Source organism: Methanobacterium veterum, from assembly GCF_000745485.1.
Lineage (GTDB): Archaea > Methanobacteriota > Methanobacteria > Methanobacteriales > Methanobacteriaceae > Methanobacterium_D > Methanobacterium_D veterum.
This window is the reverse complement of sequence record NZ_KN050693.1, coordinates 50570-108240: the sequence shown is the minus strand read 5'-3', so window position 1 is coordinate 108240 and position 57671 is coordinate 50570. Positions and strand designations below refer to the sequence as shown.

58 protein-coding genes, 1 tRNA gene and 1 rRNA gene (1 of these 60 cut by a window edge) are annotated in these 57671 nt (G+C 33.8%); 24 read left to right on the top strand and 36 right to left on the bottom strand.

The window, feature by feature from the left end; genetic code table 11:
• The 6 genes from EJ01_RS10725 to EJ01_RS17550 all read left to right on the top strand — a co-directional run.
• Positions 1–1109, top strand: the 3' portion of a protein-coding gene (locus EJ01_RS10725) for an ATP synthase subunit A (protein ID WP_048082983.1). The gene continues 643 nt to the left of window position 1, outside the view; only the last 1109 of its 1752 coding nucleotides appear in the window; its start codon lies beyond the left edge, outside the window; it ends in the stop codon at positions 1107–1109.
• Between the two features lie 2 nt (positions 1110–1111).
• A complete protein-coding gene (locus EJ01_RS10720; RefSeq protein ID WP_048082984.1) occupies positions 1112–2503 on the top strand; it encodes an ATP synthase subunit B in 1392 nt (463 codons plus the stop codon).
• A gap of 35 nt (positions 2504–2538) precedes the next feature.
• Positions 2539–3177, top strand: coding sequence for a V-type ATP synthase subunit D (locus tag EJ01_RS10715; RefSeq protein WP_048082985.1), 639 nt, complete (start codon positions 2539–2541; stop codon positions 3175–3177).
• 1 nt (position 3178) lies between these two features.
• Positions 3179–3571: a DUF22 domain-containing protein gene (locus tag EJ01_RS10710; protein ID WP_048082986.1), complete on the top strand. Its 393-nt coding sequence runs from the start codon at positions 3179–3181 to the stop codon at positions 3569–3571.
• A 146-nt stretch (positions 3572–3717) separates the two neighbouring features.
• A complete protein-coding gene (locus EJ01_RS10705) occupies positions 3718–4122 on the top strand; it encodes a DUF61 family protein (RefSeq protein WP_048082987.1) in 405 nt (134 codons plus the stop codon).
• A 27-nt stretch (positions 4123–4149) separates the two neighbouring features.
• Positions 4150–4299 carry a hypothetical protein gene (locus tag EJ01_RS17550; protein ID WP_169740462.1) on the top strand — a complete coding sequence of 50 codons (150 nt, stop codon included), beginning with the start codon at positions 4150–4152 and terminating at the stop codon, positions 4297–4299.
• Between the two features lie 106 nt (positions 4300–4405).
• Here the strand turns inward: EJ01_RS17550 and EJ01_RS10700 are convergent, their stop codons facing one another.
• The 7 genes from EJ01_RS10700 to EJ01_RS10670 form a co-directional block, all read right to left on the bottom strand.
• Positions 4406–5563, bottom strand: coding sequence for an ATP-grasp domain-containing protein (locus tag EJ01_RS10700; protein WP_048082988.1), 1158 nt, complete (start codon positions 5561–5563; stop codon positions 4406–4408).
• Positions 5564–5592: 29 nt separating this feature from the next.
• Positions 5593–5664, bottom strand: a tRNA-Gln gene (locus EJ01_RS10695).
• 433 nt (positions 5665–6097) lie between these two features.
• Complete coding sequence (locus EJ01_RS10690) at positions 6098–6757, bottom strand: CRISPR-associated protein Cas4 (protein WP_048082989.1); 660 nt, start codon at positions 6755–6757, stop codon at positions 6098–6100.
• A 349-nt stretch (positions 6758–7106) separates the two neighbouring features.
• The gene (locus EJ01_RS10685; protein WP_048082990.1) at positions 7107–9443 is read right to left on the bottom strand and encodes a DEAD/DEAH box helicase; all 2337 of its coding nucleotides are present in this window, start codon (positions 9441–9443) and stop codon (positions 7107–7109) included.
• A gap of 54 nt (positions 9444–9497) precedes the next feature.
• On the bottom strand, positions 9498–10124 hold the full coding sequence (locus tag EJ01_RS10680; protein WP_048082991.1) for a hypothetical protein: 627 nt from the start codon (positions 10122–10124) through the stop codon (positions 9498–9500).
• 332 nt (positions 10125–10456) lie between these two features.
• Positions 10457–11839 (bottom strand): MFS transporter, encoded by a 1383-nt coding sequence (locus tag EJ01_RS10675; RefSeq protein WP_048082992.1) that lies wholly within the window; start codon positions 11837–11839, stop codon positions 10457–10459.
• Between the two features lie 100 nt (positions 11840–11939).
• Complete coding sequence (locus EJ01_RS10670; protein ID WP_048082993.1) at positions 11940–12542, bottom strand: SOUL family heme-binding protein; 603 nt, start codon at positions 12540–12542, stop codon at positions 11940–11942.
• Between the two features lie 343 nt (positions 12543–12885).
• Between EJ01_RS10670 and EJ01_RS10665 the strand changes: the two genes are divergently transcribed.
• The 3 genes from EJ01_RS10665 (at position 12886) to EJ01_RS16600 (ending at position 14983) form a co-directional block, all read left to right on the top strand.
• Positions 12886–13392 (top strand): PRC-barrel domain-containing protein, encoded by a 507-nt coding sequence (locus EJ01_RS10665; RefSeq protein WP_048082994.1) that lies wholly within the window; start codon positions 12886–12888, stop codon positions 13390–13392.
• A 262-nt stretch (positions 13393–13654) separates the two neighbouring features.
• Positions 13655–13900 (top strand): hypothetical protein, encoded by a 246-nt coding sequence (locus EJ01_RS10660; protein WP_048082995.1) that lies wholly within the window; start codon positions 13655–13657, stop codon positions 13898–13900.
• Positions 13901–14122: 222 nt separating this feature from the next.
• Positions 14123–14983: a helix-hairpin-helix domain-containing protein gene (locus EJ01_RS16600; RefSeq protein ID WP_052376089.1), complete on the top strand. Its 861-nt coding sequence runs from the start codon at positions 14123–14125 to the stop codon at positions 14981–14983.
• 138 nt (positions 14984–15121) lie between these two features.
• Here EJ01_RS16600 and EJ01_RS10650 read toward each other — a convergent pair whose 3' ends face one another.
• Positions 15122–16894 carry a hypothetical protein gene (locus EJ01_RS10650; protein WP_048082996.1) on the bottom strand — a complete coding sequence of 591 codons (1773 nt, stop codon included), beginning with the start codon at positions 16892–16894 and terminating at the stop codon, positions 15122–15124.
• 517 nt (positions 16895–17411) lie between these two features.
• Here EJ01_RS10650 and EJ01_RS10645 point away from each other — a divergent pair.
• Complete coding sequence (locus EJ01_RS10645; RefSeq protein WP_048082997.1) at positions 17412–17891, top strand: DUF308 domain-containing protein; 480 nt, start codon at positions 17412–17414, stop codon at positions 17889–17891.
• 109 nt (positions 17892–18000) lie between these two features.
• On the opposite strand, the gene EJ01_RS10640 is transcribed toward EJ01_RS10645, so the two are convergent.
• Entirely contained in the window at positions 18001–19464 is a 1464-nt protein-coding gene (locus EJ01_RS10640; protein ID WP_084689204.1) for a DHA2 family efflux MFS transporter permease subunit, read from the bottom strand.
• Positions 19465–19596: 132 nt separating this feature from the next.
• Positions 19597–20181: a TetR/AcrR family transcriptional regulator gene (locus EJ01_RS10635; RefSeq protein ID WP_048082998.1), complete on the bottom strand. Its 585-nt coding sequence runs from the start codon at positions 20179–20181 to the stop codon at positions 19597–19599.
• Between the two features lie 338 nt (positions 20182–20519).
• Between EJ01_RS10635 and EJ01_RS10630 the strand changes: the two genes are divergently transcribed.
• Complete coding sequence (locus EJ01_RS10630) at positions 20520–20846, top strand: hypothetical protein (RefSeq protein ID WP_048082999.1); 327 nt, start codon at positions 20520–20522, stop codon at positions 20844–20846.
• Complete coding sequence (locus EJ01_RS10625; RefSeq protein ID WP_052376086.1) at positions 20843–21649, top strand: hypothetical protein; 807 nt, start codon at positions 20843–20845, stop codon at positions 21647–21649. The genes EJ01_RS10630 and EJ01_RS10625 overlap by 4 nt, the downstream gene beginning before the upstream one ends.
• 42 nt (positions 21650–21691) lie before the next feature.
• On the opposite strand, the gene nucS is transcribed toward EJ01_RS10625, so the two are convergent.
• Positions 21692–22447 (bottom strand): endonuclease NucS, encoded by a 756-nt coding sequence (gene nucS / locus EJ01_RS10620; protein WP_048083000.1) that lies wholly within the window; start codon positions 22445–22447, stop codon positions 21692–21694.
• Positions 22448–22803: 356 nt separating this feature from the next.
• On the bottom strand, positions 22804–23529 hold the full coding sequence (locus tag EJ01_RS10615) for a HEAT repeat domain-containing protein (RefSeq protein WP_052376084.1): 726 nt from the start codon (positions 23527–23529) through the stop codon (positions 22804–22806).
• A gap of 534 nt (positions 23530–24063) precedes the next feature.
• Between EJ01_RS10615 and EJ01_RS16595 the strand changes: the two genes are divergently transcribed.
• Positions 24064–24510 carry a hypothetical protein gene (locus EJ01_RS16595; RefSeq protein ID WP_052376082.1) on the top strand — a complete coding sequence of 149 codons (447 nt, stop codon included), beginning with the start codon at positions 24064–24066 and terminating at the stop codon, positions 24508–24510.
• A gap of 167 nt (positions 24511–24677) precedes the next feature.
• A complete protein-coding gene (locus EJ01_RS10605) occupies positions 24678–25022 on the top strand; it encodes a hypothetical protein (RefSeq protein ID WP_048083001.1) in 345 nt (114 codons plus the stop codon).
• Between the two features lie 89 nt (positions 25023–25111).
• Here the strand turns inward: EJ01_RS10605 and EJ01_RS17310 are convergent, their stop codons facing one another.
• Positions 25112–25285, bottom strand: a complete 174-nt coding sequence (locus tag EJ01_RS17310; protein WP_157197667.1) for a hypothetical protein — start codon at positions 25283–25285, stop codon at positions 25112–25114.
• 213 nt (positions 25286–25498) lie between these two features.
• Here EJ01_RS17310 and EJ01_RS10600 point away from each other — a divergent pair, with 213 nt between their 5' ends.
• A complete protein-coding gene (locus EJ01_RS10600; protein WP_048083002.1) occupies positions 25499–26515 on the top strand; it encodes a S1 family peptidase in 1017 nt (338 codons plus the stop codon).
• 54 nt (positions 26516–26569) lie between these two features.
• Here EJ01_RS10600 and EJ01_RS10595 read toward each other — a convergent pair whose 3' ends face one another.
• Positions 26570–26989, bottom strand: coding sequence for a hypothetical protein (locus EJ01_RS10595; RefSeq protein ID WP_048083003.1), 420 nt, complete (start codon positions 26987–26989; stop codon positions 26570–26572).
• Between the two features lie 801 nt (positions 26990–27790).
• Between EJ01_RS10595 and EJ01_RS10590 the strand changes: the two genes are divergently transcribed.
• Positions 27791–30082, top strand: coding sequence for a pseudomurein-binding repeat-containing protein (locus EJ01_RS10590; protein WP_048083004.1), 2292 nt, complete (start codon positions 27791–27793; stop codon positions 30080–30082).
• Positions 30083–30172: 90 nt separating this feature from the next.
• Here EJ01_RS10590 and EJ01_RS10585 read toward each other — a convergent pair whose 3' ends face one another.
• On the bottom strand, positions 30173–31765 hold the full coding sequence (locus EJ01_RS10585; protein WP_048083005.1) for an MFS transporter: 1593 nt from the start codon (positions 31763–31765) through the stop codon (positions 30173–30175).
• A gap of 272 nt (positions 31766–32037) precedes the next feature.
• Between EJ01_RS10585 and EJ01_RS10580 the strand changes: the two genes are divergently transcribed.
• Positions 32038–32241: a hypothetical protein gene (locus EJ01_RS10580; RefSeq protein WP_048083006.1), complete on the top strand. Its 204-nt coding sequence runs from the start codon at positions 32038–32040 to the stop codon at positions 32239–32241.
• 414 nt (positions 32242–32655) lie between these two features.
• Positions 32656–33204 (top strand): hypothetical protein, encoded by a 549-nt coding sequence (locus tag EJ01_RS16590; protein ID WP_052376078.1) that lies wholly within the window; start codon positions 32656–32658, stop codon positions 33202–33204.
• 204 nt (positions 33205–33408) lie between these two features.
• Here EJ01_RS16590 and EJ01_RS10570 read toward each other — a convergent pair whose 3' ends face one another.
• Positions 33409–33750: a hypothetical protein gene (locus EJ01_RS10570; protein WP_048083007.1), complete on the bottom strand. Its 342-nt coding sequence runs from the start codon at positions 33748–33750 to the stop codon at positions 33409–33411.
• Positions 33751–33911: 161 nt separating this feature from the next.
• On the opposite strand from EJ01_RS10570, the gene EJ01_RS10565 reads away from it, so the two are divergent.
• Positions 33912–35102, top strand: coding sequence for a M24 family metallopeptidase (locus EJ01_RS10565; protein WP_048083008.1), 1191 nt, complete (start codon positions 33912–33914; stop codon positions 35100–35102).
• A 214-nt stretch (positions 35103–35316) separates the two neighbouring features.
• Here the strand turns inward: EJ01_RS10565 and EJ01_RS10560 are convergent, their stop codons facing one another.
• The 3 genes from EJ01_RS10560 to EJ01_RS10555 all read right to left on the bottom strand — a co-directional run bounded on the left by EJ01_RS10560 (position 35317) and on the right by EJ01_RS10555 (position 36568).
• Entirely contained in the window at positions 35317–35691 is a 375-nt protein-coding gene (locus EJ01_RS10560) for a DUF2769 domain-containing protein (protein ID WP_052376076.1), read from the bottom strand.
• A 25-nt stretch (positions 35692–35716) separates the two neighbouring features.
• The gene (locus EJ01_RS16995; protein ID WP_084689203.1) at positions 35717–35875 is read right to left on the bottom strand and encodes a rubredoxin; all 159 of its coding nucleotides are present in this window, start codon (positions 35873–35875) and stop codon (positions 35717–35719) included.
• A gap of 243 nt (positions 35876–36118) precedes the next feature.
• On the bottom strand, positions 36119–36568 hold the full coding sequence (locus EJ01_RS10555) for a hypothetical protein (RefSeq protein ID WP_048083009.1): 450 nt from the start codon (positions 36566–36568) through the stop codon (positions 36119–36121).
• 630 nt (positions 36569–37198) lie between these two features.
• On the opposite strand from EJ01_RS10555, the gene EJ01_RS10550 reads away from it, so the two are divergent.
• A complete protein-coding gene (locus EJ01_RS10550) occupies positions 37199–37903 on the top strand; it encodes a S24/S26 family peptidase (RefSeq protein ID WP_048083010.1) in 705 nt (234 codons plus the stop codon).
• A 59-nt stretch (positions 37904–37962) separates the two neighbouring features.
• Here EJ01_RS10550 and EJ01_RS10545 read toward each other — a convergent pair whose 3' ends face one another.
• Positions 37963–38268 (bottom strand): hypothetical protein, encoded by a 306-nt coding sequence (locus tag EJ01_RS10545; RefSeq protein ID WP_048083011.1) that lies wholly within the window; start codon positions 38266–38268, stop codon positions 37963–37965.
• A gap of 42 nt (positions 38269–38310) precedes the next feature.
• Positions 38311–38676: a hypothetical protein gene (locus EJ01_RS10540; protein ID WP_048083012.1), complete on the bottom strand. Its 366-nt coding sequence runs from the start codon at positions 38674–38676 to the stop codon at positions 38311–38313.
• 769 nt (positions 38677–39445) lie between these two features.
• Between EJ01_RS10540 and EJ01_RS10535 the strand changes: the two genes are divergently transcribed.
• From EJ01_RS10535 to EJ01_RS16585, 3 genes are all read left to right on the top strand, one after another.
• Entirely contained in the window at positions 39446–39922 is a 477-nt protein-coding gene (locus EJ01_RS10535; protein ID WP_048083013.1) for a MarR family winged helix-turn-helix transcriptional regulator, read from the top strand.
• Positions 39923–39924: 2 nt separating this feature from the next.
• Positions 39925–41385, top strand: a complete 1461-nt coding sequence (locus tag EJ01_RS10530) for an MATE family efflux transporter (protein WP_048083014.1) — start codon at positions 39925–39927, stop codon at positions 41383–41385.
• A 370-nt stretch (positions 41386–41755) separates the two neighbouring features.
• Entirely contained in the window at positions 41756–42604 is an 849-nt protein-coding gene (locus tag EJ01_RS16585) for a transglutaminase-like domain-containing protein (RefSeq protein WP_052376074.1), read from the top strand.
• Between the two features lie 126 nt (positions 42605–42730).
• Here the strand turns inward: EJ01_RS16585 and EJ01_RS10520 are convergent, their stop codons facing one another.
• From EJ01_RS10520 to EJ01_RS10485, 8 genes are all read right to left on the bottom strand, one after another.
• On the bottom strand, positions 42731–43951 hold the full coding sequence (locus EJ01_RS10520) for an AAA family ATPase (RefSeq protein ID WP_245611198.1): 1221 nt from the start codon (positions 43949–43951) through the stop codon (positions 42731–42733).
• Between the two features lie 539 nt (positions 43952–44490).
• On the bottom strand, positions 44491–44976 hold the full coding sequence (locus tag EJ01_RS10515; protein ID WP_048083015.1) for a hypothetical protein: 486 nt from the start codon (positions 44974–44976) through the stop codon (positions 44491–44493).
• Positions 44977–45240: 264 nt separating this feature from the next.
• Positions 45241–45774, bottom strand: coding sequence for a hypothetical protein (locus EJ01_RS10510; protein ID WP_048083061.1), 534 nt, complete (start codon positions 45772–45774; stop codon positions 45241–45243).
• Between the two features lie 439 nt (positions 45775–46213).
• Positions 46214–46621: a hypothetical protein gene (locus EJ01_RS10505; RefSeq protein ID WP_048083016.1), complete on the bottom strand. Its 408-nt coding sequence runs from the start codon at positions 46619–46621 to the stop codon at positions 46214–46216.
• 79 nt (positions 46622–46700) lie between these two features.
• Positions 46701–47000 (bottom strand): hypothetical protein, encoded by a 300-nt coding sequence (locus EJ01_RS10500; protein WP_048083017.1) that lies wholly within the window; start codon positions 46998–47000, stop codon positions 46701–46703.
• A 1151-nt stretch (positions 47001–48151) separates the two neighbouring features.
• A complete protein-coding gene (locus EJ01_RS10495; RefSeq protein ID WP_157197669.1) occupies positions 48152–48625 on the bottom strand; it encodes a hypothetical protein in 474 nt (157 codons plus the stop codon).
• 435 nt (positions 48626–49060) lie between these two features.
• The gene (locus tag EJ01_RS10490) at positions 49061–50575 is read right to left on the bottom strand and encodes an MBL fold metallo-hydrolase (protein WP_048083019.1); all 1515 of its coding nucleotides are present in this window, start codon (positions 50573–50575) and stop codon (positions 49061–49063) included.
• A gap of 72 nt (positions 50576–50647) precedes the next feature.
• Positions 50648–51775, bottom strand: coding sequence for a GHMP family kinase ATP-binding protein (locus tag EJ01_RS10485; RefSeq protein WP_048083020.1), 1128 nt, complete (start codon positions 51773–51775; stop codon positions 50648–50650).
• A gap of 423 nt (positions 51776–52198) precedes the next feature.
• Between EJ01_RS10485 and EJ01_RS10480 the strand changes: the two genes are divergently transcribed.
• Entirely contained in the window at positions 52199–53152 is a 954-nt protein-coding gene (locus EJ01_RS10480; protein WP_048083021.1) for a flavodoxin domain-containing protein, read from the top strand.
• On the opposite strand, the gene EJ01_RS16580 is transcribed toward EJ01_RS10480, so the two are convergent.
• From EJ01_RS16580 to rrf, 7 genes are all read right to left on the bottom strand, one after another.
• Positions 53139–53924 (bottom strand): alpha/beta fold hydrolase, encoded by a 786-nt coding sequence (locus EJ01_RS16580; protein WP_052376072.1) that lies wholly within the window; start codon positions 53922–53924, stop codon positions 53139–53141. The genes EJ01_RS10480 and EJ01_RS16580 overlap by 14 nt on opposite strands.
• Positions 53925–54384: 460 nt before the next feature.
• Positions 54385–54846, bottom strand: coding sequence for a metallophosphoesterase family protein (locus tag EJ01_RS16575; RefSeq protein WP_169740461.1), 462 nt, complete (start codon positions 54844–54846; stop codon positions 54385–54387).
• The gene (locus EJ01_RS10465; RefSeq protein WP_048083022.1) at positions 54795–55022 is read right to left on the bottom strand and encodes a hypothetical protein; all 228 of its coding nucleotides are present in this window, start codon (positions 55020–55022) and stop codon (positions 54795–54797) included. Before EJ01_RS10465 ends, EJ01_RS16575 begins: the two co-directional genes overlap by 52 nt.
• 111 nt (positions 55023–55133) lie before the next feature.
• On the bottom strand, positions 55134–55277 hold the full coding sequence (locus EJ01_RS16990) for a hypothetical protein (protein ID WP_084689201.1): 144 nt from the start codon (positions 55275–55277) through the stop codon (positions 55134–55136).
• 59 nt (positions 55278–55336) lie between these two features.
• On the bottom strand, positions 55337–55921 hold the full coding sequence (locus EJ01_RS10460; protein ID WP_048083023.1) for a hypothetical protein: 585 nt from the start codon (positions 55919–55921) through the stop codon (positions 55337–55339).
• A 56-nt stretch (positions 55922–55977) separates the two neighbouring features.
• Positions 55978–56925, bottom strand: a complete 948-nt coding sequence (locus EJ01_RS10455) for an ADP-ribosylglycohydrolase family protein (protein WP_048083024.1) — start codon at positions 56923–56925, stop codon at positions 55978–55980.
• A 430-nt stretch (positions 56926–57355) separates the two neighbouring features.
• A 5S ribosomal RNA gene (rrf, locus tag EJ01_RS10450) occupies positions 57356–57474 on the bottom strand.
• Between the last annotated feature and the right edge of the window lie 197 nt (positions 57475–57671).

Genomic DNA, 57671 nt, shown 5'->3' with positions numbered 1-57671 from the left:
CACAGGACACATTCTTCACAGTTGCAAAAGGTGGAACAGCAGCTATGCCAGGTCCATTCGGTTCAGGTAAAACTGTTACACAGCAGCAGCTTGCAAAATGGGCTGACGCAGACATCGTTGTATACATAGGATGTGGAGAACGTGGAAACGAAATGACAGAGGTTTTAACCGAGTTCCCAGAACTTGAAGACCCAAAAACAGGAAAACCACTCATGGACAGAACAGTCCTTATCGCAAACACATCAAACATGCCTGTGGCTGCAAGGGAAGCATCTGTATACACAGGAATTACCATTGCAGAATACTTCAGAGACATGGGATACGATGTAGCTCTTATGGCTGACTCAACATCAAGATGGGCAGAGGCTATGAGGGAAATTTCAGGAAGGCTCGAAGAGATGCCTGGTGAAGAAGGTTACCCAGCTTACCTTGCATCAAAACTCGCTCAATTCTACGAAAGAGCAGGAAGAGTAACCACAGTAGGTACAGAAGATAAAGTAGCATCATTAACAGTAGTCGGTGCAGTATCACCTCCTGGTGGGGACCTTTCAGAGCCTGTAACTCAAAACACTTTACGTATATCCAAAGTGTTCTGGGCGCTTGACTCATCACTTGCAGACAAACGTCACTTCCCTTCAATTGACTGGCTGCAGAGCTACTCATTATATGTAGACAGCATCGCAGGATGGTGGAACACCAATGTAGGTGACGATTGGAGAGAATTAAGGGACGAAGCAATGCTTTTACTCCAGAAAGAATCCGAACTTCAGGAAATCGTTCAGCTAGTAGGTCCTGATGCATTACCTGACAGGGAAAGAGTCACCTTAGAAACCACAAGGATGCTAAGGGAAGATTTCCTCCAGCAGAACGCGTTCCACGAAATAGACACTTACTGTGCACCAGCAAAACAATACGGAATGCTTAAAACCATAGTCATGTTCCAGGAACACGCTACCGCAGCTCTTGAACGCGGCGCGGCATCCAACGATATCATTGCACTCAGCGTAAAAGAAGACATCGGTAGAATGAAATACATACCTGAAGCAGAGTTTGAAGCTGAGATTAAAGCAATTCAGGATAAGGTAATTAAACAAACTAGTGAGGTATGAAAATGGATTTAAATATCAAAACAAGGGAATATACAACCGTTTCTGAAGTTTCAGGACCTCTCATGATTGTAGAAGGTGTTGAAGATGTGGGCTACAACGAAATAGTAGACATAATAACACCTGCAGGGGACGCCAGAAGAGGACAGGTTCTCGAGGTACGTGAAGGTTTTGCGGTTGTACAGGTGTTTGAAGGTACAAGCGACCTTAACACAGCAACAACCAAAGTAAGATTTACAGGTGAAACAGCGAGATTAGGTGTTTCCCTTGACATGCTCGGAAGAGTTTTCGGAGGTACTGGAAAACCTATAGACGGCGGTCCAGAGATCATCCCAGATAAAGAACTCGATATTAACGGAAACCCAATGAACCCAACCGCAAGGGAATTCCCAGCAGAATTTATACAGACTGGTATCTCAACCATAGACGGAACAAACACTCTTGTTAGAGGACAAAAACTCCCTATATTTTCAGGATCTGGATTACCTCACAACGACCTTGCAGCACAGATTGCAAGACACGCTAAGGTAGTAGGAGAAGAAACTGAATTTGCAGTTGTATTTGCAGCTATGGGAATTACCCACGAAGAAGCAAACTTCTTCATGAGAGATTTCGAAAGAACCGGAGCTCTCGAAAGAGTTACAGTTTTCATGAACCTTGCAGACGACCCTGCAACTGAAAGGATCATTACACCAAGGATGGCACTTACAACAGCAGAATACTTTGCTTTTGAAAAAGGAATGCACGTTCTTGTTATCTTAACTGATATGACCAACTACTGTGAAGCATTAAGGGAAATTTCAGCTGCACGTGAAGAGGTTCCAGGAAGACGTGGATACCCAGGTTACATGTACACTGACCTTGCTTCACTCTATGAGAGAGCAGGTCGTATGGAAGGTAAAGAAGGTTCAATTACCCAGATGCCAATTCTTGTTATGCCTCAGGATGATATTACCCACCCAATTCCTGACTTGACCGGTTACATTACCGAAGGACAGATCGTATTAAGCAGAGATCTTTACAGGAAAGGTATTTATCCTCCAGTAGACGTACTCCCATCACTTTCAAGATTGATGAGTGGTGGAATTGGTGAAGGAAGAACAAGAGAAGACCACAGCGGTGTATCTGACCAGCTTTATTCAGCATATTCTGAAGGCCGTGACTTAAGAGACCTTATGGCTGTTGTTGGTGAAGAAGCACTTACAGAACGTGACCGAAAATATCTCGCATTTGCAGATGAATTCGAGAACAAGTTCGTTACAGAAACCAAAGATGAGGACAGGACCATCGAGGAAACACTCACCATTGGTTGGGAACTTCTAAGTTTACTTCCTGAAGCTGAACTTAAAAGGGTTAAAGCAGAGCATATTCCAAAATATCACCCTGCACATAAATAACCTCCTTTTATTTATTTTTAAAAGAGGGATAAAAAATGGCACAAGAAATGTTAGAAGGAGTTAATCCAACAAGGATGGAACTTCTTAAACTTAAGGACCGTGAAAAGCTCGCAGTTAAAGGGCATGGTCTCCTTAAAGAGAAAAGGAATGCTCTTATAATGGAATTTTTCAACATACTGGAACGTGTAAAAGGTTCCAGAAATGAAGTTGAGAAAAAAATGGCTGAGGCATTTGAAGATCTCACAACTGCTCAAATTGTTATGGGAGACTTAGCTGTTAAAAAAGCTGCGGTGTCTGTTAAAGAATCTGTCAAAGTGGATATCGACTCACGGAGTGTAATGGGTGTTGTGGTGCCTATACTTGAAGCTGAAACTTCACAAAGAAACATGGTTCAAAGAGGTTACGGATTTGTAGATACTTCTGCCAAACTTGATGAGGCAGCAAGGAAGTTCGAAGAATCAATCAATTTAATACTTGAACTTGCAGAAATCGAAAAAACCATTGTACTTCTTGCAGAAGAGATAGAATCAACAAAAAGAAGGGTAAATGCGCTAGAGCACATAATCATTCCAAGAGTAGAAAATACAGTCAAGTACATTGAAATGCGGCTTGAAGAAATGGAAAGAGAAAACTTCGTAAGGTTGAAAATGATTAAAAAGGCCATGGAGTCATAAAATGGGAGCTATTAGAGTATTAAATAGGGTAGATGAGGTTAAAGAAGAGCTTAAAGGCGAAGAACTTCACGCACTAGGCGATTTTAAAGTAGGAAACATTATTGGTAAACTACGCGCCGTAATAGCTGATGAGGACATGGATATTAAAGCTAATGAAGCCAAATCAATAAAGATTAAAAAAATCAATATCCCTGCAAACCACATAGTGTTCTTATCTGCTTATGCATCAAACAGATATGGACATACAGTAGCAGTGGGAGAAGAAGTTCATCTTCCTATGAGCATGAAAAGAACAGTTGACTATGCTTCATTTCTTGCAAACATCGATGGTACTATACAAAAAGACGACTTACTTGGAGTTTTAGTTCTTCTCCCTGTAGAGATGATCAAATAAACTCCTTTTTTTACTATTTTTTTTATTTTAATACCTAAAAATAAATCAAAGCTATTTATACAGTTAGATATATATTAAAGGCATTATTTTCCTATTTTACATCATTTTTATAAAGCTTATATGAATGGAATAGATAAAATTAATAGATGAAAAAATTAGATCCTTCAGATAACATTCTTAAAAAGCAGGTTATAAGTTTAAACAGGCATCTCCCAAGACGTCGAAAAACATTAGCAGAACTTTTGAAAGAAGAAAGGCCCCACGTACTAGGTGCAGATGGTACAAGGCACAGATTTAAAAATGCTGAACTTAAAGAAATAGCCAGCATGATTGATAAAGAAGACTATAAAAAATTAAAACTTCCTATTTATATTGAAATCGAGTCGCTGACATCTGGAGCAAGAATTGCTGGAGACATGGAGTCAACCATTATCTGCAAAATATTAAATATTGACCCATGTAAACGTGAACTTTTTATATATAGACCTCAAATAAAGGAACTTAGGATTAAGTTTCCAACAACTACACAGTACATCTTTCTCGTAAGATAGTTAAATTAATACAGTCAAGGTGATCAAATGAGTATAGACCCAATAGAAGATATCATGGATGATCCAGATAAACGTGCAAAATTATTTTTAATACTCTCTGGAGCATCAATTGTAGTAACTATAATGATAGTAATAGGGACATTAATCTTTATTCTACGTGTTTTAGGCCTATTTTAGATAAATTACTAACTTATTTTATAGAATTAAAAGTAATCAAGATAAGTAGCGAACAAAAATTAGCTACTTATCTTTTTAAGTATATATAAAACGCTATTTTTAAATATCACACACTGACATTTCTAGCCAGTATTTTTTCAGGAAATGGTTCAAGCTCATTATAAACTCGTTCAACCAATTTTTCTGCTTTATAAATGGCCTTTTCAAGACTTTCATCTGATGCTATGACTGTTGCAGCAGGTTCATCTTTTTCAATAATGACATTTTGCTCAGGAATATCATATACTCCATCAAAATCTAGATCTCCTGCAATACAGCGCCTCTTTGCAAAAATAACCATCTTAACAGCGAATTTATTCGGTTGGGGTATTTCAATTATTGTGCCGCTGCACGCATTCACATGGGCATCCACCATGTTAATTCCAAGCACTTCTTCAGCACACTCAAAGGTACCCTGAAATCGTGGGTTAACTTCTATAACATAGATGTCTTCTCCAGTATGGATCATATCTACCCCATTTGATCCTAAAAGTGATAACTCCATTATGGCATCTTCTGCTGTTTTTTTAACCTGCAAGTCATCAGTGAATGGAACTATATTCCCACAGTATGCAAATTCATCAGGCTGCCCAAGTCCATCTTCTCCAAGTATCTGTCTGCTTGTAAAAATCGCCTTTGCTTCGTTCCTTGTTGATAAAACCGATGCACTTACATTTTGGCCTTCGATAAACTCTTGAAGCATCATACCTCTAAAATCAGTATTTTCATTTGTTTCTTCAAACCTTCTGATGCCCTTGCCCCCAGCCCCAAAGATGGGCTTTACAATGAATTTTCTATCTTCTTTGCTCTTCACTATTTCAGCTGCCTCACTGTAAGAAGATACTAAAAAAGTTTCTGGGACGTTGAATTTATCTTTGAGTAAATTATAAAGGTTATATTTATTTTCGATATGTGCAATTTTTTTGTTCCCTACTACTTTTGATTCTGGAAATTTATCAGGCATTGCTCCTGCACTGCATAGAATACAGTCTACATCATCAACAACTTCATTTGCATAAGTCTCAAGAAGTTCAGGATCGAACCTTTCGATGTAGTGTCCACAGGATTCATAGGGAATTTGATTTAATATGCACCTTAAATAATCAGAACATTTTACAAGGTCACTTGTACAAAAATAATCTACTGAATAGATGGTGTTTCCCATCTTTTTTGCAGAGCATGCCACAGGTCGCGAATTTGTACCTACAACAAGAATGTTTTTCATAAAACTACCTCTTGTGGTTTAAAGGGAAATAGTCCCGAGCGGAGTCGAACCGCTGTCCCCGGTTCCAAAGACCAGGAGGATTACCACTACCCTACGGGACTAAACTAAAATAAGCAATTTGTCTGCACTGTGGCAGATTGATTGTTTACTGTTTTTCCTATTTAAATGTATCGTTTATAAATTTAAATAATAAACCCATGTATTTCGGGTTTTATTGTATTTAAATTTATCTTTTGATGCTTTGGGACATAGTATAATTCAATTTAACTTTAATACACCATTTAACAGATAATTGCCTATCCTAGATTTCCCCCAAGTATTACAATATTGCTATTTTTTATGTATAATAACATATAACTTTTGTGGAAAATTAGTGAGAAAAAAGTTATTACAAGTTTAAAAATAAAAATATCTCAAGTAAATCAGTTCTTAATTTTATAATTACCCCAAGTTGTACAATTACAATCAAAAAAGAGTATTGATTAATTTATTTATAGCAAAAACTGTTAAAAACATATTGTTTTGAAGGTATTATCATACCCGCCTATCACATATCTTATTGAATCTGCATTTTCTGCATTTATTAGGATTATCAGTGGAACCAAATTCAGTATTTCCAGATATCAAATCATGTACATGATCTATAAGGTCGATTATGCCTTTTTCAGCTTTTTCGTCAAAATAAGATGCCCAGAATATATTATCAGTTCCCCTCTCTCGAAGAGATGCTACTATTTGCCTGTCTTCTTCGATCATATCTTTAAATGCCAGGCAGTATCCATATACCTGGTTTATACTTGAATAATAAGGTATAGTTCCAGGTTTATCATCGATTATTATAAATTCATCAGGAGTCATCCATATTTCATCTATAAATCCTCGAATTCCATAATTAGCTGAAACTACAGGAAATTCACGCGATAAAAGTTCCCCTGTTTTTGAGGATTCCAGCATCTCATCAAATGTTGCTGGTACTGCTTCTTCTTTGAAGTTTTCCTCTAAAACAGCGTGCTCTTTTACTCCCTTAATCATAGCCGCTGTAGGTGCGGTTTTAATCTGGCGCACATTCTCAAGGAAAATACCATATTCACAGTATCCCTGCTTGTTTAACCAGCTAATAGGGAAGTTAGTCTTATTTTCAATTATCTTAACTTGAGATACAGTTGGGTGAGGAATTGAATCTGGAAATGACATACATTTGCTCCTAACATATTCTAGAAGATTTTGCTTAATCCAGTACTAGTGCCAACATTGGTGCAGAAAGTATTAAGGGAATATTTCAAAAATATATCCAAATTTGAACATTTAAAATATTTTCATATCCCGTATAATTCAAAATCTTCTCAAACAATATTATTAGAAGTTAAATGCATTATATAAACACTGTTTTTTCTTCTCCAAATTATAAAATAGATAATACAAAAATTTTGCACAGTAAAAAAGTCAATATGATTACTATGATTTAGAAATCTAAATTCATGAAATTATGTACAGTCATTATATAATATTTAACATAAAAAAAACTAAAAATAAACAGCAATACCTATATATGAAACAGATTATTTAGCCCTTCCCAGTGCCATTCACCATCTCTATCCCAACCAGTTGCAACATTAGGAACATATCTCAATGCATTATTAAAGAAATAGCCATCTTTTAATGAATTTAGACCCACAAGTAACAGCAGCCCCTGAGGCCTGCTGAATGCTACAAAATACTGCCTTATAAGGTCATCAAACGCCCTATCAAGCGCACCTCGTTTTGGTATTCCCAGTTTAGAAAATTTCCTCATGTTATCCTCCAGGGTACATGACTTTCCAGGGGTTCCAGGAAACCTTTTAAATGCATGATTTGCATAATTCATTTTAAAATCAGAACCCACGTCCACTATAACAATAGGAAACTCTAAACCTTTAGACTGGTGAATTGACATTATATTTATCCCATTTTCAGGCAGGTTCTCAAGAATATCCAGATCAAGGTTTATAGCGCCTAATGCAATAGGTACAAATATATTCCACATCACCTCTATTACTGAATCTTGATTTATATCTCTATTTCTACCATTTAATACAATATTTGACTTAAAATCACTGAACAGGCTGGTCTGTGTAATGGTTTTAATAATGATCTCCAGATAAACAAGTCCTTCTTCATCTAATATTTCAGGTATCCATTTAACCATTTTATAGATAAGCTCAACTAGAGGAACCTCTATTTTATCCTCTTTTATTCGAAAATAGCTTCTCCACGTATCTATAAAAGCATGCATTTCTTTAGATTCATCTTCTTTATCATCTATATATTTTAAAGCCTTAGACCTCCAGATTTTAAATCGAAATACCGCATTTCGAGGCAACCTACCAAAGGTATTCTGGATTTTACATTCAGGATCTATACATTCCAAAAGAATTCCACATAATACCTCAATAACAGGTATTCTACCCAAACTCTGCCCACGTGGATTAAAAACAGGTATCTGGGGATTAATTTTATTTAATTCATCTTTAAGAAGAATTGGAAGTCTAGGATTACCTTTAAAATCTAGTTCAAGAGGAGAACTACATAAAAATGCAATATCTGAAGGAGATCCATCTTTTTCATCAATTTTGATTTTAAATGAACTACCTTTATAATCTAAATTAAATCCTTTACCATGACTGGCCTCCCTAATAAAATTTGCCAGATCTGCCGCAAGTGTGTTAATATCATCTCTAAACATTCCCAGAACAGGGACATTAATCGAATTTTCTAAACTGGACGAAATTGACCTTTTACCTTCTGCACGTACATTCTGAAACTCTTTATCAAGCCGTATAAACTCATTGCAGAAATCAACTATATGCTCTGTGGACCTGTAATTTTTAGAAAGGTTTACAAAAAGAGGATTTATTCCAAGATATCCATTTAATCTATTTCCAAAATCTGTAAAAAGATCCACAGTGGCTCCTCTGAACCTGTAAAGTGACTGGTCATCATCGCCAACAACAATGATACTTCCTTTATTCTTGACGGCTACATCTGCAATTTTCAAGTAAATAGTTTCTTGAAGCAGGTTTGTATCCTGATATTCATCCACCAAAACTATTTTGATATTTTTTAAACCTTTAAGCCCATCAGTCTGGAGTTTTCTTAAAAATTCATCCTCAAGCATTGAAAAATCAAGGAGGTTCCTGTTTTTTAAGTCACCTATATAATCAGATATTGCATCATGAGCTATTTTAGCGCCAGGGTGCTCATAATCATTTATAAACTTTTCAAAATCAATTCTATCATGGTATACCCTGTCTTTTATCTCAAGGAGTATCTGACTCATCATTGAAACATTAAGTCTTGTTCTTGAACCCCTTATGTGATTTAAAAACCCATGAAGATCCTTATCTCTTTGACGGTCATGGTCAAGGAGTCCAACTTTTATCATAAGTGCATTGGATACAAGATCTTCAATTATAGCAGGCGAAGAGCCAGAATCACTGCTTTTTAAAATATCTTCAGCTATACTATCCAGCGTACCTGTAACTATTCTTTTGAAATCAAGCTTTTCAATCAGGACCCGGATGGAGGAATACTTTGGATTTTCCATTAAAGTTGATTTCAGTTCATTTCCCCATTCAATCGTCCGGGATTTTAATTGTGCTGCTGCTTTTCTTGTAAAAGTAGTTGCTAAAATTGAAGATGGTTTTACACCGTCTACAAAAATAAATTTCAGTATTTTTAGAACCATTACAGTTGTTTTACCGCTTCCAGGACCTGCCACTATAAATAATGAAGTATCAGGGGCAGGGATTATTGCATTATGCTGGTCTTCATTTACCTCGATCCTTATGTCCCTTCCAAGCTTGTCCAGAACTATTTTTTCAAAATCAGGGTATTCAATCATAAACCGCACTCATTAAAAATAATTAAATTAAATAAAATAAAAAATATCAAAGATTTATTCATCTTTGGACGCTAATTCCTTTTTTCCAAGGCGATTCTTTATCATTGACCAGAAATCTTTGTCTTCATCGCCTTTATTTTCATCTGGTTTTAGCTGCTCCCCAATAATAGCATCCCTGCTTAAAACCATGTCATAATCTTCCTTTAGTTTTTTGTATTCGATTTCTTTAATTTCCAGCTGTTTAGCCAGCTCTTCAGTTTTAGTTTCTAATTCCTGGAGTTTTGAGGTATCCATTTTATACAATTTTGTAGCTTTGGTGTGTTTACTAAAAAGTTCCTTGTAAGATTTCGATAGTTCGCTGTGTTTCCATTCCAGATCTTTAAATTCTTTCTGGTATCTAAGTTCCAGTTCTTTGAATTCCTTTTTATATCCTTCAATGCTCATTTCATATCCTTTAAGCTTGCTCAGGTACTCCTTAACTGCCCATGTATCTTCCACGCCGAATAACTCTTTAAAGTATTTTTCAGGTATTATAAGCACTCCTTCTTTACATTCCAGGTTATCAGATCTTTTAAGGGGGATAAGATACTGATTATACTCATAAACCTTTTGTTTACCGCCCACTGTCTTTTTAGCTCTCTTTTTATAGCATTTTACAGAGGTCTTAATTAGCTGTACCATTTATTCACTACTCCAAACCGAAGTCTAAGGGAAAATTTAGAGTATAACGCTCTTCCAGTTGTTCCATAATATGTTGAAAAAATCGAAGATTTTTTCACGAGTAAAATCAGAGATTTTACATGTTGAAAAATCTAGGATTTTTCACAATAAAAATCGGAGATTTTTATATGTTTTATGCATATATATTTCCAACTTACACTAGCCATATGTTTATTTTTACTATTTTTATACCTTATCATATGGGGCGGTGATAATATAAAATATAGGCAATTTATGAAATTTTTTATAAAGTTATTTCATCACATATTAAAAAACGTAAGCCCACCATATAATTAACTTTTTGAATGCATTTTCATAGTTTTAACTTGCTCTAAGCGGCCCTTAAGACCCATAGTTAAAAATAGCATCATAACCGCAGCAATACCAACTGCAATATATGCAAATTCGTAACCTGCATAAGTTCCGCCCCCCGAAGCAATTATACCGCCCACCAATGCACCGCCGACTAACTGCCCAGCACTGGCATTGATGTTGATCAGTGCCTGACCAGAGGCCCTGTATTTTTCTGGACTTTCTGATAACATGATGTATCTCAAAGGGGCGCCGATAATTGTAATTAACCCCACACCCAAAATGAGGCAAGATAAGATAAAAATATAGAATGAATATGCAAAGAAGCTTAAAATAAAAAGGCCTGCAATTAATATAAAGCTGCCTGTAAACATCACTTTTTTGGATCCAAATTTGTCAAGTAATTTACCAACTAAAGGTGCACAGATAGCCATGGTAATCACCAGAGGGAGAATCATTAAACTAGCAGTAGAAGTGGACAGAGATAACGAAATTACCGCAAATGATGGGAGAAATACTATTGCCACCTGGCTTAAGCCAGAGCCTATCGATATACCGGTAGCCAGCCTAACTTCCCTATTTTTTAATAAATTAATCTGAATTATGGGGTCTTCAGCACCTCTCTCAATTCTCCATAGGACCGGCAGTAATACAATAGAAAATAGTAAAAATGGCCACACATAAAGTGATTTAAGACTTTCAGTAAAATTACTGCTGTCTATCTGATTTACCCCAAATGCAAGTGAAGCAACCAGAATTCCCAGTACCAGGGTCCCGTACCAGTCAAAGCCTGAAACCCATTTTCTTTTAGTTTTAGGTAATATGAAATATCCTGCAGCTATAATTCCTGCAGCTATAGGTATATTTATTATAAAAAGCCACTGCCAACCATAGTTAAGAAGTAAACCCCCAAGTATTGGTCCAAAAATCGCTGACAAACCAAATACGGAGCCTATAATACCAAGTGCAGAGCCGCGTTTTTCCGGAGGAAAAGTGTCCCCAATAAATGCGCTTGCAACTGGAAAAATTCCCCCTGCTCCAAAACCCTGGATAGCCCTTCCAAGAAGCATTATTTCAAAGGAAGATGAAAATGCAGTGATTACAGAGCCTGCAGCAAACAAAAAGATATCGATTATGTATATATTTCTCCTACCGTAAACATCAGATATTTTAGCCATAAGCGGCGTCCCTATCATGAAAAAAAGTATATAAATAGTAAATATCCATGAAACAGCCCTATCATTTACAGCAAAAAATGATTTAACGGCAGGCAATACTGGCCCTACAATGCCAATATCAAGGGCACCCATAAAAACACCCACAAAAAGCAGGGCCAAAATTCTGTTTCTCTGTTTACTGTCCATGATAATTATTGTATTTATTGGTTAAAATATTTTTGAGCGTATTTAATAACTTTGAGAGGAAATATATGACAAAAAGTAATTAAAAAATGAGTTCTATTTTTCAAATTTCCACTATTATCTCGTTTCTCCTTAAAAAACCAGGTACTGCAGGATGGTTATATTGTGCTACCATAAAACGTGATTTAGGCTTAATTTGATTTTTAGAAAGCCATTTTTTTAGTTCTTCAGTCTTTTCTGTGGCAAGTTTTTCTTTTACCCTACCTTTAAATCTTAAGACCGCAGTTTTTTGATTTTTAAATTCTTTAAAATGAATTCTTTTATCATTGGGCTCCGGCAAAGTGTCCATAGCATATTTTGACGGTATTGCAAAAGATATACGCTGAAAATTAGCTTTTGTTTTTTCTTCAGTAACTGGAGTAGTCATGTCTATCCTCTCTGAATCACTAACAGTTTCAGTAGTTACGGGAGCAGTCATTTCTATTTTTTCGCTCATTTCCTCTTCTACAACAGGTGCAGTCATTGCAATCTTAGAACGCTTTCTGTTACCCCCAAAAATGTAACCTGCAAGGATCATGAATCCTTTACGTACAGCATCATCAAATGATGCGTCGATATCCACCTGGGCTAAAATATAATCCGCATATTTTCTTATTTCAAAATTATCTTCTTTACTTTCTACATCATATGCCAGCGTTTCAGTCATATTTAAACCCCAGATATATTTTGTTCGAAATTATTTAAGTAATTATTTTTAATGTACATTTAATACTAAAGATTCAAAGTTTTTATAGCCCATTTATATTAAAAACTCAAAAACAGGGTTAGAGTTATAAATAGTAAAAAGAATTCAAAGTAATATTTCACCACATATAGTTTAAAAATCAATAAAAATCATAATAAATCTCGAAATTTAAAATATATCCTGCAAAAATAGCATAATACCAAATAAATTATTTAAACAATTACACCACTTTTTTAAACGAATATTATTTATATTATAAAAAATAAAATATGTGTTACCAATTAAAAAGGAGAACGCGTTAAAAATGAAAGCCAGCAAATTTATAGGAATGACAGTTTTAGATAATGACGCTAAAGAAGCAGGTAAAATAGCTGAACTTGAAATAAAACTAAAACACTGCCTTGTAGATAAAATATGGGTGGCTACAGGATCCGCTTTAAATAAAAAATATTTTTCAGTTAAAGAGGAAGACCTGGATAAAATAGGAGACTATGTACAGCTAAAATTGAATGGAAAAGAGATCGATCAAAAAACTAAAGTTAATAAATTAGGCGAACTTGCAGAAACCGGCTCATTATTTAAGGATATTGTAGGAAAAACTGTCTTAACCTGCGATGCTATGGATGTAGGTAAAGTGGGCGACATGCTCATCGATCCTAAAGGTTGCCTGATCCATAACGTGCTCATATCTACAGGACCCGCTTTCAGAAAAAAACATTTAGTAGTATCTGATGAAGATGTACATAGTTTTGGAGATTATGTTATACTAAAAATGAGTAAAGAAGATGTGAATAAAAGAATTACCGATTAATTGTTTTATTTACAATAATTTTTATTCTCTTTTAAAAACAACCATCAATATGGTTGTAAATTTTTACATATTAGTTAAAAATATAATAGTACTGATGACCAATATACTATAGTGAAATTTTTATTTTAAAAAAATTTTATTTTTAAAGTAAACCTGCTCATTTTTGTGAGTGATGGTTAAAAATCTGATTTAAAGTTAAAAAGCTGATTATATCACGCTTAACTTAACAATAGTTACAGAAATCAGGTAAATGGTGAATAACATGGTATGGGCCACTAAATTAAAAGTATCTATTTTGGAAAATGAAAAAGTCTTTGAAAAAGGTAAAAACAGCGTAAAATCAATAAATATAATTGAAGATATGGGAATAATTAAAATTGAGTATGAAAAAGATTCCCCGTGGGATATTGAATTAATTCCGATTCAAAATGCCCAGATAGCTTATAAAAAAGAGGTATCTAAAAGGGGTGCATTGAACTTCGATCCCCATATTAGAGCAAGGGATTAACTACTTTTAAATTTTTAACTTTTTAAGATACCATAAGATTTCATTTTTACTATTTTTTATAGTGAATGACCAAATATTTTTGACGCTATTTAATAAGGTAATTTGTTTATATGCTTTCGAAAATACGATTCTCGAATACCTAAAATTTATAAATTTAAAAAGTTATTTCATTGACTTATATTGAATGTAAAAATTTAATTAAAGATAAACAAAATGAGAACCATGGATACATGTTATCTTGAAGATCGTCACTTTGAACTTAAAACCAGGAAACACAAAATCCTGGATGAACTCTGGGAACTCACACAAAACCACCTGGATGAACACATGAGCAGAATTACAAAATCCCGGGAAGAATTAGACATTTTAATGGCCGTAGAAAATACAGATGAATTTAAAAGCCTTTTAAAAGATTTAAGCTGTGTAAAAAATAGTTTAAATGAACTATATATTCAATTTTTAGATGATAATTTTGATACAGATCTTAAAAAGGATAAAATTATCGCATTAAAGGAAATGTGGGGAGAAGAGATAACTACAGAAGAAATCACAAGGGCTGTAAACTGCAGCAAAGGATATGCGAGGCAGTTTTATCTTCTAGATGGGAAAGTGATTCAGAAAGACAGTAGAAACGGGATCAGTGCAAAAACAAAAAGATACGTCTTAAAGAGGGATCAAAATTCATGTGTAGCCTGCGGATCCATTGAAAATCTGGAAATACACCATATTATTCCAGTAATGGGTTCTACAATTAAAGATCAGGATGAATCCCCAAATTTAGCTTTGCTGTGTAAAGAATGCCACTACCTCGCCCACAGCGGTAATTATTACAGGGGTCTCGCCTATGAAGATCTGGAAGATTTCTGGGAATGGACTCAAAACACTGAAAAAACAAAAATATGGCTTATTTTAAAGGATATTCATGGTGTCGGCCTTAAAATAACTGAAAACATTTATAAATACTTTCCGAGTATAGAAGAGTTAGAAAAAGCAAGTATTAAAAATTTGACCAGAGTTCCACTTGTAAATAAAGGGCTGGCTGAGCGGATTAAGTTAAAAATGAATAATAAATTTACCAGTTAAATACATCTTTTGATGCAAATCACTTATTTAATGAATAACAGCTTAATATGTTACTTAGAATCTTATTCCATCATATTTGCAAAAAATCATCTCAGCCCATTAACTATTTCTAAAATAAAAAAAATGAAGCATTCAGCTTCAAATTTTAACTGATGTTTTTACTGTTTGGTTGTCTAGTTTTACTGAAACAATAGCAGTACCTGATCCACTCTTTAAAGTAGATTTTGCAATTCCATTAAGCATAGTTGCTGGGCTACTTATACTTCCCAAAGTAGAGGTAAAAGTTAGTTTTATCCCATTTAAGACATGTCCATTAGAGGGGTTATGGTAAACCCCCTTGTTGTCATATATTAAATTTGCAGTAATTATAGAACTAATGGTATTTGAAACAGCCGAAGAAACCTTAAGCACTAACCATGTGTTTGGATTAGTTGTTCCAGCTATTTTGCCTTTAGCAGGCCCATTATTAGATCCCCACCAGTTAAGTAAAGCATTTACTTTCCCATTATAATTACAAATATCTATGCCCTGCTTAGCAGAATTTCCAAGTATCCTGCAGAATGTCGCTGTTAATGTACCATAACAATTGGCAATTCCACCACCCGGGCCTGTTTTCGCAATATTTCCACATACACTAGAACCTTTCAAAGTTAAATTACCGCCATAATTATAGATACCTCCCCCATGACCATTTGCAGTATTGTGATATATATTGGAATTAATCAAGCTGGTTTTAGTACCTGTACGGTAAATATCGATTCCACCACCATGATCATATGCAATATTGTTATATACATTCGAATTAACCAGAGTTAAGGTACCTCCATAACAATTAGCAATTCCACCGGCATGGCCTGTTTTTGCTATGTTGTTATATACACTGGAACCATTCAAGGTTACCCTGCCGCCGCAATTGTAAATACCGCCACCATGACTGTTTGCAGTATTACTGTATACCTTTGAATTAGTCAATGTTACATCAGTTTCAGTAGTATCATAATAATTGTCGATTCCGCCGCCGTGAGTTTTCGCAGCGTTGCTATATACTTGAGAATTGATTAAAGTTAAGGTGCCCCCATAACAATTAGCAATTCCACCACCAGGACCTGTTTTCGCAATATTCCCATATACACTGGAACTGTTCAAAGTTAAATCACCACCGCAATTGTAAATACCACCACCATGACCAACTACAGTATTATTATACACACTAGAATTAATCAATCTGGTTTTGGTACCCGTACGGTAAATGTCGATTCCACCACCATGATCATATGCAGCATTGTTATGTACACGTGAATTAATCAAAATTAAGATAGCACCATATCCATTATTGATTCCACCACCATGGCCAGCTTTGGCGGCGTTTCCCCATAAATTGCAACCGTTCAATGTCACATTACCACCGTAATTGTAAATTGCGGCACCGCCATATCCGCTAGTTGCAGTATTTTGGTTTAAAATGGAATTAACTATATTCAAAGTACCATGATTGTTATAAATACCTCCACCTTCAAGGGTTGCAGTGTTTTTTTGTATAATGCAGTTTTTTACATTTAGCGTGCCGCTGTTAAAGATTCCGCCCCCATAAGGGTTAGAAGTGCTTTTTGTGGTGTTGGCATTTTGTATTGTTAAATATTGCAGATTTAAATTAACTCCTCTTTGTATTAGAAATCCTTTTCCTAATTTTTGCGCGTCAATTACTGCTTTTGGTGATTCATTACCCCTAATTTTTGGTCCGATTATAGTTAAATTTTTATTCACCACTATGTCATGTTCATTATATGTCCCGCCGGACAAATTTAACGTATCTCCAGAATGCGCCGTGTTTATCGCGCTTTTAATAGTGCTAGAAGGTGTAACTGATATAACTTGAGCATTAACTACTCCAGAAAATATAATAGGGATCATCAATCCTAAAAATAAAAAAACTTTTAATAGGCCTTCTCTTTTTTCAATAGAAAAATTACGACTCTCTAAAACGATGCTCGCCCCCTCGTTTTTAGTTAAATATTATTGGTAATTTAGCTAATCTTTAATGTTGGCTATTATATTTGCCATTATTAAATTTTACTAAAATATTTTTTAAAATTAATGGAAATACAACATTTGATCCATTCTATTTAAAATAAAAAGGATATTAAAAAGGCCTGTAAGATTTTTAGCAGATTAAAAATAGAATCGATAATATTTCCTAATTATTAACTTAAACTGAACTTTAATGTTTAAACCATTTAAGCATTTAAGGCTTTTAAATTTGATATAAGGCCCATAATTATACTTATTAATGTTTTTTTATCCTTTAAATTTTAATTATATAATTAGTAGCCCTATTAACTTATAGCAAAATATAATAATTAATAATGGGAATTATTAACTATTGTTAGAATTTAGGAGTTGTTGGAAAAAAGGCTAAGAGGTGATTAGTATGGAGAAAACGGGAAACGCGATAATTCTTATAATTTTAGGTTTAATAGTTTTAGCATTCCCACTTTTAGGAGTAATTCCATTTAGCGTGCTAACTGGTGTTGCAGTGCTATTTTTGGGTTTAGGTCTTCTATTTATGGGTGCAGCCTCAATGGGCGAAAGTCTAGTTATGGGCATTATAGAACTTATTTTAGGATTTTTAGCATTAATTTTTGGCCTAGGGTTTATATTTAATCCCGCACTATTTAGTTTCGTGGCAGCTTTATTCGTATTCATTGCAGGTATATTCCTGATAATAGCAGGAATTGTTGCCATAGCAGCTAAAACTACAGGAAGCAGATGGACAGGACTTGTAGCTCTAATTTTAGGTATAATCTACATAATTGTAGCTGCATTCATTAAAGATCCGCTGTATTTAGGCATATTAATTGGATTATGGCTTTTAATAACTGGAATAATAATGTTATTCCAGAAAGATTAATTAAAAGTCTTTCCAACAACTCTACTTTTTAACAGCTGTTTTTATCTTTAATTAACTATTAAATGTTTTAAACTGTGTTACAGTCAAAAAAATATAATAAAGCGTTTTTTTAAGCATGTACTTCCTTCTTTAAAAAAAGGGAAAGCAAAAATACAAACGCAAGTATTATTGCCCCTATCAAAAATGAAAAGTTTACACCAGAAATTAATGCAGATATCTGCTGTGCTGGATCTGGAGTAATGATATTTTGAAGGTAGCTGTGCTGTCCGAATGACATAAAGCTTACAAATAGAGATGAACCAATTGCACCCCCCATCTGCTGCAGGGAAGTCATTATGGCAGAACCTGAAGCGTAATGTTTAGAATCCAAATTCCCCAGAGTATTTGTCTGATTTGGAGACATTAAAAGGGCTGATCCTATATACAAACCACAGTTTATAATTAACACCGCAGCAAGGGTGGTTGAAACAGAAAGGTTCGATAAAAATATCATGGAAATGCACATAACAGCAAGACCCGAGCTAACGATAATCTTTGGCCCATGTCTGTCGTATATATGGCCTGCAAGAAGAGGTAGTAAACAGTTTAAAATACTTCCAGGCAGCATTACAAGACTGGCAACAAAAGAAGTGGTTCCAAGTCCATTCTGCATATACATTGGAAGTATAATCACTACTGCAAAAACGACCATCACATTAATTACATTAATTATTATCCCTATGGTGAAAAAGGGATATTTAAAAACATGAAGGTCCAGTAAAGGGTGTTCCATGGTTAGCTGACGTGCTGCAAATATTATAAGGCTAACTATGCCTATAATTAAGGGCAGTATAACATTTAAGCTTAATCCATAGTCTCCTAAACCGCTGAATCCCATTATAATTCCGCCAAATCCCACAGCAGCCAGAATAACAGATAAAATATCGAGTTTCGGGCGTGTTACTTCAGTGACATTCTTTAAAAAAGACAGTCCTAAAACTGCTGTGGCTATGAAAAAGACCAGAACTAATAAAAAGAACCAGTGCCAGTCCATAAAGCCCATAAGAAAGCCCATAAATACTGGTGCAAACATTGGTGCAGAAAGAATTACAAGAGACACAAGTCCCATGACCAATCCCTGTTTCTGCCTTGGGATCAATATTAGTATGGTATTAAATATTAGAGGCACGAGGATACCTGTTCCAACTGCCTGAATTACACGTCCAGCAAATAAAACCGGAAAATTTGAGGAAACACCTGATACAATCGTCCCTATAATTAAAAATATCATTGAAGACATGAACAATTTTCTAGTTGAAAACCGCTCAATAAGAAATGCGCTGATAAGGAATACAATACCTGAAACAAGAACATAAATAGTGGTCAGCCACTGCACTGTCCCTGCTGAAATATTATACTGTAACATTATATGTGGAAATACGATGCTCAACGCGGTTTCACTTAACATCGACATAAATCCACCAAGTAGAAGTACAAATAAAATTTTTTTAGTGTTATTTTTGTTAACTGAAAACTTATTTTCCTTTGAATTTAAACCCATTTGCGGATAATCTTCATCTGTATTTAAAACCATTTTTAAATTCACTCCAATATTAGACCGGTCTACATAATTTGAAAATTAGAGATACTTTCCATTACTATAATTAGACCAGTCTACATAATTTTGTTAAAAAATCTATTCAAAATTCTTTCAGTAAGGATGTTATTAAGCCAGCAGAATAGGAATCTGCTTTGCAATTTCAATGAAAGGCTTATCGCTTTTTTTCGTTAAAGACATTATTATTGCCCCCTCTACCATTGACTGAATAACCAATCCAAGAGTTTCTGCTTTTTCTCTGTTGAAACCCCCTTCTATTAACTTCTGAGTATAGGCATCCTGCCATACATTAAAAGCAGATTCGCACGCTTTTCTTAAATTTTCATTAGTTGCAGCTGTTTCCAGCGCAATAAGGTTGATAGAAACTTTTTTAGTGCTTCTAAGTGCTAATTTTTCATCTTTTTGAGTATATACCAGATCTGCCATTTCTTCGATGGAATTTTTAATGGATTCTGCAGGATCCTGAATTTTTGCAAGCCGTTCTTTTATTGTTTTTTCGACAAATTCTTTTGTTAAATTTACAGTTTCGAGGGCCAGTTGTTCCTTCCCCTCAGGAAAGTAATAGTATAACGAGCCTTTAGGGGCATTACTCTCCCTTAATATCTCATTTAATCCAGTAGCATGATATCCTTTAAGCTGAAAAAGAACTGTTGCAGCTTCTACTATTCGATCTCTTGTATCAGTTTTCTTCACTATACCACCACAATTATAATGACTGGTCTATATAACCCTATTCAAATTATTGAATTTGATCTATAAATAGTTATAGGCAGATTTAACTATTACCTATCTATGTATCTGAATATTTCATTTTTAAACTCATTTTTCTATGAATTTTATATTTAATCTTTTTAAAAAATCAGAATAATAAAAAATATAGAAACCCATTTATTTTGCTTTAAATATTAAAAGAACAGAATAGGGACGAATTATGGAATGATTTGGGAGTAATTCTGGAAAAATTATTTTTATTACGCACCCCCTATTTTAATTAAAAAGCATTAGGCTCATTTAAAAATAATGTGATCACCATGGTTTATGAAATACTTATACCATCAATACCGTTTGTAGGGGGTTATTTAATAACATATACACTCTACAAGACCTGTTTAATAAGAAAATCACTTCATGTGAATTTATGGAACTTTATATTATTTAGTGCATTTTTAGTAACTGCGAGTGCAGGATTTGTACTTATGGTTTTACTTGAACTAGGCATAATTACATCCATTAATTCAGGACTTCTTTACTGGCATGTAGAATTCGGCATTACCATGGCACTAGTTACAGTATTCCATATAAGTATTTACTGGAAAAATACCAGAAGGCTGTTTACAGGAGGGAGGGCGAAATCTTGAAAGATAAAGTTAAAAGTAAGTTAGCTGACTTAAAAAATGCATTAAACCAAAATATTTCCCCTCAAAAACAGAAAATAGTTGGAGCTGCAGCAACTGTGCCCGTAATTGCAGCATCAACCATGTCAGGAGTTTGTGCAGGAGGCTGTCCGTACGGCTTAACAAACGATCCTTATCCCGGACAGTGCCATCTCTACACTGACAGTACTGGAGACGGCATCTGCGATCTTTCACAGGCCGCTGCCGTTTCAAGCACTCAAAGTACAGATACGGATACTCCGACTACAGATTCAAATACAAATACAGACACTCAAAATAGTGCTGATGGATACCATGGGGGACACGTTCAAAACGGAACTTCAGACCAAGCCAATGCAAGCACCACTACAGTTCATGATCCTAGCTCAGGGACTGGTGATTCATTAAATACGGGCAGCGACTACCATATAATTCCCGTAAGTCTTTTAATTATAGGCGCGTACCTATTTACACATTATCTTTTCAGTAAAGGTATTCTAAAACCTAAAAAACATAAAAAGTTGTGGAATTTGCTGTTAATGGGAGGTTTCTTTGGATCCGGCGTCACAGGAGTGCTGCTAATCTATATGATAAATTTAGGTATTGGTCTGGTTTACAGGCAAGGCCTGAACTACTGGCACGTAGAATTATCACTCCTGATGGTCATAGTAACCCTGATTCACTTCCACATCTACAGAAAACCATTTAAAAACATGTTTAAAGTACTGTTCCATTTCAAATCAAGTTTAAATAAAAATAAATCAAAAATCAGAGGCACGTCCAAATAAAGGACTTTGCCTCTACTATCCATTTTCAAATCTGCCCACAGATTACTTGTTAAAAAAGTCCAGAGTGACACTTTTGGCACTTTTAAGTTCTTTAGGTGGTTCAAGTGCCTTAAATTCAAGTTGATACTTTTCAAGAAGTTCCTGAGCATCTTCAGTAACAGATGGGGCTACCAAAAGACCCCTAACAAAATCTTTATGGTCAGTGAAGTCTTCAAAATATTTTTTTAACTGTTTAACTGCATTGACACCTGCCTGCCTGCTTTTAAGTTCTAATATCATTAAACTGCCGTTTTTATCCTTGCCAAGTATATCTATAAATCCTGTAGATACCTGATACTCTTTTGAAGTTGGCCGGAATCCTTTTTCAATAAGTTCTGGGCTTTCCATTATCATGGTACGCAGGTCTTCTTCGTAACCTGCCAGTTCAAGCTTTTTAATGTCTTTACCAATATGATAAGATATCATATGTGTTTTACATATTTCAACTTCAAGAGACTCTGGCGGATTTCTCCTTACCCCGCAGATATAAACTCTGTCGTTTTCCATTCTCGTCTTGAATTTACAGTTAGGGGGCTGCCAGTTAACAGGCTCCAAATTATAATCCTGATGGACTAAAAATGAACCATCAGTCTTGATAATTATTGTCCTGTCTCCAGATCCTAACCTGCTTGTAGCCCTGCCCCTATACTTAATCCTGCAGCATGCCACTATTATTATAAATGCCCTTTTAGAAATTGCTTCGTTTATAAAATCAAAGACTTCCTCTGTCCCCGGATTTTCATCTAACTTAATTATCATTAAACATCCTCAAATTATTAAAAAAAGGTAAAAACCATTTTAAAACTAATATTACGTTTCCAACATATAAAAATATAATTATAAACGCAAATAGAGAACTGTTTAATGATTTAAAGGAAGATTAACATAAAAATAGTTATTATAATATTAAATTTAAACACGTATGTTATGAGCATTGTGCAAATACTCTTATTTAAATTATTATGTAATTTTTTGATTAAATAAATGGAATTTCAACTTAAATTAAGCATTATAACATATTAATAAAGTATAAACAATGCAAAGAATAATAGACCCGAATAAATTTAAAATAAGAAACTTTTATCCAGTAATTTTAAGGTTAAATTAAAATTAAATTATTTTGAATCAATTTTATTTATTGCCCTTTTCAAGGCAGATTCAAATTCATGAGATTCTCCATTTGAGGCTTCTAAAGCTCCTTTAAGATAGGGAAGTGCTTCTTTATCTCCTATAGTCCCAAGAGCATTTGCCGCATTTACCCTTACAAGATAACTTTCATCCCCAAGAGAACTGACCAGATATTCTACAGATGCATCACCAATTTTACCCAATGACATCACAGCACAGGATCTTAAAATGTAATCATTTTCTTTTAATATTCCTTTTAACGGTTCAAGAGCGCGATCATCACCCAAATTTCCAAGTGCATCCACCACTTCACATTTAACATTTAAAGACCCATCATTTAATGCATTAATGATTGGTTCAACTGCCCGTCTGTCACCAATTGCACCAAGAGCCCATACTGCCGTTTCACGAACATGCCAGTGTTCATCCTTTAAAACATCAATTAAAGGTTCAACAGACTTTTTATCCCCAATCGTGCCAAGAGATACAACTGCAGCTTTACGGATAGGCCAGTATTCATCGTTCAGGAGATTAATTAAAGGTTCAACTGCTTCCTTTGCATCTATATCCCCCAGTATATATGCTGCTTTTTCCCGAATTCGTTTGTCTTCGGTTATATCTAATGCTTTTATAAGGCCATTTATATCCTTTTTGTCCCTCATCCTTTCCAGATCTGAGATTGAAATCATTGCCATCATCCATATTAAATCCATAATTTTATCACATATTTATTTAATGTCATTTATTAATATTTATTGGCTATATAATTTTTATAAATGTTTAATAGCTTAGATCATACCATTAATCATTTATGAATGCACCATATCCTAAATAATACCCAAATAATTCAAACAATACGTTTTTTGTCAAAAAAAGTCTTTTATAATTCTTTTAATTTTATAAACAAGTAATGCTATGTTATAACTACAGAGTGTATCACCACATACTATCATTTTTAGCTATTATTTAATTTATATTTAAAAATTAGCTTAAATTATCCCCAAAAATATAATTTCAATACATTCATAGCCTGTTAAATAAATAATTAAGTTAATAGACATAAACACCATAATTATTAGAATTATTTTTATTATTTTTATTTATATGCAACTAATCATATTAATTATCCCCTAATGAATTATAATAGTTCCTCCCCCAAACACCATTAATTTTATATCTAAATTGTATTTACGCGAAATTATTATTAGTTATGAAAAACATAAAAAAAGATACGAAATTATGCAGAGGTGGTTGCAATTAAAGGAAAAATACTATTTTTAGTTAGCGTATTAGTTATTACAAGTATTACTGTGGCTGCTTATCCAGTAATATCTGCTAATTCCCAATTAGGACAGCCAAACCAGTCAAATTTAGGAAATTCAACAAATAATAATCACAAGATCAGTTCCATAAATAAAATATCAAACAGGGGTTTACATCAATCAAATTTTAATGTTAAATCATCAATCCCAAAAAAGTATACATCTCCCAAAGTCAAGTCATCTAAATCACGTTTAATTGCGCAGAAGTACATAAAAGAACATAATGCAGTAGCAGGTAAACCTGAACGATACAAAATAGGTGGGAAATGCACAGATGTTGTTCCTGTTTTATTGAAGGGTAAAAGAGTAGGGGAAATAAATATAGACCCTAAAACAGGAAAAAACGTGGGTGGTGCAGGAGGAGCACCTTAATTTACTCTTTTTAAGCATATGACAATTAATTCTGTTAATTATTCCTTTTAAACTCTGTAAAACACTTTATCATGAGACATGGAGTAAAATATGTCCAAGATATTTAATAACAGAATGTAAATATTTATGTTCTAAAAAAGATAAAGTAATGGATGAGGTGATTATGCTTGGCAGAAGTATTAGTACCGGTAACTTTTAGTCGAGAAATAGAAGGGAAAATAAGTGATTTAGTCATACCTGAAGAGTTTGTCAAGGATTTCCGTTTTATAAGTGATACCGAACTTATAGTTGTTATACGAGTCCTGGGCGCAGATATAGAAAAGCCCCTAAATTTCTTTGAAAGCAGCAAAGGAGATAAATTCACCATAAAAACCATAGAAAATAATGGAAAGCAAGTATATGATAAATTCACATTAATTGATATGGAATCAAACGAAGGCCCATATCCCACTGCAGATATAGATATAGAACCTCAAGAGATTAAACTAATACTAGAATTTGAAAAAAGATGACCAAATAATTATTATTTTAAATTAATTTTTATTCTCATTTTACTAATTAATCAAAATATTACTTACTTAGAATAAAAGCATTATAATGCCTATCTTTCTCTTTTTGCACGTTCTTTGGCCTTTAAAATTAAAAATATTATTACACCAATTACAATTGCAATAATAATGCCCCATATCAATGCAACTCCTATAATGAGTATTGCATTAATAACTGCATTTACAAAGCCCATTATTGCATTAACTAATGTAGATATTATATCCATGTATTACTATTTTGTTTTTAATTGGATATAAATTTAGAGATTTTTAAAAATTGATTTACTGTTATTTAATTAACGTTCAAAGTTTACAAGCACAACCAGCAATTTAGATAGTGATCCCGTTTGAAATTGGTAAAAATATAAATAAAAGTTAGAGCATAGTTATTACTTAAATTAAATAATTTAATAATTTTTAATGTGATGGTGGACCATTAAGTGAAGCTGTTGAAAAATACATTAACATCAGTACTTATCCTGCTGGCAGTATTTGTGACTTATGAAGCTTTTTTTATAGATAATACTCCTTTAAATTATTTTTCTTCTAAATCGGCTAGTTCAACAGTTTATGTTGAAAATGGAGTTTCAGGCATAGTAACTATAACTGATCCATCACTTCACAAAACAGTATGGTTTAATATTAGTTTTTATCCATTAGAAACTGGTTCTGGAGTTATTGTAAGTAAAAATGGATATATCATAACTGCATTTCATGTTATAGGTGATCCTGAGTCCAATACCATTAATGTGCTTAAAACAATGAGTGATGATGACATCAAGACGTATGTGGAGCAGGCAGCAGTATCTACCTATTTATCAAACTATAATCCACAGTTAGGCGCGGAATTATCTGGAAATGATATGGTCAGTCAAAGTAACTTAAGTGCCAATACACGTACAACTACCGATCTGTTGATTCAAAACAATTTAATTAGTGTAAAATACTATAAGCAGGTCATTAAAGTTAAATTTTCATCTGCTACGGGAATTAAACCGCTAAATGCACAGCTGGTTGATGTTGGAAATTCAGGCAGCGATAATGATGTTGCCCTCCTGAAAGTTAACCCCGCAGGCAGAAATTTACCAGCATTAAAAATCAGTTCCCATGACCCAAAGAATGGAGAAAACATCCGTATATATGGTTATCCCGCAGACAGCAATGTGACACAATCCCAGTTATCAGTAAACCCTTCCACAACCACAGGCAGCCTCATATCAGAAGTACGTAATTCACACGATATACTTTACTACAAAACAAATGCATCTACATTCCCTGGTTATAGTGGAGGTCCTGTTTTAAATAGTAAAAATGAAGTAATAGGTATTTTAATATATGGAATACAGTCAAAAGGAAGTTTTTTACAACAAATAAAATCAAGATATGGGTTATTTTTATCTTCAAACTATATAATACAGATATGTAGGGAAAATGAAGTTCCCATAGACATCACATAATATGACACCTGTAGATCTACTAAAAAAATTCTAAGTAGATCTACTGGAAAAAAATTATTCTAAAGTAAGCAAATCTATCTTATTAATTAACTGCTCATTTTTAACTTTAAATACCTCAAATGCTTTTTTATTTCGATTGTTGTATTCTACAAGGGATTTTGATATACTGCCTGAAAGTTCTTCATAATCAGTTTTAAAGTTTACAAGCAGCTTTTCCAGCTTTTCCAATTCCATTACTTCAGGACATTTAGGGTTAAACAGCCTAGCTGTTTTAAACCTGTGGTTACCCATTAAACTAACCCCGCCCTCTAATTTAAGTGCAGGACCATATAATTCCTGTAGTTTGTCTGATTTTTCCAACAATTCTTTTAAAGCTCTTACTTCATTTAACTTAGAATCTATTAATTTAACAATATTAGATTCCATGTTAGGCCCCAAATTTCCTTTATTTTTTATACCCTCTTTACTCTCCATATTTACCAGTCCTCCATCTATATTCCTTATTTTCCAATAAGCTTAAACTTCACAACTGAATCTAGAGCATATGCCCAACTTAGAGCATTATATACATATTAACTGGATGCTGGAGTTCTTAATCAAACTAAAACTATCTTAAGATTAAGGATTTCATATACTTGCGCGTATCTTAATATGTGACTCCTCCACCATATCGATGTAAATTAGTATTCCAAACTTAATATGGAATTTGTAATAGTGACTCATAATAACATTATGTAATATTAGGAATGATTCTAATATAAAAGATTTTCTGTCAGGTATAAACTTAAAAACGCATTTAAAAGACCAGTATTCCCAACTACCAACATAATAGCATAACTACCACAACATGCAAATTAATAATAAAAACTACCCCCTGAGCAGTGAATCTGAAAGGCTACGCAAAAAATCAATTTAAACGTCTTGATTTGAAAATTATTACTTTCAAAGATATAAATGAAATAAATTAATGTCCAGCACGAATTTGGAGCAAATTACAGTTAATAAAAATGATTGATTAAACCCGTACTGCATATCCCATATAAAGATGCCCTGAAAAAATAAGTTTTCATCTTAAATAATTTAATAAAATTTTATAAGAATTGTAGTACAAAAAAGATTAATATTTCACTAATTCAAAGTTTTAATTCGCCTTTATACCTCTTTAAATTCAAAAAAACGCATGATAATTATGTTTGCATGAAAAAATTAAATCACAAAAAATATATGCTCAAAAATACCATAATCACGTGTCAATAACTCCAAACTGGTGTTAATATGACATCTGAAAAAATGGGAGGCAGTATAATGAAGCGACTTTCGTTGCTTTTAGTGCTCCTTATTACATGTGGAGCACTCTTTAATGTAAATACCATATATGCCGCCACAGAAAATTCACAGATACCACCTAACTACGATGACACAAACCTTGTTCTTAACAACACAACAGATGCACAATCTAACGCGACGATTCAAAATACAACAGGATCTACACAAAAAAATGTAACAGAACCTGTTAATAACACTACAGTGACGAACCAGTCAACGACTCCAAATTCAACAAATTCCAATCAAAACAGTGGATTAACTCTTAAAAGCTTTAGTGTAACAAGCGTCAAAAATTCTACCGACACCACAGGAGATAAATATAAAAATATTAGCGCAATTTGGCTAAACGCCGAAGATGCAGCTAATTTAAATGTAACTAAAATTAAAAACACCGGAATTACAGATATATTCGTTAAGTGTAATATTTATTCCAGCACTTACCAGAATACCCTGAAAAATGTTGTATCCATGTTCAAAAACAGTGGAATACGGATAAATGCATGGGTAACATGCTTTTTAGATGCAAACAGCAAATGGATCAACCCTGCAGGGACAACCTACACATACACTGTAAAAGTGACCAAAAAAGTTCCAGTAAAGACTCCTTATAAATACTGGTACAAATCATGGTACAAATACAGGGGGCACTGGTACTACAAATGGAAATACGTCTGGAAAACCAAAACAACGTATAAAAATGTCACAACCACCCAAAAGAAAACAGGCTTAAATACCACCTATAATACCAAGGTCCTAAATGCCACCACTAACATGGTTAAAAACTGTGGAATAGATGGTGTTAACCTTGATTACTTACGTTATCCTGGAACAGCTTACAAATACACAAACAGCTCGCAGATCATTACCTCTTTCGTTAAGAGTATCTACAATTCAGTAAAATCAATTAATTCATCAGTAGCAGTTTCAGCAGATTTAATGCCTGAAGGGAAAATGAATGCATATTACTATGGACAGAATTACACTCAACTTGCAAAATATCTTGATTTCATGGTTCCGCTGGTTTATAAGGGTAATTTCGGATACAACAGTTCAAAAGGCACCAGCAGCAGTGGTAAAAATGGTACCAACTGGATAGGCAGTTCTATAGCATATATAGTCAGCCAGTCCAATGGAACTCCAGTTGTAGCTGGCCTTCAAGCTTATCGTTCAGCAAACAACCAAACTGCAATACCTTTAAATGAATTACAAAACGATATAGACTCAGCTGTAAAAAATGGCGCATCTGGATATGCATTATTCAGATACGGTAAGATAACAGAAGCTTTCTTCAAAAATTCGACTTCAATTACATTCACTTCAGAGCAGATTCAAAATGCTGCAGCAGGTCTCAGAGCATATATCGAGACTAACAGCAAACTTCCAGCTTATGTGACAATTGGTACAACCCAAGTTTCGATTGAAGACCTATTGAACTTGATGGTTACAAACGTCTTACAGCTAAATAGTGGAAATAAAACGCCTTTAACATTTAAAAACATAAGTTCGCCAGGTAATCCAACAGGTGACCTTGTAACAGGGTCAATAACAAAAACAGAATATCTAAACATCACACAGAGAATTAAATCATTTATAGATGCAAACAATGCTGCACCAAACTATGCATCAAGTTCCCTTGGAAATATTCAGTATGAATCACTTGTTTACATGTACTCGAAGATACTGGATTTCTACAGTATCACCAACGGACTGCCAAATTATGTTTCAGTAAAGGCATGGACAGCCCTTACTCCAGTTATAGAAGCAAGACCCGTGTATATAACCAGTGATAATATCATAAACACAGTAGCTGATACTAACCGGACAAATACAATCGTCAATGCTTTAGAGGCATTAGGATTAACTGCAGTAAACTGGGGATTAGGCCCAAACAGCCATTACAGCGTGCTTCAAAACAGCACAGTCCCTGCAAATGCACTAATAGTAGATATATACGGCGGAGCATGTGCAGGTACCATATACGAAATGGGACAGGACTATTATAAAAAATTAGTTGGAGCTAAAAAAGTATTCAGTGTCTGGTTGGCCCCATACTCTACAGACATAACTAATTTAGCATGGCTGCCCAGGTCAAAAGACGATGATTTCGACCCTCCAAGCTTTACAGGGCTAGCAAATCCAGATCAGTATTTAGCAAGTAATGGCTATGAATACATCTATTCAGGAGATTTAAGTGCCATAATAAACCGAATATACCAGGAAGCAACAGAACCTATTGAGTAAATTAATTGGACATAAATAAAAAAAATTGTGCCAATTTATTTACTTTTCCATCTTTTTTAAATTTCAAAAAAGTGATTTAAGATCATATAGCTACTTTTCAATCCTTTCTTTTTCTGTAATGTCCGGAGGCGGTTTAATAAATAAAGAGAGGATAAGTCCAATAAACAGGAGGATAGCAGAAGCTAAAATGGCAGCCTGCATTCCACGACTGTCCGAATTAAATGTAAGGGCAAAAAGTTTAGGGTCATCCATAATAGTCGACATATCTGGACTTAAAGTTTTTCCCACCCATGAATAAATATCATGATTTAAAGCCTGCTGATTTTGATATACAGAATATTCAACAGGAAGTGTCGCTGCAACGTTAAAGTACAATGCCATAAAGAAAATTAATCCAATGGCAACGGTCCCAATTGAAGATCCAACATTTATGAAAGTGTTATGTATTCCTGAAGCCTCTCCAAGCTGTTTATCATCTACACTGGAAAGAATAATATTGGTAATGTTAGGAGTAGCTAGCCCTAAACCCATTCCCAGTATAAATAAGCCCGGGATAAGGTCCATCATATCCAAACTTGCAGGATACATGAATGAATGATATAGCATCAAAATGGCAATTATAGACACTGCAAAGCCTATAAATACCAAATAATGAGCTTTAATGCGCTTTGTAAGTTTACCCACACTTACTGCAAATATTGCGCTTCCAATAGAGGCCGGTAACAGAATTAAACCAGTTACTAAAGCATTGACTCCCCACCTCGTCTGCACATATATTGGTATAATATAAAATAATCCTGCTAAAATTAAAGCCATGATCAATCGGGATAAGTTACCAAAGGTAAATGAGCGGTTTTTTAAGATACGCACATCCATAAATGGTTTTTTACCCTGTTTAATTAGTCTTCTTTGGTAATAAAAGAAGATAACTAAAAATATAACACCAATCATGATCATTGACATGGCAAATGCAAAACCAAGCAGATTTATAATGGTCCCATAGTTATTAACCCATGTAGCAGGGTTGTTTAACTGAAGTACACCAACTATAAACAATAAAATTCCAGATGATGCAAGAAAGGCACCCCTGAGATTTAAATCAGACCATTTCAATGTTATTTCAGATTCAGCAATGTCATATGATAATACAAGTATGGCCACCACAAATATAGTCTCTAAAGCGAAGCCCCACCTCCACGAATAGAATGTTGTAAGGTAACCTCCCAATAAGGGCCCTATTGCTGTCGCCGCTATATATAATGTAGATGAAAATCCCATTGCAAATGCTCGTTTAGACCCAGTGTAATGAGCTGTGATTATGGATGATGTTGCAGGCAGCATTAAAGCCGCACCAAAACCTTCTATTATAGACCAGCCCACCAGCAGCATGAGTGCATTTGTACTTAAGGCTGCAATTAATGCCCCAATGCCATAGATAATAGCTCCAGCTACAAAAGTCTTCTTTCTACCGATGACATCCTGCAATTTACCTCCAAATAGCACAAAGCATCCCATTACAAGAGCATAAATGGCTATTATGGACTGTATATTAGCAAGAGTTGTATTCAAATCTTTTACAAGATATGTCATTGCCACGTTCATAAATGTAGCATCTAAACCTATGATAAATAATGCTAAAGAAACAAAAATTAAAATTGACCATCCATAATTCGACTTGTTCAATATAAATGCCTGCCCCCATACTTATTTATATTTATGGTAATTTTCCCGTTATTTAAATATAACGGATTGAAGATCCGTCCATTTTTTTAATAACACAAACCAATCCCTGAATTTTATGATAGAAAAATGGTAATGAAATGGAATAGATTTGGATATAATTCGGGAAAAATTATTTTTAAGCTTTTTTAGAAAATATAACTGAAATAGTGAGTTAAAATATAGAATAACCAAAAAAAATTTGATAATTAATTTAAATACAAGAGGCGAATAATTTGAAAGTAGAATGGAAAAATGAAGATTTAAAAAGTGAATTAATAATGAACACACTTGAGTATCTAAGTAGAAACCAGAATGTTTCCATTAAAGACCTGGCAGATTACACCGGACAGGAATATATTCTAATAGCCTTTTTAATGCAGGATTTAGAAAATAAAGGTATCATAAACTCAGAAAAGGTTTTTAACTTAAATAAATGAGATAAATCCAGAATTCATTTAAATAATGCCATTCTTCCCCCTAGTTTTCATTTTTTTAGCATATTTTGCAAGTAATTGTAATTAAAGATTCAAATAAAATATGTTTTTACAGAGTTACAACCGATAAACAGAAATATAACTCAAAAAAGGTTAATAAACACAGCATCTAAACTTCCAGTTTAAAAACGAGTCAAATAAAACTAATAAGAACCTACCATTTATAAACATTCAAGCAAACTAATTGTAGCTTCTTTAATTATAATACTTATCAAAATAAACATACTGATTTTACACTTAAATATGCTTAAATAGGAGCAGTGCCCAATAGTGACATACCAAATAACTACAAATGAAATTGAAACATTTTTTTTATAATTCTTAGCTTTGAAACCGTACGCTACCTGATGAAACCATTTGAAGATACAGTTATTCAATCCATTTAATTCAAAAAGAAAGATAATTTCATTTATTTTATCAATATTTACAGTAGCATTGATTCTAATTAGTGTTATAAATCCATCAATGGCAGCTAATTGTGAGAAAGATGTTTCTACAATTCAGAATACATTAAATGAATATACACACAATTTGAAAACAAATTTCAAAAAACATGTAAGTCCCTCTTTTAATCTATTTGAAGAGAGTAAAGAAGTCAAGAAAATTTCAGGTATTCTGGATGAAGCATCAAAATTCAAATATGTTCACGGAATTAGCAGTTCATACAAGCTTCCCATGCAAGGCGGAGACTGCTGGGCAATGTCGGACTGGTTATACAATCACATTAAAAAAACAGGAGTTGACTGCAGAATCATTCAGTATGAAACATCCCTTGCCAATAATCACAGAAGTGTGCAAATTAAAATTGATGGAAAATGGGTCGATTTACCCTATGAAATGTTTAACTTCGATTACAGATTCGTTGCATCATATTCTAAACCCAAAATGTTCGTTTATAAATATTAATTTCTTATTTTAGTGAATTAATGGTTTAAAAAGCTTTGATTTAACTAATTTATTGATAGTACTATAACTATTCTTTATTACAGGACCATCATCTAATATAACTAAAAATAATATCTAAAGTTCAGCTTATTAAAGCAAGAATATATAACTGCATTTATTGCTATTAGCCATCATATCCAAACTTTAAGCTGTTTGCTGTTTTCGTTAGCTAAATAACAGTACCTCAAGCTCGCTCAAGTTATCCCTGATAAACTGTTCTGCCTTTGGATCTGCAAGTATTTTTAACTGTTCATGTCCTTTTTCAGCGTGAGCTCTAGCTAGTAATTCTTGAAGCTCTGGAACCGGCATTTCAATGACTTTTTTTATCTTCTCAATTTCTTCATCACTTAGCTGATCTTTATAATTTTCTATTTGAGATCTAAACTTTTTCACCACATTCATGTTCCTAAAAACAGCCATTTTTAATATTACAGCCGGAACTTTGGTAAATAAATCCACTACACCCCTAACATCTTCTTCAGTTATATTTCTTTCCTGAGACTCCATTTAAAACCCCTTTTTATGAATATTGAATTACTTGATAATTTTAAACTGTATCTATTAGAACTTTTCCAATATATTATTATGGATTAAAGCTATACATTTGATATAATCTTATTAAAGAGTATCACTTAATAGGCATAAATAGAACAATAAAGGAGCAGAACATGAATAAAGTACCTTCAACTGAACTGGAAGACCGCATGACACGTTTTAAAGCACAGATGGATATATCCAATCCAGAATGGGAAATAACCGCAATTTTCAGTAAAATAAATCAATATTATTTTACAGGAACTATGCAGGATGGAATGCTGCTTATTCCAAGAGATGGTGAAGCCACATTCTGGGTACGGCGTAGCTTTGAAAGAGCAACTTATGAATCACTATTTCCACAGATAAAATCCATGAAAAGTTTTAGAGATGCTGCAAAAAGTGTAGATAAACTTCCAGACACAGTTTATATTGAAACTGAAACAGTTCCATTGGCATTATATAGTCGATTTCAAAAGCATTTTCCTTTTAAGGATGTTAAACCTGCAGATACCAGTATCGCTGCTGTAAGAGCTGTTAAAAGTGAATATGAACTGGGTTTAATGAGAAAAGCAGGTGAAATCCACCAGTGCGTGCTGGAGGATACAGTACCTGGAATGCTGGTTGAGGGAATGAGCGAAGCAGACCTTGCAGCAGAGCTGTTTAAAGTTATGGTAGATGAAGGATATCAAGGAATAACTCGTTTTGGCATGTTTGATACTGAAATGGTACTTGGCCATATTGGTTTTGGTGAAAGTTCAATTTATCCATCCTATTTTGACGGGGCCAGTGGAAATTACGGGATGGGTCCAGCAGTGCCTCTTCTTGGAAGCCGTGAGCGGAAGCTGAAAAAGGGAGACCTGGTATATATCGATATTGGATCCGGAGTAGAAGGTTATAATACAGATAAAACCATGACATACATGTTCGGCAGTTCTCTTCCCCAGTACGCCATAGATATCCACAACAAATGTGTGGATATACAAAATGAAATAGCAGCAATGCTAAAACCTGGAGCAATTCCATCACAAATTTATAAACACATAATGAACAGTTTAGATGAGGATTTTCTACAGAATTTCATGGGATTTGGTGACCGTAAGGTCAAGTTTTTAGGCCACGGGATAGGTTTACTAATCGATGAACTGCCAGTAATAGCAGAAAGATTTGATAGCCCCATTCAGGAAGGAATGGCCTTTGCAGTAGAACCCAAAAATGGAATTAAAGATATTGGAATGGTAGGGATTGAAAACACATTTACAGTAACTGCTGCAGGTGGTAAAAGCATCACTGGAAATAACCCTGGCTTAATTCCAGTATTCTAATTTATAGTGAAGAACATTACTTGTTAAACATTTAAAATCTTAGGTAACTTGATTAACTGTTTAATAAGATTTAAAGCACGTAAAAACAATTTCAAAAATTTAATAGTTTAAAATATTTAGTACTTCACTATAAAATTCATATAAAATTAGACTGAGTAAATTAAGTCTTTATTTTTATTATTTAAAAAGTTAAAAAATGTTTTTATTTATAAAATCAATCAGTACGTCGGTAATAGTGCCTCAGAGTCTCTGCAACCCTTTCTTCATCAAAATTTTCCCCACCCAAACAGCAGGAAGTTGATGATCCGTCCAGGCAAAAGTAAAGCGTAGGAGTTCCTGTTTCCAGATCGTTTTCTGCATAAATAGGGCAGTTTCTACATAAACATTCTTCTTTCCGGTCCAGATCAGGGCAATGTTCTATTCCTGAGGCACAATGCAGCGCAGGAAACTCTTTAGGTTCAATCAGCGAAGAACCCAGCGCCCCCTCTTGAAGAAGTATCGCTTTATCATGTACACACTGGCTTTTTTGTACTTTACACTCAAGACAGCGGCATTTTTCAATATTTTCCACATTAAATTCGATTTCCATATTACCCACCAAAAAATTTCAAATGTTATTCTAAAGGCTTAAACAGGAATTTTCCGGCTCGACATTTAGGGCATTTCCACCCTTCAGGTAAATCTTCAAAGGGTGTACCCGGCGGAATATTAGAACGTTCATCTCCTTTCTCTGGATCGTATATATAACCACAAACAATACATTGATATTTCATGGATTAACCTCCCTGTGCTTTTATCCTCAAAATCTATGATTTTGTAGGCTCCAAACACTTTGTGTTTAATGATATTTTGTTTTTCATTCCATAAATTTTTAGCTATATCTTAAAAGAGTTATATCCATTTGAAGCATATGCTGTTTTTAAATCAATGATTATAGACTTCCTAAATAAATATTTCAAAAATAGGTAAAAAAATAATTAAATTTAATTAAAAACAGAATGATGGAAAATTTCCCGTTATTTACCATTAATTATTTCATTAACAGCGCCGTTAATTTCTTTATTCTGCATTAAGATATTAGCGGCAGTTTGAATATCTTTATCCTGCATTAATTTATTGATTTCATCTTGAACGCCCTTATTTTGTAGTAAGCTGTGTATCTGAGATCTAACATTCTTGTTCTGCAGAATATCTGCAATTAAATTCTGAACATCACTATTTTTGACTATATCTGTTATCTGCAGATTATCCTGCTGCATGAAATCAGCTTTTAACTTATTGATATCATTAGATATGTCTGGACTTGCATTTTGAATCTGAGTAAATGTGTTTTTAATTTCACTGTACACACTTGGATTCATATTTTGGATTTGATGCTTTATTGTGGCGTTACCTGAGTCAGCCGCATATACTGGAACTGATCCAATAATTACTGCCAGAAGGCAAAGTGTTACGATTTTGTTCATCGAGTATCACCCCGTGCTTTAGATGTAACTTGAAATCGTTGCCCCATTATATTGTCCTGATTATAAAAATACTTTTCCATATCTGCAACATTTACAATTAAGCTTATTAAACTAGTTAAATACAAATTAAATACTCATTTAACCTGTTTTATACAATTATAACTCCATATTAATTTATATAAATGTCATAATAAATTAAATTAAAACTTTTTAGACTCACCACTATAACATTAATTTGTGCTTCAATTAACACGAAATAACTTCCCTTTCATCCAATAATGAGTTAAAATGCAGTTTTTAACATGTATAATTGCCTAATACCAAATTAATTACTAAAATTAAAGGTAAAACTTGTGTTATCAAAATTAGCATGTCTAAAACATTCATAAAAATTATATCAAGCCCCTACTTTTTATTCTCAAAAAGAGCTTAAAATTCAGCTTTTCTATATTAAAGATAGAAAAACACGATATTTTTACTTAATATCTGCTGATTCCAATTTTAATGCAAATCAAAACATATAAATAAAAAGATTAAAAGACTTTTTTGTTCCAATAAACACTCATCTAAAGTGAATCAACAAGTCATGCCTAGACATATTTTATAACACTATCAATTGGCGGTGAAGAATTGAAATCAAAAACAGCGATAATAATAGGGGCAATTATATTCATTATAGCTGCAGCTTCAGCAGCTACTTTTTTATCTGGACAATCCACCGATACCACCATAAACTCATCAAACCAGCAGCAATCAGAACCCATAGTACAGAATGAAATAGGTATAACTGTAAAAACCGACGGGAAAAACGTAACAGTTCAAGCAACATCGGTTCCTGCAGATGTCCAGGTGCCATCCAAAATGATTACAGAAATGAAAAATAAAGCATACAATGACATTCAAAGCTATTCCAGTACTTCCAGCAGCTTAAAATCAGACATGCAAACTATTGCAAAGAAATATAATTTTACTGCAAATGTTACCTTAACTTCACAATTTGGAACTAATCAACTGCCATTTTTAGCAATTGTAAGTGGAACTTCCATGATTCCAACCTTAAAAGATGGCCAGGAAGTTATAGCTCTCAAAACAAAAAATATCAAAGTAGGAGATATAGTAATATCCAGACACCCTACCTACGGCCTTATAGTAAAAAGAGTGGCCACCATAGAAAACAGTAAAGTGTATTTGAAAAGTGACAACAGGGAAATATCCAACTACATCAAAGAAACAACACTTTCTGATGGAGTAGTAGAAATTTCAAACATTACAAAGACTCCACTTGATACATGGCGTTCCATAAGTGACATAGTGGGAGTAGTGAAATTTTACTAAATTTAAATTAAAATAAATAAGACTGATTACCAAAATCAGTCCTTAAAGTTTTTTTTGTTTTATATCTCAATATCAATAGCAGATTTAGGCAACCAGACCTCTTCGTTGCCCACTTTCATCAATATTGCTTTTTTAGTTTCTTTTTTGATTATACCAACAACTTCGCTGGACAATCCTTTATTGGTGGCAAGCCATTCAGGCAGCTTAACAACCGCCGTTTCCCCCTCTTCTTCAGGTTTTAGCTGGCCGCTTTGAATTTCCCTTGCAATGTATAGATCTTTAAGGTCTATTTTGATAGTTTCCCCTTTTTTGATGTCCTTTAATGCAACTATTGTCCCATCTTTTTTTAAAAATGCATCTGACAAAAAAATCACCTGTAGTATTTTTAAATATTCTTGATTTGAATTTTATTTACCATCAACACGAGCAGGAGGCTCCTCATCAATATCAAGGGAAGAAACATTACCCCATTCTCTAATCCTCTCACATATCAATTCTTCAAACTGTTTAGGGCTTAATCCTAGCTCTTTTGCACGATCTCGTATAGCTTTAGGTTCATGGGCCTTGTGTTTTATGTAATAAGCAGCAAATCTTGAAACATATTTTTCAAGCTTTTCTTCACTTGAAGCTTCTATTATTTCGGCCGTATCATCAGAAAGCATGTTTAGATCCTTAAGTGGAATTCTTAAGGGCATAAATTTAATTACAATATCTCCAGTATGTTTATCAAAGACTATGCTGTCTATACCTGCTTTTAATCCTTTTAAAACCATAATACCACCCGTTTAATTAGTTTAAAAAATAAATTAAAATTTTAAAGCCCTCGAAAATCTACGATTTTCAAAGTCCCAAAAAACCTGTGGTTTTTTGAGGATAATAAAATTAAATATGTTTCTATTGTATTTAATACTATTGATTTAAAATTAAGCCTAATTTAGCTTTATTTTTGTATATACTTCCAAAAAAGAAATAAAAATCTAAAATAAACTTATAAATTGATGATAAAAGGACAATAGTTGTTTTAATCCTTTATTTTTTTGACAGTTATAGGCAGATCTGTAAGGTAAAACCATTGAAATAAAGCCATTTTTGTTGCACCTGCAATTGTTGCATGAACAACATATTTATATACCATGAAAACAGAATAGGATATGCAGATGTTAATAATAAATCTTTTTTTATTTATATTTAAAAGACTTTAAAACTATTATTAATGATATTACAGTTTTTTATAACTATTTATAGAGAATACATGCTCTTAAAATACTGCAAACATGATTTAGCAGGTATGCCAATTTTTAGAGCTAATTTAAACTCAAATTAAATATTGAAGTGAATTTTACATTGCATCACACTAAAAAACTACTAGAAAACACTCCCGCTGACAACCTTTTAGAAAAAGCCGTCGAAAAATTGAAAATTTTTCGGGCGTGCAAAAAAAATAATTTTTTTTGCAGTTGCAAATCAAAGATTTGCAAACGTTAAAAATCATAGATTTTTAACAGGTTGATCAAAACCTCAAAATATAACAAGGAGCTAAATATGCATCACGCTAAAAAACTACTAGAAAACACTCCCGAAGATATTCCACTCGGAGTATTCATATCCATAATACACAGAACCCGCATAATACATTTAAACAACGAAATGAAAGATTTAGAACTTACTGCAGGTCAGGTACCGTTCCTCATTCATTTATCACACAAAGAAGGCATAACACAGGACGATCTCGCAGTTCATTTACACATCGACAAGGGAACAGTTGCCCGCGCTTTAAAAAAGCTGGAAGACAATGGATTTATATACCGCGAGATAAATCCGCAAAACCGTCGGAAATATCTTCTTTTTTTAACTGAAAAGGGAAGACAAATAGTACCTAAAATTCATCAAATTGATAATGAATGGGAAAAATCAGTCTGCTTCGACTTATCAGATACAGAATACTCCCACCTAATTAAGACATTACAAACACTGGCTACAAAAAGCCTTGAAAAAGTACATAAAAATGGTGAAAAATAAAAATGAACTTAGATAAATCTCAAAAAGATGATAACATAAATAAACGTATCTCTTTAATTACTGGAAATCCAAAAAAAGCAATCCGCAGCCTGGCCATGCCAATGATAATATCCATGTTACTTATGATGGCATATAACCTGGCCGACAGTATATGGGTTGCAGGGCTTGGCTCAAATGCACTTGCTGCATTAGGTTTCATTACACCCGTGTTCATGATCATTGTAGGTATAGGCAATGGTCTGGGGGCAGGTGCAACATCATTAATTGCAAGATGCATAGGTGCAGAGAATAAAAAAGGTGCTGACAATGCGGCCATACACTCTTTAATCATGACACTCATAGTTGCCGCTGTTTTAACCATAGCCATACTGATCTCTCTTCCAGAGATTCTTACAGTTATGGGGGCTGGTGAATCCCTTAGCCTTGCAGTCCAGTACGGGCAAATAGTATTTGGAGGGCTAATATTTTTAATCCTTTCAAGTGTTGCTTCAGGTATCCTGAGGGCTGAAGGAGATGTTAAAAGAGCAACATATGCAATGGCTGCAACCGCAATCCTGAATATAATTTTAGATCCAATATTCATTTACTCCCGTGGAATGGGAGTTGCAGGGGCTGCATGGGCAACAGTAATATCTTCGAGTGTCTCATCGGCGCTAATAATTTACTGGCTTGTCCTGAAACGCGACACTTATGTATCTTTGTCCATGGAGGACTTCAAAACAAATTTCAGAGTCATAAAAGATATTTTAGGGGTTGGAATGCCTGCAAGTGCTGAGTTCCTTATAATGTCCATTCTCGGTATAATTTTAAACATTATACTAGTCACAACTGGAGGAACAGATGCAGTCGCAGTGTACACTGCAGGCTGGAGAGTAGTGAACATTGCTATGATACCCGCCATAGGAATAGGTACTGCAGCAATAACAGTTGCCGGTGCTGCATATGGAGCTAAAAAATATGGAAATGTTTCTACTGCACTTAATTACTCTGTAAAATTAGGTATTTCCATTGCAGCAGTTACCAGCATAATTACATATGTATTTGCACCAAATATTTCAGGTATTTTCGCATATTCATCCCAGAGTGCATTCCTTGCGCCATCAATAGCCTCTTTCCTGCAGGTAATGTGTCTGTTCTACATCATAGTCCCTCTCGGGATTACCGCAAGCTCAATATTCCAGGCCATGGGAAAAGGGACAACTTCATTAATCCTGACCATAATTAGAGAAGTCGCATTTATTTCTGTATTTGCGTACTTATTCGCTTTCGTCCTTGGTATTGGATCGCAGGGCGTATGGTGGGGAATTGTAGTTGGAGGAGCATGCGGATGTATACTGGCTTACATATGGGCACACACATATGTAAACAGGCTTAAAAGGAACTACAACGGGGAAAAATCCACAGATAGAAGATTTAAACTGGAAACCAAAACAAAAACACCTCGAGTTCCTCAAAAGGAGTAATTAATCCTTTCTTTTTTAATTTTTTGAAAATACCCATTAAATCATTCAATTTCTAAATTTTTTTATTTTCATCCAGCATATCGATGCAGTTATTTTGGTATAAATAACAATTAGAACATATTAACTACTTCGTTTACCCTCTAAAATAATTTAAAATAAAAGGACTATTTTTAGCTGGCATCTATTTTTATCAAATTTTTATATCTTCTTTTAAGTTAGAAATCAATTTTCTAACTCCAATATACTCCTAAAAATTGATAATTCATTTTTTATACTATAATAATGTATTAATATTATTTAATAATATATTAATTAGTGAAAAGAGTAATTTTTATCCAGCCAGTATTTTCCAGCAGTATAAAGTGGTATTATGAGAATAAAAAAGGAACTATATATAATTTTTACATTTTTAATATCATTATCTCTAGTTTTTGGAAGCATATCCCATAATTTTGGGGAATTATCAAATATACATCCCGAAACATGGAATAAAAGCTGCAATAACAGTACAGGACAAGGAAATTTCACATTAGAACCAAATAACTCAACTAACCAGAGCATAACTCCAATTAACCAGACTATAATAAATGATACCTCACCAAAAAATCAAAGTATCGATGATATACTCTTTGACAGCATATCATTAAATCTATTTAAAGCAGGACTAAATCCAGACGTTATAGATGAAGCTGCTGGAGATTCAACAGGCATAAATAGAACTTTAAATCAAACTGGAGAATTACCTCCAATTAAAGTGAAGGTATCACTTGCAAAATGCCTTAAACCAACATCCACTGCCCAGTCAAATGATCCCCATATCAAGGCCCTGGCAGCAAAAATAACACAAGGTGCGACCACCAAATATGAAAAGGCGGTTCGGATATTTAACTGGGTAAGAGACAACCTGGACTATTCCTTTTATTATAATACAAAATATGGTGCTGTAAAAACCCTTAAAAATAAAGAAGGAAATTGTGTTGACCTTTCTCATCTTTTGGTGGCTCTTTCAAGGGCAGCAGGGATTCCTGCACGCTATGTCCATGTCACTGCAGAATTTGCAAGCGGCCGTGTCTGCGGACATGTTTTTGTCCAGGCCTACATCAAGGGTAAATGGTACAATATGGATGCAAGCAACAATATAAATGAGTTTAATGTTATCAATAATTGGTATAAAGTTACAGCGGCAATAAAAGGCATTTATACAAAACTGCCTTTTTAAAAGTGTGTTTTTGATCAAATTTTAAAAATCTATGATTTTTGAGGATTTTGAGGGTTTGAATGGAGTTTATACAATATTGCATTTAAAGTGTTTGACACCTTTAACAGCCCATTATATAAATTCAACCTAATATGTTCCATTTTCATTGTACGGTTTTAAAGCCCTTAGATATTCTTTAAATATTTTATCCCTAAGGTGGTACTTACCCCTCTCCTTTTTTATTATGAGATTTTTGTCCAGCATTGTTTTTAACCAGAATGAAGGTTCAGATTTTAAATTTAAGCCTTTTTTAATTTCTTTGTAGGATAAAACTTCTTTATCACTTTCTGCCATTAATCCAAGGATCTTTCTCTCTTCAGGGGTTGCCTTTTCATACATTCCCCTAAACTCTCTTTGGGCCAGCAGATTCAATGACCTTTTAAAAGAGACTTTGAATTCGCTAGTTTTAACTCTGCCATTTACAGCACCCATAAAACAGTTGTATGCTATAACCTGCATGTAATAGGGAATTCCTTCAGACAATTCATAAATTAAATCTATAACGCTTTCATCGAATTCTATGCCTTCATTTTCTGCAGGTATAACAATAGCCTCCTTTAATTCTTCTTTAGACAAATGCTTGAGTTCATACGGCTCGAATATCCTTACAGCAGAATCCAGGTGATCCTGTATCTGTGAAAATATATCATGAGCCCCTGTTGCAACGAACATTATGTTCATACCTTTAAGGTTGAGTTCCACCAGTGCATTCTGCAGTATACTTAAAACTTTGCTCGTACCATTGTCTGAAATTATTCTCTGGAGATCATCGAATAGGAGAATTAATACAGGATTTTCTCCTTTTAATTCAAGGTAAATTGTCTTCAAAATTTTTTCAAGGGCTACAGAAGGACTTGTAGCTGGTATCTCCCTTGAAACTGTAAATCCTCCCGCAAGGGGAATGTTAACTCCAAGTGAAGTGATACTATCCCAAAAGCGCCCCTCACTGATTTTAAGTGCATCAGCACACTTATCAATAATCAAAGTGTAAATATCATTAAAATCCCCTTCAACAAGAGGAACACGCACCGTATATACTCCCTCCACGTTATTTAACCGTTCTTCAAACTTGATTAATAAACAGGTTTTTCCAATACCTTTAGGGCCGTAAATAAGAATATGTCCTGCAGCTCCAGCCCTCGTAGATTCATAAATTTCCCTTAACTCATTAAGTTCATCCTTTCTACCTGTGAAATAAGAAGGGAAAATACCTGTTCTCTTTCTAAATGGATTCATACCGTTCACCATATCTTCCAAATGTAAAAATTCATAGAAATAACCTATGATCCCTATGTTTTCTATGTTCACAAAATCTTCGATTTTGTGACAGTAAAAAATTGGAAATTTTTTACATGTTTGTGAAATTTTCAATTTCACAACCGTAAAAATTCTGCGAATTTTTACATGTTTGAAAATCGTAGATTTTCAACCGTGAAAAAATCAAAGATTTTTGAGAGCTTTGCAACCGCGAACCTATAGTCTCCCAAAATCTTCAATTTCCAAACTAATTTACTAAATTTTCATGTTCCAATACCTAAAATCATTGAATTATTCTTCATATCTCCGGGCTAGAAAAAATAAAGCCATATGTAACCATTTTATAATATTAGAATCACTACAATACTTTCTAACTGGCATCGACCAGTGTTTTTTACATCAAACAACCCTCAAATTAACCCTTTAGAAATAAAACATATAGTTAGCCATATTTTCAGTTTCAAAAGGTCAGCAGCATAATATATCCTTATATTTAAAAGGTTAAGTGATTTAAGCAAGAGCATGTGAAAAGTAATAATCATTTACTGTCTAATAAATCAAAAAATAAAATAAAAAAAATAAGTTTCAGATTAAGTTATGGTTGAAACAATGTTTTTTACGGCCTTATCTATATGCTGCCGAAACCTTGACTGTTTACTTGAATCCCAGCCAGTATAAGCCCATGCCAGCACATAATAATATTTATCATTTTTAGAGAAGAAATAATAATCCTGAATATCCCCAGAATTACCATCAGTGGTCCAGAATGTCTCAACATTTATTCCATCCATTGTCTTGTTGTGTGTTTTCACCATAAAGGTTGTATTATCGATATGCAATGCCTGATCATGCTTAGCATCAAATTTCTGCTTGCTCATCTCCATTACCCGAATACGTGGATCACCATCCATCCAGATCACGGTACCCTCTCCAGGCATCCAGTGCAATTCCCACCCCTCAGGTATTGAAAAGTTAATATTATTTCCCGATTGTTTTTCCTGCTGTGTGTTACTGGTACAGCCAAAGGTAGATGTCACTACCAGAAGAATTCCTAAAACTAGAGCCCATTTTTTCATTTAACTCAAATTATATTATATTAATACCAAAATATATTATTTATGATATTAAAAAAATTAGATTTATGCAGTAACCATCTTTTCATATAATTACTCAAAAACAGGATTAAAAAAAGCATTAAATTTATTTAAATGAGCAAAATGAAGTCAAATTCAACTAATATGATTTAAAAATCGTAAAATAAAAAAAATAGTATTTAAAACACTATTTAAATTTAAAACTTTTGAGCCAAAAAGTTCCATTAATGATTTCAATATATGACATTAACTTTTCTTTTTATCCAGAGGATTCCCATTTTTAAGCAGAGCCAATGTAATTTCTTCAAATTCATCTAATAAACCTGGAGCTTCCTCTTTAAAACGATTAGAATGTGGGAGAGAAGATAATTCAGCCCCACTTGAGGCATAAGTGCTGTTAAACTCCCTATCCATAGTATCCAAATCTACCAATTTAGAGTAAATAGATTTAAGAGATTCTAAACAATTATTAAATGTGGAAACATCCACAATTTCCTTATCTTTAAATGTTATTGTAAGCAGAGAAGCATGTTTTCTCCACATGAAGTCATCCAGACATGGCATTGGCATTTTAATCAATCTTTTGGCAATGTCAATCTTTGACTCATCAATATTTTCTTCACTTTCATCAGATTTATTTAATTTATACCAGAATTCCTTAAGTGATTCCAGATTCCTTTCATTTTCAAGTAGTATTAAAGTACGGGTAGAATTAATTTTTCTTTTTCTAGCTTTTTTAGCCTTACGCCAGTCGCTTAACTCTCTGGAACCTAAACCCATAAAAACACCCACAATTGTTGTTATTATGGGAGTATAACTCATAATTTCAAACGTAAAAATCAACTCCAAATTTTTTAGTAAAAAAATAAAGCTAACACTTTATTTTTCAGCAATGCTGGACAAAATTTTTATTCAAATGACACGTTGCTCAGCTTAAATATTATAAATGCTTTATTTCAATCAGTATTAATTTAAAATGATTGATAAATTTAAATTAACATACAAATAAACAGATTTAATGTCATCTAAAATTATTAGTATTATATTCACTGCTTATTTTTAATTTCAAAATCAGTTCACTTCCACCACACAACATGTTATTACAACATAGATCAATAGTAGTATTTAAGTCTTACTACTTGAAATAATAAAATTAATACATATCCAATTTAACTTATTTAACTGATCACAAAAGTTATCCCGCCGAAAATTGCAGTATCTAAAAAAGAGTTAAAATAAATGGTAAACCTAAAAAAAGTGCCAGTGAAAGAACAATAATTGATATAACCGTTTTAAAACGTCTCTTTTTTTCCCCAGGATCATCCATTTCCCTTAATTCTCTATAAAGCAAAATAAAAGCGAAAAGAACAACTGTAACAAGGGAAAATGCCCAGCTGACATCCAGTATGTCCCCAAGATATGCATAATTTGGTTCTGCTGCTTGTTTAATATCACTAAGCACAAATACAACTGTAAACCCAACCGATACCATATTGGCCAGTAAAAAATATAATAAATTTCTGCTGTATTTATCATGGAATTTAACAAGCATTCTGGCAAATAAGGCATAAAATGTCAATGTTAATCCTGCCAAAGTTAATACAATATCTGGATTTAAATTGTACATAATCCCATCTGTAGCCTTGATTAAAGCTATAACTAACCATAAATATAAATTAATACGAAATATAAATTATTCAGACTTTTCAGTGTCTTTCTGCCTTAGCTTTAGTTTTATACATATTTAGCTGTATTTTAACCTGTTCAAGCTCAATTTCCCTTTTCTTTAGCTCCCTTTTAAGCAGGAAATTTTTTATCCACAGGTATACTGCCAGTACGAGGAGTATAAAGATAATGATCAATAGGATAGATATTGTGATTCCTGCTGCAAATGCCTGCCAGAAGAGCGAAAAACTATACACAATATAAAATATGGCAGCTAAAATTCCAATTACTAAAACAATGATTCCTGCAATCTTCAAAGTTTTCAAATGTTCATTATACATAAAATCACAGCATTTATGTTATAATTAACTGATAACAGAGTTAGTTTTAATTCCCAATACACTGCTTTTACATCAGACATTAAAACTTTCTAAAACCTTTTTTAAAAGGTCATTTTACTGGTTTTAATTAGGGAAATTCACATTATATTTATTAATTCTGCATCCTACTCAAATATTAACTATATTATACTATTGTAGTTTAAGACCTAAAATTATTACGGAAGTACACTAAGTATATCTCCAGCAATAGATCTTAGTGCTAAATCATACTACCCCCATTCAAGAATATATACAAACTACGTGATTTGCCTTTTACAGATATAATTTATTTTCAGCTTAAATTTAGAAATTTGAATTATGGTATACTTGCAACACAATTCAATAAATCTTAGAAACTACATGCATAGAATATAAACATATCTGTGCATTTAATCTCTTGCACATATCAAAAATTAATTTAATGGAGAAATATAAACCTGATTTTGATACACAGTATCATACTAGGGAGAAAAACTAAACATTACCTCTTCATTCGCTCCCTATTGCTTTTTGTAATATAAAAATGTGTCAGTACATATAATGATGATTTTTATCGAATAAAAATAAATTAAATCCTATTTTATCAATTTAAAGCGGATTTTATGGAAAATATCATGCAGGTATGTATTTGTTTACATGACCTACAATTACATCTATGAACGTAATGATATGTGCATATCAAAATAAATTTATGTAGAAAGTACAAATTTAATTTTGGCATTACGACACTGAGCGGGAATTGATATCAATTTTACCTCCATTCCCCTCATAATACTACTTTTTAATCCATCACTGATTATTCCCTGATTTATTTAATATAAATTGGAGTATAGGGAGTTCCATTCCAATAAACTTTTAATCATGCTGAATTACCAATATTGCTCATGTCTACAACATGTGCATGAAATGCTTCATGTTAAATTGTAATAGGAATTAAATGTGTAGTTTATATTTTTCCTGAAAATATTACATTAGAGACATGAGCATTAAACATAATTGGAGCTTATCTTTAACCGAATAGATACAGAATATCCACTTTTACCATCTCTGATTTTTCGATCTCAATAAGTAAATGGAAATTCTTCCCTAACTCCCAACACTTTTTCGATGACTTAACCAGTTATATTAAAACCACCACTTCGAATTATACCTATTAACTGTGCCATTTTACTTAGCATTGTATTGACATCGGTTAAAAGCTTGTCTAATGGTTGTCCAGTTGCATTTGTCTGTGTTAAATTAGTGGTGTCATTTAAAACTGGGGCCAGTAACTGTCCAATTATATCCCTTATGGTTGAACGATTTAAAGTCTGGTTTGTGGACTGATTAGTCACTGTTAAATTTGTACAGTTAAAAGTCTGATTTGATATTGGTCCTGTTATATTCAGTGTACAATTGGTCTCATTCCTTGGAGTTGCATTAGTGCAGTTTGGCGTTGCATTTATTTGAGGTATTATATAGCTGGTTGAGACCTGGCTTTTACTCTGATTTTGTTGCTCATTTGCTGTTACAGCTATACTGAAAACTGCAAATACAATAAGGAGCATTGAAATTGTCAGTATCAGTCGTTTTCTAATATTTTTCACCCCCCATTACATCAGTGAGTGTTAGAAAATATTTAACAATTCAAATAAGCATTTTAAACCATTACACAGAATTTAACATCTTAAAAAAACAGATTAAGATGCATATATCCATTTAAACTACACGATGATTTTAAATGCACTTATTATGTAATTGAATAACATTATTTTCTAACAATGTTATTATGTTATTACTTACTATATTAATATTATTATGAATACAAAAAAAGGATTTACTATCCAAATTTACAAACATATGCCTGGAAAAACTAATGAAAATAAAAAGTTAAAATATACTCCACTTACATATAAATTAAAAAACCGGTTTAGATGTTTTTAATAAATCAGTTAAGCTAAAAACATGTGAATACTAACAAAAATAAATGGCATTTTATCCTAAATCATACGGTGCCCAAAAAACTAATTTGAAAAAGCAGTTCAATATTTACATCTTTTTGGCAGATAATGGTAGATCTGCCCATAAATTTCTAGCTTATCTCCAGAAAGTAGTGAAACAGCTCCATGACCACTGCAAATTAAACAATTTTTATTTTTAATTGATAATTCTTCATTTAGTTTAGAAATAATCTTTAAAAGGGCTTTTCGTTCCGCTTTGGCCAGCCCCCTATCCACATTTACAGAAGTCATTAAATTTTTTGCAAGGAGGTTGTACTTCTTTCTATCTTCACTTAAACTATCAAAGTTAATTAAAGAATCTCCTGTAAAAATAATTCCTTCATCTGGACATGCTAAAAAAATCTGCCCATAAAGATGCCCACCTAAGCTTTCCAGTACTTCAAATTCCATATTTCCAACTTCAAAAGTGTTAACAACCGGAAAAGAACCCCTCATTTTAATTATATTTTCAGAAAAAATATTCAAATCTGTCGGAGAGTTAAATCTTGAAAACAGGTTAATTAATTTAGTATATACCTCTTCAAGGACACACCCTTCCACATTGGATCCGTAAGCCCTGTTAGCCTTCTCAATGATGTCCAATGTGCCCCTATGCAGGAATGATTTAACCCCATAAAAGCCTCCTGCACCGCAGTGGTCTGCATCTGCATGGGTCATATAGATACCTTTAAGATTTTTGAGTTCAATCCCACAGTGCTGGAATAATTTTAAAAAGTCATGGTAATAAATCCCATAACCTGAATCTACCATTACCACCTCTTCTGGAGCATTGATAACAAATATATTCCCCCCACATGGCGGCTGGAAGCAGTACAGCTGCGTATCCTGATTTAAATCTATCTTTTGAATATCGGCGTAGAAGCCGTCACCAGAAGTATCCTTTAATGTGTTTCCAGTAAGCAGAATACTTTCAAATACACGTTTAGGGTCTTCACCAAGGCGCGTGAGCTCCTGAACAATATGGTTAACGTCACCCAGCAGTTTAATTAAAAAATCGTCCTCAGTATTTCCAATTATCTCCCTTAACTTCTGGGCAAAAAATATGTAAAACACAGTATCGTCCAGTTTTTCACCTTTAGTATCATATTCAACGATTTCTAAGAGGTAACGCGACTTTAAATTATCCAGAAGGGCATCCACACTCGAAATTTTATCCAGAGTCAATGCAACCGTTAACTTATCGTGCCTGTTGCTTTTATCATCGAAGTCCAGAAATCCGATATTTGCACCTGCAGAAGTTATGCAATTTAAAAATTCAAATAAAGCTCCAGGAGAATGTGGAAGTGAGATATTAAACTTTAAATAATTTGCAGGTTTAAGTGTAGTTTGCAGATAGCCAATTTCGTCAAGTTTATCCATTATTTTCCTATATGATGACTCATCCGCAGTAATTTCAAAAAATACTGTGTTTGGATCAATTTTTCTATTGTAGTGAATCCTGTGGATGTTGCCGTTATAGTCCTTTGCTATCTCTGCGGCTTTATGTAAAGCACCTGGTTCGTTAGGCATTCTTGCTATAAAAGAAAATTTTTTCATTTCCATCACTATTGACCTATTCTATCTTTTAATTATCTTATTAAACTTCCAATACATTAAAATTATTCGTCTCTACAAGCTATTATTAATTTCATATCCTTTAGATCTGATTTTAAATGGGATTTCACGGTATATACCTTGAAGATCTCCGCGCAGGCTTTCTAAAGACTTAGGATCTGGGGAAAATAAAAGTACTCCCCCTCCACCTCCTGCACCTAACGGAAAAGCAGTACAGTTATGTGATTCAGCACGCTCCAGCAAATCCATGGAACCTGCCATATAATCTCTGCAGAGCTTTGTTCGTATTTCACGGTATTTTACCATGGAATCTAACACATGGCCCCATTTTTGCAGTCTCAAGCCTTCACGAAACCTGTAGGCCACTTCCATTTTTTTAAAGTGATGTTTATACCCATCTTCAGCCCGCAGGGCATTTCTCCATACAATGTTAACTTCAGTACTCAGTCGAGGGTGTCCCGAATGGAAAATAGCCATCCTTTCTTCTAACTTAGAATAGTCATGAGGAGTTATCAATTCAAACCGCATTGAAGAGCCGTATCCGGTGCCAGGGCGTCCAGGTATGCCCCATGGAAACCAGACATAATCAGTGACTCCCCCAAAAAGAACATTTGACTGCTCCTGAGTTCCAGTAAGACTTACTCCAAAATCCTGTTCAATACGGGAAGCCATAGCAATCAGCTGGATCTTACTAAAAGGCCGTCCTGCCAGCTCATTTGCAAGTATGCAAACACCTGTAGCTGCAGCAGATGATCCCCCAAGCCCTGAAGAATGCAGGCCTTCTTTTAAATTTTTCAAAACAAACATAACGCCTGAAAGATCGAATATTTCCAGTATTTTAAGCAGCCAGTTCTCTTTTACTGGAATAACCTCCCCATGTGATGCTGAAACTTCTGTTTTATATTCAACAGACTTAATGCCTATACGACCAGGATCAAATGGATGGGCCTCAACCCTTGTTCCAGTATCTATAGTTATACCCACAGTTCTTGGAAGGCTGCATGTCCATTTCACTGCGGGGTCATCCTGTTCAGGTATACTCGGTAGTTTCCAGAATGCCTGTTGAAATTCGCTTAAATCTAAACTGGATCCCGGACCATCAATTCTATGATAAGCAATAACTTCTGGCATAGCCTTCTTTTTCTCTGCTTCTTTTAGGGAATCATGGAGCTGAACAGTCATTAAAATCATCTCTTGCTTTTTTAAAGCATTTCCTTACATAAATATCCTTACTACTCTATAATTTTGCAGTTAAATATAATTAAATACATTGATTATAACAAGTATCCAGATAGGGAATTAACCCCCGTTTACATTTTTTAAAAAATAAGGGCATTTCAATTAATTATATAAAGCACAGGCCCAGTTACATTGCCATAAAAACAAATTATCTCAAGAAATTTAAGGATATATAAAACAATTTTGTGCTATTACCCTGTTTTTAGATTACAGCTGAGATATATTCCAATATGAATTTTACAAAAGAGTTTATTAAATTACCTCACATAATACTAAACAGAATACGTTTAACTGAATATTTTTCACTAACCCGGCAAAATCCAAAAAAATACTGCATATGATAAGATCATTGGGTAAGTGGTATAAATGCAAAAAACTCTTTTAATTTATGAAAGCAAATACGGGACTACAGAAAAAATAGCCAGATACCTGCAAATGGTACTGGGACCTGCTAAATACTGCAGGACAGGAGAATTTGAAGATTTATACAAAGATTTTGACTTTGTAGTTATAGGTTCTCCAGTATACAGCGGAAAACTGGAACCCCACATATACCAGTTTGTTGAAAATAACCTGGACTGGCTTAAAGAGAAACCAGTAGCCCTGTTTTGCACATGCCTGAATCCATCAGACGGGAATGAAAATCTAAATGACCTTGCAAAAACAATAGGTAACGTTGTTGATAAAAATGTCTTAGGGGGCGTATTAAAACAGGGTACATTGAATGAAGAAGATAAAAAAGCACTCCGATTGTTCAGCGAAAAAATAGGGTTTAAAATAGAAAATATTAACAGTTTTAACCTGGAGGAAGTTCTAAAATATGCCCTTGAACTTAAATTAATTAAAGATGACCTGATGCCTAAAGCGCCATCACCTAAAATCAAAAAGAAAGTAGAAAAGTTCTTAACAACCCATAATACCTGTACACTTTCCACTTCCTACAAAAACAGAGTAAGGTCAACACCAATAGAATACCTCTACAGCAACGGATTTATGTACTTTTTAAGTGAAGGGGGAGAAAAATTTTCCAATATCCCACTTAACAAAAATGTCTCCGTAGCAGTTTATGACGACTATACCTGCATGAACAGCCTTGCAGGCATGCAGATAACCGGTTCTGCACATATCATTCCAGATGATACAGATGAATATTATGATGTAATTAAAATGAAAGGTTTAAACGAGGATTTTATAAAAAATCTGCCGGTTAACATGAACATAATTAAAATAAAAATTAATAAGATCGAATTTTTATATTCAAAATTTAAAGAAATGGGCTTTGAGCCAAAACAGATCTATTTTTTTCCTAAACATCTTTAAGGAATTTTAAAATTAATTCCAGCAGAAACTGTAAATTTTCAGGTATAAGAACATTATGCCCCGTATTTTCAAGTATTATGAGTTTTGATCCATCTATAATTCTATGGACCTGCCTTGCTAGTTCATCTGGAATTAAAACATCTTCTTTTCCAGAAATTATTAAAGCTGGTTTTGAGATCACCGATATTTTGTCTTTAACATCAAATTCCATGCACGCATCAATGGTGTTGATCAACGATTCTACAGACTCTGTTTTAATTTTTTCTTCCCTAACCTGTTCAAGTTCTGCCCTATTCTCATTAATTAATTCAGGAGTTAAAACTAAAGGCAGTATCTCGTCAAAAAATGCCGCAAATCCCCCTTCAACCAGAGACTCCCTGAGCTTCAGGAAAGTTTCATTCAATTTAAGATCAACAAAGCTGAAACTGGACATCAACACTATTGATGAAACCATTTCGGGGTAATTAACTGCCAAATCCTGGACTACAGCCCCTCCCAAAGAAAAGCCTATGAAATGGGCCTTTTTTATGCTTAACTCATTAAGAAGAAAATATATATCCCTGCTGAACTGTTCAATGGAATAATGGCCCTTTGGTTTGCCTGAACTACCATGTCCCCTAAGATCTAAAGATACTGTCCTGTAATTTCTTGATAGTTGGGGAATTAAAGGGGCCCACAACCTCAAATCATCAGATAAGCCATGAATTAAAATTAAAGGGAATCCTTCACCCTTTTCAATGTAGTTAAGTTTAATACCGCTGATTTCTGGCATCAAATATCCTCCCGCTCCAATTAGTTTTATGTGCTTACAAACCATTTCTATTTATTTTAAAAAGATTTTATAAATAAAATTAGATGATAAAAATGTTATATTAATACAAAATACATAAATATTTCCAACACGTATAGAACTATTTAATACTAAATACATTCAAATAAGGTTAATACTAAAATATAACAAACTAAATTTAGGACTTGTCGCTTATGAGTCTTTTTTTAAAGTTGAATTAATCATAAAAGTTCACTTGATGTCTTTTTACATATAATTCTGGATGTATGAAAATATTTATGAATATAATCCAGTACATACGCTTCAAAATTCAAAAATAGTTTATTGAAGATATATATACTTTAATTTGAGTTGTACAACACAACAGAGAGGGAAATAACAGCCACGTTACCCCTGTCCCTCTCTGATTATTACTGGACTTCCACCAAATTTAGGTAAAAGTTTAATTATACATTACCAATTCATAATCAACTCCATGATCTGTCACATTAACTAAAATATAGTGGTAAAAATAGTTTTCAGTACTATTAACACCATTAGGAGGCTTACTTAGAGGAGATCCTGCACCTCCCGTTGTTATAAATGCCGTTTTGCCCCACACTCCATGGAAATAGCCGTGGATATGTGATGTGAAAAGTATGGTGACGTTGTACTCGTCAAAAAGATTATTGATGGTTTTTTCAGTGGTCGAGTTGCCTAAACTGAGACCTTTACCCGTAGAATTATACCGAGGGTCATACAGAGGAATATGCATAAATATAAATCGGTATTTGCAATTCTGGCTCCATCTAAGCTCGTTTTTCAGCCAGTTCATCTGAGTGTTGTTAACATCTGAGTTTGCATCATCCAGGACTATGAAGTAGCTGTTTTTTTCTGAAAATGAATAGTAAGGGTTTCCAAACACGTTAATATAATTAGACCCGCTGCCGCTTCCAGAAAGATCATGTTGCCAATATTAGTAAGTAAAGGTGCTTTTAACTGTTTTGCACCTTTAATTATAATTAATGCCTCTTCCTTTTCTAATTCCAAAAATAAACCATAGTCTGCATCTTCTCGATCCCCTTGAGATCTTGTAAGCAAATCAAAAAGTTCCTTTTTTAAACGGGCCTTAATATTAGTAAAACAAAAAGAGATTAAAATGCCCGCTGTTTTAGGTAAAACAAAAGACTAAAAAATTTTTAAAATAGAAATTTAACCAGATTTACTAAATTTCTGGTCCACATCATAAGAAGAGGAAGATTCAGGGTTTAAAGGGACCCTGTAACCACATGCCCTGCAAACCATGTAATCATCCTGAGGTAACATTACCATATCACATTCTGGACAGAACTTCATAGAGATACATTCTCAATTTTTTGTATATAAAGATTTACAAAATCAACCAGATCAATACACTATTTTGAAAATATAAGTATATTCACGACCTTTTCATTCTTTTTAAATTCATTAAGAGGCTCAATAATCTGTTTAAAGCCTTCATCCCCAAATAATTTCTTTATAAAGATTATCAAATATTTATTCCCTGCTTCAGCGGCTTCTTTAAGCTTGAATATATCAAATTCAATCTCACGAATGACACTAATATCTCCACTTGTTATATACTTAAATTCAAAAGCAAAATCTATGTAAATATCTCTAATATCAAAATTTAATAGGTCATCCAAGCGGCTTAATTCATTTTTATACTTATTGTAAAACTCTTCTTTAAAGACAGCTAAAGCATATTTTTCCTTGATGCCTTTTTTAATTTCAGGTTCAAAGCAATGCGTACCTGAGATATATTTCTCACCAGAAGCATTTTTCCTAATAAATCTCTTCCTAGTTGGATATTCAGAGTGAATCAAATTTTTAAACTCAGGATACAGCTTACAAAAGAATCTGTGGCGAAAATCATATTCATTAAAAAATTCATCTGAATTTTCCCGGAATTCATCAGCCAGGTCATTAACGGCCATTTCAACAATCCCTTCCAAACCCATATTTGACCCCCCTAAACCATTTTCAAAATAAAATACAACCGATTATTATTTATAATTTAAATCTTATTATAATTAGCGTTTATATTCCCAATTAATCTATCTGCAAATGACCGGATCAAATCACAGCAGGCCAACTTATTTTTCCAGCTTTCAGGAATCCCACTTTCTCCATAATAAGCACCTGCAATCTGGCCGTAGACTGCACCTGTTGTATCAGCATCGTCCCCTAAATTAACAGCCGTTAAAGCGCCTTCTTCAAAGTTACTGCTGTTATAGAAAGCCCATAATGCTGCTTCTAAGGATTTTACCACATAGCCGATTCCCAAGATTTCAGGGGGATTTTTATGCTTGAACGATCCGCATGCAATTTCATCAATTTCTGGAGCCAATTCATGTGCATCCCAGAAGCCAGAAACTGGGCAGTACCTGCAAGAGAGTATTTGCTCCTTTTTGTGACCTATCATTGCACCAATAATTATCCCTGCCATATATCTGCAGGCATCTACAGTTAAGATATGACCATGTGTTGTCCTTGAACTTTCCCCTGCATTAATAACTGCATATTCTGGACTTGAAAAATAGAAAATCGGAACTGGGGCTAAGCGCATTATAGAGCCGTTTCCAGCAGATCTTTCGTAGGTTGGACCACAGTAAGGTTCATATATCTCTTCAAATTTATGCAAAGCTTCTCTTGTGGTGTTTCCAATATCAAAACACCTGCCGTTGACGCTTAAATGCCCTTCACGGTACCATCTCGTGTACCTTTCAAGTTGATCCACCATGTCAAGTTCCTGCTTTTCGATCAAGCTTTCCGCCAGGCATAAAGCCATGCTGGTGTCGTCTGTCCATTCTCCAGGCTTTAAGTTGAATGAACCGCCACCGATCATATCTTCGACTGGTTCAAATGTTCCGGGAGATTTGAATTCCAGCGGCACGCCAAGTGCGTCACCTACAGCAAGGCCTATGAGAGACCCTCTGGCACGGTCGATGATTTGTTTATTCATATAAATCTACTTTAATTTTAAGGCCCATAAATCACTTTTGAATCAGTGTTTAAACAAAGTAAAAAAAGTAACCATGACATTTTAATTTCAAAGATTCGACAAAATCGAGTTACATTACTCTAAAAACAAATTATAAATTTCGCATGCCCTGAAAACAAATTTTCGATGGCAATATATTACTAACCACAAAACAAATAATATTATTTTATATATTTCATGATAATAAAATTTGATAATTTGTATCTGTAAAATTTTTGTTAAAAATCAGAATCTAAAAAAATAGTATAGTTTCTTGTTTTAATATTCATCATATTGTCGCGAGTGAACTTTTACAGTTACTCTCGTAAAATTATTAACTCAAACTAAAAATAGTATTAAAACTGTGTTAAAATCAAATTAAAAAAATAAACCAAAATGTAAGTATGAGAGTGGCCGGCAACGTTTTAAGCTTCCCATAAAAGACATTATAGTACCACTCAAAACGCAGGAGGACTTTACTTCTGGGATCGAAACGAGACCAGGTGTAACCCCTCCGCTATGGTCGCCGAACCATAATAATAATATAAAAAACGGACTATTTAAACTTTTCCATGCATACACTTCACCCAAACTGTAAACACCTAACCAGAACAAACAAAAAAATATAACCAATTAGACTAACAAATGCTAATGAAATCACACCAAATGGACGTTGGAAATAGCGGGCTGAACAACTCGGTCCGAAAACCTCGAAGCTTACACCCCTA

What these genes read in the sequence shown, in the direction of transcription:
- EJ01_RS10720 (WP_048082984.1), top strand. Translation starts at nt 1,112, where the DNA reads ATGGATTTAAATATCAAAACAAGGGAATATACAACCGTTTCTGAAGTT.
- EJ01_RS10715 (WP_048082985.1), top strand. Translation starts at nt 2,539, where the DNA reads ATGGCACAAGAAATGTTAGAAGGAGTTAATCCAACAAGGATGGAACTT.
- EJ01_RS10710 (WP_048082986.1), top strand. Translation starts at nt 3,179, where the DNA reads ATGGGAGCTATTAGAGTATTAAATAGGGTAGATGAGGTTAAAGAAGAG.
- EJ01_RS10705 (WP_048082987.1), top strand. Translation starts at nt 3,718, where the DNA reads ATGAAAAAATTAGATCCTTCAGATAACATTCTTAAAAAGCAGGTTATA.
- EJ01_RS17550 (WP_169740462.1), top strand. Translation starts at nt 4,150, where the DNA reads ATGAGTATAGACCCAATAGAAGATATCATGGATGATCCAGATAAACGT.
- EJ01_RS10700 (WP_048082988.1), bottom strand. Translation starts at nt 5,563, where the DNA reads ATGAAAAACATTCTTGTTGTAGGTACAAATTCGCGACCTGTGGCATGC.
- EJ01_RS10690 (WP_048082989.1), bottom strand. Translation starts at nt 6,757, where the DNA reads ATGTCATTTCCAGATTCAATTCCTCACCCAACTGTATCTCAAGTTAAG.
- EJ01_RS10685 (WP_048082990.1), bottom strand. Translation starts at nt 9,443, where the DNA reads ATGATTGAATACCCTGATTTTGAAAAAATAGTTCTGGACAAGCTTGGA.
- EJ01_RS10680 (WP_048082991.1), bottom strand. Translation starts at nt 10,124, where the DNA reads ATGGTACAGCTAATTAAGACCTCTGTAAAATGCTATAAAAAGAGAGCT.
- EJ01_RS10675 (WP_048082992.1), bottom strand. Translation starts at nt 11,839, where the DNA reads ATGGACAGTAAACAGAGAAACAGAATTTTGGCCCTGCTTTTTGTGGGT.
- EJ01_RS10670 (WP_048082993.1), bottom strand. Translation starts at nt 12,542, where the DNA reads ATGACTGAAACGCTGGCATATGATGTAGAAAGTAAAGAAGATAATTTT.
- EJ01_RS10665 (WP_048082994.1), top strand. Translation starts at nt 12,886, where the DNA reads ATGAAAGCCAGCAAATTTATAGGAATGACAGTTTTAGATAATGACGCT.
- EJ01_RS10660 (WP_048082995.1), top strand. Translation starts at nt 13,655, where the DNA reads ATGGTATGGGCCACTAAATTAAAAGTATCTATTTTGGAAAATGAAAAA.
- EJ01_RS16600 (WP_052376089.1), top strand. Translation starts at nt 14,123, where the DNA reads ATGGATACATGTTATCTTGAAGATCGTCACTTTGAACTTAAAACCAGG.
- EJ01_RS10650 (WP_048082996.1), bottom strand. Translation starts at nt 16,894, where the DNA reads ATGATCCCTATTATATTTTCTGGAGTAGTTAATGCTCAAGTTATATCA.
- EJ01_RS10645 (WP_048082997.1), top strand. Translation starts at nt 17,412, where the DNA reads ATGGAGAAAACGGGAAACGCGATAATTCTTATAATTTTAGGTTTAATA.
- EJ01_RS10640 (WP_084689204.1), bottom strand. Translation starts at nt 19,464, where the DNA reads ATGGTTTTAAATACAGATGAAGATTATCCGCAAATGGGTTTAAATTCA.
- EJ01_RS10630 (WP_048082999.1), top strand. Translation starts at nt 20,520, where the DNA reads ATGGTTTATGAAATACTTATACCATCAATACCGTTTGTAGGGGGTTAT.
- nucS (WP_048083000.1), bottom strand. Translation starts at nt 22,447, where the DNA reads ATGATAATTAAGTTAGATGAAAATCCGGGGACAGAGGAAGTCTTTGAT.
- EJ01_RS10615 (WP_052376084.1), bottom strand. Translation starts at nt 23,529, where the DNA reads ATGGATTTAATATGGATGATGGCAATGATTTCAATCTCAGATCTGGAA.
- EJ01_RS17310 (WP_157197667.1), bottom strand. Translation starts at nt 25,285, where the DNA reads ATGGATATAATATCTACATTAGTTAATGCAATAATGGGCTTTGTAAAT.
- EJ01_RS10595 (WP_048083003.1), bottom strand. Translation starts at nt 26,989, where the DNA reads ATGGAGAGTAAAGAGGGTATAAAAAATAAAGGAAATTTGGGGCCTAAC.
- EJ01_RS10590 (WP_048083004.1), top strand. Translation starts at nt 27,791, where the DNA reads ATGACATCTGAAAAAATGGGAGGCAGTATAATGAAGCGACTTTCGTTG.
- EJ01_RS10570 (WP_048083007.1), bottom strand. Translation starts at nt 33,750, where the DNA reads ATGGAGTCTCAGGAAAGAAATATAACTGAAGAAGATGTTAGGGGTGTA.
- EJ01_RS10565 (WP_048083008.1), top strand. Translation starts at nt 33,912, where the DNA reads ATGAATAAAGTACCTTCAACTGAACTGGAAGACCGCATGACACGTTTT.
- EJ01_RS10560 (WP_052376076.1), bottom strand. Translation starts at nt 35,691, where the DNA reads ATGGAAATCGAATTTAATGTGGAAAATATTGAAAAATGCCGCTGTCTT.
- EJ01_RS16995 (WP_084689203.1), bottom strand. Translation starts at nt 35,875, where the DNA reads ATGAAATATCAATGTATTGTTTGTGGTTATATATACGATCCAGAGAAA.
- EJ01_RS10555 (WP_048083009.1), bottom strand. Translation starts at nt 36,568, where the DNA reads ATGAACAAAATCGTAACACTTTGCCTTCTGGCAGTAATTATTGGATCA.
- EJ01_RS10540 (WP_048083012.1), bottom strand. Translation starts at nt 38,676, where the DNA reads ATGGTTTTAAAAGGATTAAAAGCAGGTATAGACAGCATAGTCTTTGAT.
- EJ01_RS10535 (WP_048083013.1), top strand. Translation starts at nt 39,446, where the DNA reads ATGCATCACGCTAAAAAACTACTAGAAAACACTCCCGAAGATATTCCA.
- EJ01_RS10530 (WP_048083014.1), top strand. Translation starts at nt 39,925, where the DNA reads ATGAACTTAGATAAATCTCAAAAAGATGATAACATAAATAAACGTATC.
- EJ01_RS16585 (WP_052376074.1), top strand. Translation starts at nt 41,756, where the DNA reads ATGAGAATAAAAAAGGAACTATATATAATTTTTACATTTTTAATATCA.
- EJ01_RS10515 (WP_048083015.1), bottom strand. Translation starts at nt 44,976, where the DNA reads ATGAAAAAATGGGCTCTAGTTTTAGGAATTCTTCTGGTAGTGACATCT.
- EJ01_RS10510 (WP_048083061.1), bottom strand. Translation starts at nt 45,774, where the DNA reads ATGGGTTTAGGTTCCAGAGAGTTAAGCGACTGGCGTAAGGCTAAAAAA.
- EJ01_RS10505 (WP_048083016.1), bottom strand. Translation starts at nt 46,621, where the DNA reads ATGTACAATTTAAATCCAGATATTGTATTAACTTTGGCAGGATTAACA.
- EJ01_RS10500 (WP_048083017.1), bottom strand. Translation starts at nt 47,000, where the DNA reads ATGTATAATGAACATTTGAAAACTTTGAAGATTGCAGGAATCATTGTT.
- EJ01_RS10490 (WP_048083019.1), bottom strand. Translation starts at nt 50,575, where the DNA reads ATGAAAAAATTTTCTTTTATAGCAAGAATGCCTAACGAACCAGGTGCT.
- EJ01_RS10485 (WP_048083020.1), bottom strand. Translation starts at nt 51,775, where the DNA reads ATGACTGTTCAGCTCCATGATTCCCTAAAAGAAGCAGAGAAAAAGAAG.
- EJ01_RS10480 (WP_048083021.1), top strand. Translation starts at nt 52,199, where the DNA reads ATGCAAAAAACTCTTTTAATTTATGAAAGCAAATACGGGACTACAGAA.
- EJ01_RS16580 (WP_052376072.1), bottom strand. Translation starts at nt 53,924, where the DNA reads ATGCCAGAAATCAGCGGTATTAAACTTAACTACATTGAAAAGGGTGAA.
- EJ01_RS16990 (WP_084689201.1), bottom strand. Translation starts at nt 55,277, where the DNA reads ATGAAGTTCTGTCCAGAATGTGATATGGTAATGTTACCTCAGGATGAT.
- EJ01_RS10460 (WP_048083023.1), bottom strand. Translation starts at nt 55,921, where the DNA reads ATGGGTTTGGAAGGGATTGTTGAAATGGCCGTTAATGACCTGGCTGAT.
- EJ01_RS10455 (WP_048083024.1), bottom strand. Translation starts at nt 56,925, where the DNA reads ATGAATAAACAAATCATCGACCGTGCCAGAGGGTCTCTCATAGGCCTT.